We start from the raw sequence: 57,671 nt of genomic DNA on the forward strand, positions 1-57,671 counted from the left end.
GAGACCTGAGAAAGCCAGATTACGCCATTGGGTTTCGAGTGCTCTTGTCATACCATTTTACTGTGTTATATAAATCAGTATAGATTGTTCTACAGGCAAGCCACCTCTTCCGCAACCGGATGTCCTCTGGAGGGTCGTGCTCATGAAAAACCTTCTCGTCAACTCGGTCGTCGCGGCCTGCTGCCTGGCGCCACCCTACCTTACTTCACCTGGCAAGGCGCAAGCAAATGAGTGGGGCTGCGAGGTTATCCTGTGCCTTTCCAACCCCGGAGGCCCAACGCAGTTCGCGGCATGCCGGCCGTCGATCCAGAAACTGTGGCGTGAGCTTGCCGAGGGGCATTCCTTCCCGGCATGCAGCGGCGCCACCTTCCACAGTTCGCGCCCGGGCTATGAGCCCTATTACTGCGAAACCGGATACCGGCTGAAGACCGATTATGGTCCGCGCGGGCAAGAAACCATCTGCGTGTCGGCGGCCCTCCAGCCAGTGAGCGACGCGTTATGCCCCAATGTCGGTGAGAGCCGCAGTTCCGGCAACGGCTCGGTTCTGTCCCCGCGATGGCAACGGTCGGATGGAGGACGCAGATGCATGGGCTACCCGACGGCCCGCCCGAAGGTGAGATCGCAGCCCCACTATGTCGACGTGACGACCGATGGGATGGCGACGCAACGGGTCTGGTACTGATCGATGGCCGTCACTTTCATGGATCTCGCCCAGGATTGCGCGCCCATGGTGGAGGTCAGGGCGCTCGCCGCCGTCATCAGTCTCGAAAGTGGTTTCAAGCCTTTCGCCATTCGCATCAACAGCGGCCCGCCGCTTGAGAGTCAACCCGCATCAAAGGCTGAGGCAATTGAACTCGCGACCTCCCTCGTTGCCGATCGTCAGGACATACAGATCGGTCTTGGCGGCATTGGCGAGGCGGAACTGCGCAGGCTCAAGTTATCGATTTCGGATGCGTTCGATCCCTGTATGAACCTCAAGGCGACGGCCACACTGCTCGACGGCTATTATCGCCTTGCCTTGCGTTTCGGCGCCGATGCGAAGCAGGCCGAAACAGTGATGCTTCAGTCCTATTACGGGCGTGACGATCCGTCTGTTGGCAAGCTGGTCAGATATGACGAGCAGGTCCGCCAGGAAATGGGGCGACTGCCTGCCAGCCTGGCGTCTCTCGCCATCGCCGAGCCGCGTGACGAAGCGCCTCGCGCCGAGCCGTCACCCAGCCGGGAGGCGTCCGCGGCCGAACAATTCGCTACCCGATCCGGTGAAGCCGCATCGTGGGACGTCTTCAACGCCCGGCGGTCATCCCAGGTTCTCGTGTTTCAAAAAACTCGATCGGAGCAAAGCCAATGATCTCGAAAGCAAACCTTCGCCCTGTGGCGGCCCCTCTCCTGATGGCCGCAGCCATCGTCGCCTGCCTGGTGGAGCCTGCCTTTGCCCAGGCAGCCGGCGTCGAAACCGTCCTGCAGAACATCGTCGACATGCTGACCGGCAACATCGCCCGGCTGCTCGCGGTCATCGCCGTCATCATCATCTGCATCGCCTGGATGTTCGGCTACATGGATCTGCGCCGCGCCGGCTTCTGGATCATCGGCATCGGCGGGATTTTCGGTGCGACGGAACTCGTCAACACGATCGTCGGAAGCTGATCATCATGCCGACCACCGCCGCCATCGAGGAAGACACCCTGTTCCTTGCCTGCACCCGCCCGGCGATGATCGCCGGCGTGACGATGGAGGCGATGGGCATGAACGTCATGCTGACGACGATCCTCTACATCACCGCTGGCTCGATCGCCTACGCGCTTGTCGGCGTCGTCTTCCATTTCATATTCCGAACGCTCGTCAAGCACGACCACAACATGTTCCGGATCCTGATCTCGTGGATCGAGACCCGCGGCCGGTCGCGCAACGCCGCCTATTGGGGCGGCGCCACCCTCTCGCCCCTGACGCTCATCAGGCGCTATGACGAAAGGGATCTGAGCCTTGCCTAAAATCGCAACGCTTCGCTCGCGCGAACTCGGGCCCGAGACCTTCATTCCGCACGTCCGTCATGTCGATGAGACGATGATTGCCCTCGAATCCAGGGCGCTGATGGTGATGCTCGCGCTCGAAGGCATATCCTTCGAGACCGCCGATGTCCTGGATCTCAACAGTCTGCACCGTGATCTCAATACGCTCTACCGCAACATCGCCGATGAGCGCCTGGCGCTCTGGACGCATGTCATTCGTCGTCGCGATAACGCCTATCCGGAGGGAGAGTTCGCCAATTCTTTCTCGCAAGGGCTGAATGCGCGCTACCGCGACCGCATGGTCGCAGAGGATCTTTTTCGAAACGATCTTTACCTCTCGCTGGTCTGGCATCCGGGCCGGGATCCCGCCGAAGAAGCCGCCAGGCTGCTTTCACGCCTGCGCAGGGCGCGCCGCGCCGGCATCGAACTCGACGAGGACGCCTTGAAGCACCTCCGCGACAAGCTATCCGACGTGACCGCCGGGCTGAAACGCTTCGAGCCCCGGGTGCTCTCCCTCTACGAGCAGGACGACATTCTCTTCTCCGAGCCGAGCGAGGTCCTGCATCAGATCGTCGGCGGCCGGCGGGAGCGCGTTCCGCTGACGGAGGGCCGGATATCCTCGGCGATCTATTCGGATCGGGTGATCTTCGGGCGTGAGACGATCGAGATCCGTCATGAGGCCGAAAGCCGCTATGCCGGCCTATTCGGGTTCAAGGAATATCCGGCGACGACCCGCAGCGGCATGCTCGACGGCATCCTGACGGCGCCGTTCGAGCTCATCCTGACGCAGTCTTTTGCCTTCGTCTCGAAAGCCGATGCGCGCACGATCATGGGTCGCAAACAAAACCAGATGGTCAGCGCTGGCGACAAGGCGGCGTCGCAGATCGAAGAGCTTGGCGATGCCATGGACGAGCTGGAGTCGAACCGCTTTGTCCTTGGAGAGCACCATCTGGCGCTGTCGGTCTTTGCGCCTTCGGTGAAGGAGCTTGCCGACCACATGGCGAAAGCACGCGCCTATCTCACCAACGGCGGGGCGGTCGTCGCCCGCGAGGATCTTGGCCTTGAAGCGGCATGGTGGGGGCAATTGCCGGGCAATTTCCGCTATCGCGCAAGATCGGGCGCCGTCACGTCGCGAAATTTTGCAGCGCTCGCCCCCTATCATTCCTACCCCACCGGCAAGAAAGACGGCAATGAATGGGGACCGGCCGTCGCCATGCTGAAGACTGCCTCCGGCTCGCCCTTCTATTTCAATTTCCACCATAGCGACCTCGGCAACACCTTCGTCTGCGGCCCGTCCGGCTCCGGCAAAACGGTGCTCTTGAACTTCATGCTCTCCCAGCTCGAAAAACATGATCCCCACATGGTCTTCTTCGACAAGGACCGCGGAGCCGATCTGTTCGTCCGGGCGGCAGGCGGCACCTACCTGCCGCTTCGAAACGGCGTTGCCACCGGCTGCGCGCCGTTGAAGGCACTTGAACTGACGCCTGAGAACAGAGTTTTCCTTGCCCGCTGGGTCGGCCAGCTGGTCGGGTCGGCGAAGCGTGAACTGACGGTCTTGGAGCTGCGCGACATCGCCTCTGCCATCGATGGCCTGGCGGACCTGCCGGTGGAAAGGCGCTCGATCGGCGCCTTGCGCACCTTCCTCAACAACACCGATCCCGAAGGCATTGCCTCAAGGCTCAGGCGTTGGGAGAGGGGAGGACCGCTTGGCTGGGTGTTCGACAATGAGAGCGACGACATCGGGATCGGCGCCAAGTTCATTGGCTACGACATGACTGACTTCCTCGACAATGAGGAAATCCGCACCCCGTTGATGGCCTATCTGTTCTTCCGCATCGAGCAGCTGATCGACGGGCGCCGGATCATCATCGTCATTGACGAGTTCTGGAAGGCTTTGCAGGACGAGGGCTTTCGCGATCTCGCGCAGAACAAGCTGAAGACGATCCGCAAACAGAACGGGCTGATGTTGTTTGCGACCCAAAGCCCGCGCGATGCGATCGTCTCGCCGATTGCCCACACGATCATCGAGCAGTGCCCGACGCAGATCTTCCTTCCCAACCCGCGCGGCGACCATGGCGATTACGTCGACGGGTTCAAATTGACGGAGCGCGAGTTCGAGCTTGTCTCCCGCGAGCTTTCGGTCGAAAGCCGCCGCTTCATCGTCAAGCAGGGCCACAACAGCGTCGTCGCCGAATTGAACCTCAGGGGCTTCGACGACGAGCTCGATATTCTGTCCGGCCGCACCGCCAACATCGAACTCGCCGAGGCGATCCGGGCGCAGGTTGGCGACCGTCTCGAAGACTGGCTGCCATTGTTTCAGCAAAGAAGGAGGACGGGTTGATGGAAAGGCTCAAAACAGGGTTTGCTCTGGTGTTGATGGCGGCACTCGTGCCTGTTGGAACGGTGTCGGCACAGGGCATTCCGGTGATCGACGAGACGGCGATCGCCAAGCAGATCGAGAGCATCACCCAGCTGAAATCCCAGCTGGACACGCTCAATCAGCAGCTTCAACAGGCCCAGCAGCTCTATGCATCGCTGAACAAGGTCACCAATATGGCCGATGTCGCCGGTCTGCTGAACGATCCCTCGATCCGCAAGGCATTGCCGCAGGATTTCAATGCCATCGAAGGGCTGCTCAAGGGCAAGGACACCGGTGTCCTCGGCAATTCCGCCTCGAAATTCCTTGATGATAATTCCACCTATCGCACCAGCGCCAATGATTTCTATGCGCAGGAACTGGCGCGCGCCCAGAACCAGAATGCCGGCCAGATGAGCCTCGGCCAGCAGATCTACGATGCCGCCACCAAGCGCATCGACGGTATCGATCAGCTGCGCCAGCAGATCTCCAGCGCCGCGGATGCCAAGGATATCGCCGATCTTCAGGCACGCCTGCAGGCTGAAACCGCGTTTCTGCAAACCGACGTGCTGCGCATGCAGGCCCTGCAGATGGTCCAGCAGGCACAGGTTCAGGTCGACGACCAGCGCAAGGCCGAGGACTGGCGAAAGCGCCTGGATGCCATGGGGGAGGCGCTTAAATGAAACTTCTCCTTCTTGGCATCTTCACACTCACCCTTTCCGGCTGCTTCGGCCAGGGAGACAGGATTTATACCGTCGACGAGCTGATGGCTGATGAGGCCCTGCTGGCGAAGATCACAAGTGAATGCCGCAACAACCCCGGCACCCTCCGCCAGACGCCGAATTGCCAGAACGCGGAGGCGGCGCACTGGAAGCTGTGGCTCCGCACTACGCCTGGAGGCTGAGCCATGTACCAGGTCTTCAGCTTCGTCGATGGCCAGTTCAAGTCGCCTCTGGAGAATTTCATCTCGTCGGGCACGTCGAACATCGCCAGCTGGATCAGCGGTCCGCTGACTGCGGCGCTGACGCTCTACGCCGTGCTCTATGGCTACCTTGTCCTGCGCGGCTCGGTCCAGGAGCCCATTCTCGAATTCGCGTTTCGGGCGATGAAGCTTGCCATCATCGTCATGCTGGTGCGCAACGCCAGCGAGTATCAGACCTACGTCACCAACATCTTCTTCGAGACGCTGCCGCGCGAGATCTCGCAGGCGCTGAACTCGGGAACGGCGCCCAGCGCTTCCACCTTCGACAGCCTGCTCGACAAGGGCCAGAAATGCGCCAAGGAAATCTGGGCGCGTGCCACATGGCCGGCCGACATCGTCACCGGCATCGGCGGGATGATGGCGATCGGCGCAAGCTTCACCGTGGCGGCGATCGGCTATATCGTCTCGCTCTATGCCCGGCTGGCGCTTGCCATCGTGCTGGCCATCGGCCCGATCTTCGTCGCGCTTGCGATGTTCCAGTCCACCCGTCGTTTCACCGAATCCTGGATCGGTCAGCTTGTCAATTTCGTCATTCTCCAGGTCCTGGTCGTCGCAATCGGTTCACTGCTGATCAGCTGTATCGACACGACCTTCACGGCGGTCGAAAGCTATACCGACGTCATGATGCGTCCGGTCGCCCTTTGCGCCATCTGCCTTGCCGCTCTCTACGTCTTCTATCAGCTGCCAGGCATTGCCTCCGCGCTCGCGGCGGGCGGGGCATCGCTGACCTACGGCTATGGTGCTGCCCGAGACGCACACGAAGGCACGCTTGCCTGGGCGGCCTCGCATGGTCCCCGAGCGGTTGGACGAGGCGCCCGTTCCGTCAGCCGCCGCCTCAGATCCTGAGGAGCCGAATGACGACTTCTCCGTGAAAAACGTTTCAGAGGTTTACGTTCAGATGATCCGCATCTTCTTATCGCTTTTCATTGCCATGGAGCTCACGGGCTGCGCTTCGGCCTCCCACCCCTTGCCCAAATGCGACGGCTATTCACGCCGGCCGCTCAACCGCGCCATGTGGCAGTGGGAGGACGACAAGCCTGCCAAGCAGAGTGGCTCTGATAATGTCCCGGCGACGGCGGCCGGCCAGACGACTTCCTATAGCGAAGAGCCGCCGACGGAGAAGCCTGCCGCCTTCGCGCATTTCGATGCCGTGGGTTCCTATCGGTCGTGCCGGGGGCGGTGACATGGTGAATACGGACAGTCTGAAAGACTATTTCGACAAGGCGCGCCGTTTCGATCAGGATCGGCTGGTCCAGGTAGAACGCTCGGCGCGCATCGCCTGGTCAATCGCGATCGCCGCCAGCGTGCTTGCCGCCACTTCGATCTTCGCCGTTGCCGGGCTGACGCCCTTGAAAACGGTCGAGCCTTTCGTCGTTCGGGTCGACAATTCGACCGGCATCGTCGACGTCGTCTCGGCGCTGACCTCGACGGCCGGCAGCTATGACGAGGCGGTGACGAAGTACTTCGCCGCCAAATATGTGCGCGCGCGGGAAGCCTATGTCTGGAGCGAGGCCGAGGAGAATTTTCGCACCGTCGCGCTGCTGTCGACCCAGCCGGAACAGACGCGCTTTGCTGCGATCTACCGCGGCGGCAATCCGGACTCTCCGCAGAATATCTATGGGCGCAGCGCAACGTCACGCGTCAACATCGTCTCGATCTCGCTGCTCAACGCCAACGTTGTATCGGTGCGCTATACCAGGACGGTCACTCGCGGTGACGATGTCCGGACAACCCACTGGGTGGCGACGCTCACCTTTTCCTATGTCAACGCGCCGATGTCTTCGACCGACCGGCTGACCAATCCGCTTGGTTTTGCCGTCAGCGACTATCGCGCCGATCCGGAGGCCATCAATTGAAGCAGAGTTCCCTGATCGCCCTGGCCCTGGCCGCCGGCTTTTCCCAGGCAGCGTTCGCGCTCGACATCCCGCGCGGCGCATCGCAGGATAGCCGTGTCCGTTTCATCGACTATCAGCCCTATAACATCACCAAGATCGTCGGCACCTTACGCTCCTCGGTGCAGATCGAGTTCGCGGCCGACGAGGAGATCGCCCATGTGGCGCTCGGCAACAGCGTCGCATGGGAGGTGGCGCCGGCCGGCAACATCCTGTTCCTGAAGCCCCGCGAAAACCAGCCGGTGACGAACATCTCGGTTGTGACGACAAGGCGGGACGGCTCGACGCGCAGCTATCAGATGGAACTGACGGTGCGCGACGGCACCGTCGATGCCGGGCAGAACACCTACTTCTATGTGAAGTATCGTTATCCCACTGACGTTGCCGAACGCCGGAGACTGGAGACCGCTGCCCGCGCGCAAGCAGCTCAAGCCGGCGAAGCGGACAAGGTCCTTGCTCTTCACGAAGCCTATGGGCCACGCAACTGGCGCTATTCGGCTCAAGGTTCCGCGGCACTGGAACCGCAGGCCGTCTACGACAATGGCAAGGTCACCACCTTCGCCTTTGCAGGCAACCAGGAAATGCCGGCGATCTACATGGAGAATTCCGACGGCAGCGAGACCCTCGTGCCGAAGTCCGTCGACAGCAATCTGGTGCTGGTTCACGCGATCGGCCGCAAATTCATCCTGCGCAGGGGAGGCGACGTCCTCTGCGTCTTCAACGAGGCCTATGATCGTATCGGCATCAATCCCGATACCAATACGACCTCACCCTCTGTCGAGCGCGTCGTGAAGACGCAAGCTGCGATAGGGCAATAGGAGGACGTCATGGCCGAGGAAGACAACAGCACCCACATTCCAGGTGAGCGCGCCGAAACGAGCACGGCTCGGGGCATCGAGAACAATCCGGCGGTGAGACGTGGCGTGGTGGCGCTGGCGATCGTCGCTTTCGTTGGCTTTGCGCTCTGGTCGATGCGCGGGCAGGAGAAGCCCGCCGACGGGGTCCAGCCCGAGCGCGTCGTCATCCGTCAGACATCCGATTTCGAGCCGGCCAAGGAGCCGGTTCAGCCGGTCGCCGCGCCGCCGGAAAACCTCCTGCCAACCCCCGGCATGCCCGAGCAGACGGGCGAGGATGAGAAGCTCCTCGACGCCGCCCGCCGTGCGCCTGTCATCGCCTATGGTGGCGAGAAATCACCGCCGGCCCGTCGTCAGGACGAAGATGCGAGCGCTGACGCCACCTCGAACTATCTGCCGCTTACAAACAACCCGGGCAATCTCTCTGCCCAGGCGGAAAACGAGGACCAGCGCTTCAATCGGATGTTGACGCCGACGCAGTTGCAAGGCTCGCGCGCCGGCACGCTCGGAAATCGCGACTTCATCGTTGCGATGGGTACGTCCATTCCATGCGTCCTCGAGACGGCATTGTCCTCGGACCAACCCGGCTTCACGAGCTGTGTCATCAACCGCGACGTCCTGTCGGACAACGGTCGCGTCGTGCTGATGGAGAAGGGCACGCAGGTCGTTGGCGAATATCGTGGCGGCCTTCGCCGTGGCCAGAAACGCCTGTTTGTCCTCTGGAACCGAGCAAAGACGCCGAAGGGGGTAATCATTACCCTGGCGTCGCCGGCAACCGATGCCCTCGGGCGTGCCGGTGCCGACGGCTACGTCGATACCCATTGGTGGGAGCGTTTCGGCAGCGCGATCCTCTTGTCGATCGTCGGCGACGCCACTTCCTACGCAAGCAGCCAGCTGCAGGATAGCGATGTCGAGGCAGACAACACGACGAGCGCCGGCAAGCAGGCCGCGACCATCGCCGTCGAGCAGTCGATCAATATTCCGCCGACCCTGTTGAAGCATCAAGGAGAGCTGGTCTCGATCTTCGTGGCGCGTGATCTCGACTTCTCGAGCGTCTATCGGCTTCGCGTGAGCGAACCGCGCAACCGCATCTACGATCGGGCGGTTCTTGGTGACTTCAGCCGCGCCTCCACCCTGGTCACGAAATAGCCCGCCATGACAGAGGGAGCCGATTCCGGCGTTGTGCGCGAGCTGCTGGTGCCGCTGTCGCCCTTCCTGGGTGACAAGTCGCTTTACGAAATCATCATCAACTGGCCGACCCAGGTCATCACCGAGGGCACGGCCGGTTGGCAAACCCACGATCTGCCGGAGCTGTCGTTCGACAAGCTGATGCGTCTCGCGCGGGCTGTCGCGAGCTTCTCCAACCAGGCAATCGACGAAACCCGGCCTATCCTCTCGGCAACGCTGCCGGGCGACGAGCGGATCCAGATCGTCATCCCGCCCGCCACGACGAAGGGAACCGTCAGCATCACGATCAGAAAGCCGTCCTCGGTGTCGCTCAGCCTAAACGATCTTGATCAAGGCGGCTTGTTCGCTGAGGTGGCAAGGGAAGAAGCAGACGTCTCTGCAATCGACCGTAGGCTCCTGGATCTCCATCGAACCGGCTCATACCAGGCATTTCTTCGAGAGGCCGTCTACGCACGCAAGAACATCATCATTTCCGGGGCAACCGGTTCCGGCAAGACGACGCTTTCGAAGGCGTTGATCCGCCATATCCCTTCGAGCGAACGCATCATCTCGATCGAAGACACGCCAGAGCTCGTTATCCCGCAACCGAACCATGTCCGTCTCTTCTACTCCAAGGGGGGGCAAGGGCTGGCAAAGGTCGGGGCAAAGGATCTGCTCGAATCCTGCCTGCGCATGCGGCCGGACCGCATTCTCCTGCAGGAGCTGCGCGACGGGACGGCGTTCTACTACATTCGCAATGTGAACTCCGGTCATCCGGGCTCGATCACAACCGTGCATGCCGACTCGGCCAGGCTGGCATTCGAGCAGCTCACATTGCTGGTGAAGGAATCCGACGGCGGACGGGACCTGGAGCGAGACGACATACGTGAGATGCTGAAGATCGCAATCGACGTCATCGTCCAGTGCAAACGTATCGATGGCCGGTTTCGGGTGACTGAAATCTACTATCGGGCCGCCGCGGGAACCAAGACCGTCGATGTTGCTCGCAGTGATCGTCGAAACTGCTGACGCCTTGGTTCCCACACGCCAGGACTGAAGCAAACTGGACTCGTGAACGTCTCCCAGCTAGCTTGCGCGGGCTTCGAACCGGAGGCAGCCAATGCTCAACGAAGACGCCCAGACGGAACTTAAGAAAACCCTGTCTGGTCGCGATGTCGCGCAGGCTGGTGCTCTCTGCTACCGTAGGACCGAAGGCGGTGGACTTGATATCCTTTTTGTAGGCAGCCGACGGAACGGCCGCTGGGGCATTCCGAAGGGGCGCGTCGAAGATGGTGAAGCCAGCACCGCTACGGCGCTGAGAGAGGCCTTCGAGGAAGCCGGTGTGGTCGGCATCGTCGACGAGACCGTGTTCGGTTCGTTTTCCTATCGAAAGGAGACAGGTCCCAACCACTACCAGGTGGCCGTCCATCTTCTGCAGATTTTAAGGATCGCGGACGAGTTTCCCGAGAAGAGCATCCGTAAGACACGATGGTTTCCACTGAAAGACGCCGTGCGCGACGCCGCCCAGCCGGGTCTGCGAACGCTCCTGTCGCGGGCTGAGAACCTGGACCTATGAAGCTCGGTTTCGGCAGATCGCTGTTAAAGGCCCTCAGAGCCCAAAAGAAAATCAGCAAGCAGATCGAGAAAGCTGTCAAAGCGACCCGAGGCAGAACGAAACGTAAAACATCCCGTCCCCCGAAACCGGTATTAGTCGAGACAACCGCGTTTGGAAGCAATCCGGGCCGCCTGGTGATGAAATCCTTTGTCCCGACGACGCGGCTGCCGAAGAACCCCGCTCTTGTCGTCTTGCTTCACGGCTGCCATCAGACTCCCGAGAGCCTGGATGCCGCGGCCGGCTTCTCCAAGCTCGCGAAAGAACGCGGTTTCGTTCTTCTTTATCCGCAGCAGAAGCGAGCAAACAATTCGCAAAATTGCTTCAACTGGTTTCGACCAAGCTCGGTGGCTCGAGACCGCGGCGAGTTGTGTTCAATCAAGCAGATGATCGAGCACATATGTGAGCGACATCGCGTTGACCGTTCGAGGATCTTCGTCGCTGGGCTGTCCGCCGGCGGGGCGATGACGGGCGCCCTTATAGCTAACTATCCCTCCTTATTTGCCGGCGCGGCGATCATCGCCGGCATGCCATTCGGATCTGCCCGTGACGCAATGTCGGCACTGCGCGCGATGAAGTCAGGTGCGACGCCGCCACTGGGCGGATGGGGACGGCCCATCGCTGAGATTTCCCCGGAAGCCAAGGCATGGCCTGCAATAACCATCTGGCAGGGCATGGAAGACCGGGTGGTCAAGCCGGTCAATGCGCTCGCGTGTGTTGCCCAGTGGCTCGAAGTCCAAGGCATTGCAGAGAGCAGCGGCCGTTTGGAGGAAAAACCATGGGGCAGGTTGCAGTCGTGGAACATGAGCGGCCAGCTGAAAGCGGCCCTCTATTCGGTCGCCAATATGGGCCACGGGCTTCCGATCAAGAAGCGCAAGAGCGTCACCGCGCTACGATCCGGAGACCCCTACGTGATCCCGGTAGAAATATCAGCTCCAGCGGAGATGATGCGATTGTGGGGTTTGTCGAGGTTTCGAATATAAGCAGCTCGCAGCAAGTTCGGCGGTAGCTGGCAAATTCCTCCCAGCGAAGGGTGCTGCGAATACACCGTCCCGCGGGCAACGAAACGCCAGGCTTGCGTTCGAGCAGCTGACACTGCTGGTGACCCGCGCCCTCCTGCAACCTCTCGCTATGGGCCCGTCCGCCATGGGGCTTCGGGCAACCACGCCGCCCACGCTGACATAACGCGTGATCGCTTCCTGTCCCCCTGCTTTGAGCCTCGAACCAGGGCAGCCTATTCGACCGGGCACCTTTCCTCGCCATACGAAGATGATACAAATCCTCGGATAATAGGTCCTGTGTACCGAGATTTCGTATCGTGCCACCATCGATGTTCCAACGCCAGATTGCCCACACCGTGCTGACCGTGCGCGGAATTTCGCGCAGCGCCCCGGCGGCGGAAGGCCGCCGAGGCACCGGCTGCTATGCCGCAATGATGTAGACGATGGTGAATGCAGAAGGATCGACGATGACGATCCGACCGTCGGCAAGAATGAAGAAGCGGTAGCTTTCATATTGCGGAACGATCTTCACGATGCGCGGCGGCAGCGGTTCCAGCCGTACCTTTTTCGGGATCTTCACCCCGACGGAAACCGTGAAGTCGACTTCCTTCACCGGCTCGACATGGACCTCCTTCACCACAGTGCGAATTTCAGTCTGCTGCTCGACTGATATGTTGACGTTGGTCTTCGTGTTCGTCTGGTTATTCGTGGCGGTGGTGTTGTTGACGTTTGTTTCAGACGAGCTTTTGTTGGTCGTCGACGAATTCTGGTCAGTCGACTGTTTGGACGCATCACCGCTCTGCGTGGTGGTGCCGCTATCCGTGCCCTCTGCAGGCTTGGCATTTTGCGTGCTGCTCTGCGTGCCCGAGGTGGTCGAGCCGCTTGTATCGGTGGTGCCGGACTTGGCGGTGGGCTTCTGTTCGGTCGTCGTGCCGCTACCGGCGTCATGCGATCCAGGCTTGGTTTCAGTCAAAGCCTTGCCGGAGGCGCTTCCACTCGTCGAAGACTTGTCCTGGGAAGGCTGCTCGGCGCTCTTCTGGGTATCCGAGCCCTGACCGGATTTCTGCTGCGATGACTGGCCCTTGCCTTGCGGGCAGGCTCCCGAAGCGTCGGGGGTGCAGTCGGTGCCAGTGCCGGCGGCGGTAGAGCCGGACTGCGAACCGGAGTCTGTGCCCGTTTGAGAACCGGACTGGGACTGGCCGCCGCTCTTGCTGTCCTGCTGGGCTGCGGCCGGCAATGTTGCAAGGGGCGACACGCTCAGTGACAACGCTGCCATGAGCATGGTGAGATGGTTGCTTTTCATGATCAATCTCCGAGAATTCGGGCACGCGATGCCGCCTCGCATTCTCATGCGTCGCATGCGTGCCCTCACTGTTAGAAAAACGGCCTAAGCCGGTCCGTCGGTCATTGGATGACCTGGACGACCTTTCGGGAAGAAGGTTCGACGATCACACGCTGATCGTTGACGATCGCGTATGCATATTTCGGATCATCGGGGACTGGTGTCACGACAACGGTCTCCGGCAGGGGCTGTCCTACAACCACCTTCTCCTTCACCACGACGCGTTCGGTCGGGGCCGGAGCCTGCTGGACATAAGTGATCACTTTCTGAGGCGGCGGATCAATGACGCTGCCTGCCACGCCGCCGACGATGGCGCCGACACCTGCACCCACCGGACCGCCGACAATCGCGCCCGTGGCAGCTCCACCTGCCGCGCCTGTCACCGTTGACGACTGCGCGAACGCTGACGTTGATGCCAACAGGATGCTGGCGGCAATTCCTACTGCTTTGATATTCATCTGTTTTTCTCCTTTGACGCGGTTGGTTCCGCTGGAGGGCGAAACCGTCAAACAGAAAAACTGTTCCAGAGCTGGGACCTCGTGCCGGGGCGACATCGGACCTTGGTCTCAGGCCGTATGGATACCGCCAACTACTGCACGGGGAAACGGCTCAACATCCGGTCCTGGACGTTTTCCTGGCCGACGATCATCGCTGCAATTGAGATGGCTTTGTCGCGGTCTGCAGCATTTGTTATGTAGCCTTCGAGCAGAACGACGGGGCCGAGCATCCTGATCTCGATGGCGCTGCTGTCAATGTCAGGATCGACGGAAAGAGCTGCTGATATCGTTGCGATAGTGGAGGCCGCACTATGGCCTTCCGAACAGCGGTCTTCACGACTATTGGGGCCGAACTTCATACTCTCCTCCTGTTCCGCCCCTCCACGGAACTTCATGTCACGTCACGCCTAATATGAGAAGCAGGTCCTGGGGCGGCCAGTCCGACTTAGGTCCGTCTTCCCCTCGGCGCTATCTGACTTAAATTTTGCGCATCCTTGTTGAAAGGACACCAGGGAGGTTTTCGCGATGTTGCTGTATCCAGTCAGAACCTCCCTGGTGAAGCGCTGCCGATCCATGTCCAGCGTCGCATCTTGGGAATAAAGGCGGCTATTCGTGCGAACGGTCGGTATAGTGGATTGGCATAGAAGCGAAGATTTCGCTCCCCTGATGCTTGTGATGAGCGGTCAACAAAAGCATAGGCTGATCCGATCACTCCGTGAGGTGGCCGAGGCTCTTGTCGCCGTCTGGCCGACCGACGATGGCAAGGAATACATCGCGGCGGTAAGAACATGTCTCGATGCCATTAAAGGTAATATCCCGGCAAAGGCAGCGCGTACCGCACTCCTTCGCGCTGCGGAGGAAGCCGGAATTCCCGTGATTGCCGTCGTCCACTGACGGAACGCCTTGCCGCACGCCGGCGCCAGTGTTGGCGTCGCAGGGCCTTTTTTATTTCGGTTTAAGATGATCGGACCGTAACCGCTGCTCCGCTCCCACCTTGTCCTCGCCGCCCCAATCCGTGATCGCCTTCCATGGATGAGCAACCGGAGTTTCTCCATGGAACTGCACGCGGCACAGTGGGCACGATCTCTCATCCAAACGGATTATTGAAATCACCGGTCAGGTCTAGATTTGGAGCAGATTTCCGGCGACCCCACACGAAATGGTCGTGGATTGGGCTCGATCCTCGCGACGGATTCTCTCTTTTAAAAGCAGATGTGGCGGTGCAAAGGAGCCCTCATGGCTGGATCCATGTCGTCGGATGACGCTTGAAATTCAGCCCAGGCGTAGGTTCACCCTCGGGCCAATTGAAGCCATCTTTAAGCTTGGATCTAGCCTTCGGCCTTCCACCTATCGCGACCCGGGGCGTACTGAGGGCAAACGATTTCACCGATCAGTAACGTGAGCCACACCACTGCTAGTGGCTGTCGTGTTTGAGCTTTTCGAGGTGCTCGGAGCAAACGGCCCCGACCAATTCAAGCAGGACGGTCGTCCGCTCACCGAGCCAAATCAGCGCCTCCTCGCTGATCTCGTAATGTTTCGAATAGCGCGCCTTCACATAGGCTTCGTTCAATGTGTTGAACCAAGCGCGTTCCTTGTGCTGATCACGTGGAAAGGCTTCGGCCAGCCGGCGGTCCTGCTCCTCGGCGAGTGAGCGAAGGAACTTGATGTTGTGCGATGGCGGGCCATAGTTGGTGAGGGTGAGCAGAACGCAAGAATATGCTTGCTCGAGGGATTGATGAAGTTCGAAAGCAGCATTCTCTGCATATCCACGATCTATCGCCAAGTGGCCTATTTCCAAGAAACGAGTTGCCGCTCGAAACCGTTGGTCAAAATGCTCCTTCGCGACGCGAAGCCGATCCTCTATCGAAAGCGGCTCGGGCTCCGCCAGTGGCTCATCGTCCAATTCATAGAGAACGATGCCCTCCTTGCGAATGTCCGAGAAGAAATACTGCCCCTCCTTAAGGTAGGTATTCACCTCGCGTCTGGAGTGGACGATGAAGCTCACCGGCGTTTCGATCGACTTGTCCCGGATCAGCCGATCCGCTGCCTTGTGCCAGTATTCGGCGAACTCGCAGAGCTTGCGGTTGTTGACTATGATCAAGAGATCGAAATCGGAGCGATACCCCTTCATGGTGAAGGGTTCATCCACCCATCCGCCCTTGGCGTAGGAGCCGAACAGAAGAATCTTCAGGATCCTGCCGCGCTTCTTGAAGTCGGCCGTGCCTTCCTTCAGCGCGTCCTCGAATTCTTCATGCAGGATTTCGAGGACCCGGCCGAGCTCTCGATGCTTGCGAAGCGGCATATGATCAAGCGACGATTTCATGAGCAATCGATAGGCGAAAGATTTCGTAGCGTCTACTCGCAGTTTTGAGAGGCAATCTACAGGAAGTAATCCACATCTAAGATCGCGTCCTTTCGAGGATCGCGTTGATCGAAGGTGACCATGAATGCCGATCCCTGGGCAGGTCGACGCAAACACTCCCCGAGGTGACCCTGGCGGACGGCGGCGTCGCTTTGGTTACCTCCCGATTTCAGTTTCATCGCACGTTTTCGATCTAACGGCTTCACGCAGGCAGGCGGAGCGCAAGCAGTTCTCCCATTGCAAGCACGGGAGACGCCCACGTTTGCGCCCGATTTGGGACCGAGTTATATCTTGCGACGACAGGCTGGTGAGGGGCAGGACGGGAATGGCTGTGGACTTCAGCGAGCTTCTGGACGCGTTCGAATTCGTGAGCTCCGTCGGAATCGGCGAAAACACGGCTTTTCTGTGCAAGGAGACAGGCAAGATCTACTGGCATTCGGACTGGGCGGACGATGTTGAAGAAATACCTGACATCGAGGACAGCGAAGAATACATCCGCATTCCGGAGAAGAAAGAACTGGATCTTGGCAAGCCGCTCGTGCTGAAGTTCGCTCGCCACCACTTGCCCGGCGATAGCGATAAAGTTCTGGAGATCTTCAGCCGGGAGGGTGCCTATGCCCGCTTCAAGGACCTGTTGGAGCAGAGGCACGCCATCGATCGGTGGTACGCATTCGAGAGGAAGGCCACGGAAGAGGCTTTGAGGACCTGGTGCGACGACAACGACATCGAAGTCAGTGGTTGAAGGGACACGGTCGGCCGCAAGGCACCGAATACGATTACCTCTTGGATGACCTCGCAGACATCATCCTTGCCAGCGGCGGGGTGAAGTCCATCAATCAGGCTATGCGGGAGCGCTTTACCAGCGACGTCGTATTCCATGGTGCATCGCCTGAGACCGCTGCGCGCCGGTTCCGCAAGATCTGGAAGGAACGGGACGAAATCCTTCTCGCCGAGGCTGCGGAGCGAGCTCAGAAGAAAGCGATCGAGGACATTACACGGAAGGCGAACCAGTATCTGATTGAGGAAGCCATGGAGTTGAAGAAGTTGGCGAAGGGTAAAGCGCCTTATTCCGACACCTTCGCCATGCCGATCACCTTGTTCCTCGAGCGGGTGACGCCAGCTGATTATGAGAAGAACCCGCACGTCAGGCTGTTCATGTCCTTCGGCGAGTTCCAGACCGCCCATGAGAGGCGGGCAGTTCTCGCCAAGCTGCGAGGGAAGTAGGGCAGAAGACGCTTCTTTCATCGTCCTTAGGAAAGGTAGTTCCAAAGCGCCGCGATGGCGACGATGACTACCAGGGCGGCGATGCCCCAAGGGCCGCCAGCGCCACCCTCGATAAGGCCGAAAATGCGGATTTTCAGGAAATCACGGGGATCATTCGCAGGCATGGCGACACCTCATTTGCGTTGGGTGTCTTCCTTAATAATCAGAGATTGGCGGAACGCAACAAGATCAAAACCCTCTTCACCTACATAATGTCGCTTGTAGTAGGCAGCGCTGGCCAGCCTGCGCCGCGTCGCCGTGTGTAGATCTCTTATGCGGTGACATCCACGGTAAACGCTGGCTGCTATCGCGTGACATTCATGGCAAATCGGGTGACATTCAAGACCAACACTGACCAAAAATTCCCTTTCGGAGTGTGCTCTTGAACAGAATAGCCCGCAGCCGCGCGAACCAGCATATCTTCATGAAGTGGGGCGCCCCGGCACTGGTCGGCTACGCGATGGTCCCAAACCTCCTGCTCCGCATCAACAGATACGTCAAGCCCGAGCATCGGCTAACCGCCTCGGAGATGGTGGTATTGCTGCTCATCGTTTCCTACTGGCGCGCTGCGAAGCCCCAGCCTTTCCCCAGCATCGAGAAGCTAGCGGTGGATTCCTGTATTAGTACCCGCCAGATAAAGCGGATCGTGAAGTCACTCGAAGCGAAGGGTTACATGAAGGTGGAGAAGGCTGCGGTCGCCGGCTACATCTTCCGGAACGTCTACAACCTTACCCAAACCAGGCGGAGGCTCGAAGGCATCTACCTGAAGACAGTGAAACCGAGCAGCGCAGAAATAGCGAAGTTCGAGGCGGAGGATGTGATAGACGGCTTCTATATCAACGACGAGCTCCCCTACTAATCGGCTCTCTCCAAGGATCCAGCAGCACCCCGTCGTCATCCCGGAGAGGCCCGACGAACCCGGCATGGGCGTCGCACGTCGTCTTCATTTCGGGCGTCTTCGCGATCTGAAGGCGGTGGGGCTCCCCCCCCCGTTTCGCAGATCTTGAGGGATTTTTTCCGGATCCGCTCCTTCAACGTGAAGGTCTGGGGCCGCGCTTCCACGAAGATGTCGCTGTTCTGGTAAGAGGCAGCATTGGAGAGAGCTATCGGGCAAGGCTCCCAGAATAGTCGAGCAGTGCTCTCTCTACATTCGAACGGATAGCACGCTCGGGCAATGATCGGAAAGACGCTTATGGTCGGCCGGGGCAGAAGGCAGCCAAGCGACCTGGCGCTCAGATGTTGCATTGAGCTGCGCGCGCGCGGCTGTTCCGAAAAGAAAGAACTCGATTGGCAACATGTTATAGTCGTCGCTGTCGGCCAGGGTTGCAGGGAGGGGAATGGACGTATCTGCCCAGCAGGCCGACGGCGTCTTGTATGGCGCGCGATAGATCGTGATGTCCTGCCTATTGTCGCGGTCGCGGCCATCAAACCCCGGCGAATAGGCAGTCAGCGCCTGCCAGATCTCGTCCTGGTTCCGTCCCGCGCCGGCGTCGAGGCGGCGATTGAAGTCTCCCACCACCATCCAGGCCTCGCCCGCTGCCTGCCGGGCGGCAATCCAGGCATGTAGTGGAAACATCTGTCGGCCGACCGTGTCACAGGCATCTTTCGCAGGTGGAGTCGTGAAGGGATCGACAGTGAATAGCCTGAAATTGACCCGGTCGTCAAAGCAGCCCGATTTCATATGGACGACGAGCGCGCGCAGGCTTGTTGAGCCCGCTGCCACGGTGACATCGAGCCCCCATCGAAGATCACGGATGGTGCCGTCGCTGTCGGCGGACTTGACGTTCAGTGCCGTGTAGTCAGCGACGGGGCTGACATTCAAGCCGGCCTGGCTGCGCCATGCGACCGCAGTGTACTGCACCCTGGCATCGCCGGTGGGCTTCGCCGCTGTATTGCCACTCGTGGTGCAAACCGGGCCGGATCCGGTGCCCTGATCCTTTGCGTATTGTCCGCTGATGCAATGCTGCCATCCGGCCGCGACCGGGAAAACCTCGTCGATCGCGGCGGGGCTTGTCACTTCCTGCAGAAAGTAGACGTCTGCTCCGACCTGATCGCGCCATCGCCTCAGATCCGCGAAATCGCTCGGGGTTCGCACATAGTCGTCGGGAAAGACCGTGTGAGGGTCGCCTGAATAGGTCAAGGTCTGGATGTTCCAGTTCCCGAGCTTGACGTCGGCGGCCGAAGTGACCGTGCCGATCATCGAGAACGCTGCGAGCGCTGTAGCCAACAAGATCTTCATGCATCTCTCCTAAAAGATTGAGCGCGAACGTTGCCAGTCCGCTAGACCTGCTTCGACCGGGCAAAGAAGCGCCGGCGCGCCGATTGTGGGGTGTTCCCGAAATATGTCGTCCACCAATCGTCGACCCGTAATGGCTTGGGCGGATCATCCGCCTTTCGCCACGCCAGCGACTCGCGAAACGCATGATGCGAATAGAGACGCATGAACTCACCGAGATAGATGTCTGCGACCCGCGTGTTGCCGACGACGACGACCATGTTCTCGTCATTCTGTTTCGTCGATGCGTCACTGAAGTTCGCCGACCCTGCGATGACGATCGGATTGTCGGAAAGGGGATTGACCAGCATGAACTTGTTGTGAATGTAGTCGATATTGCCGTTCAGGCCGCTGAGCCTCTCCTTCACCCAGCCGTCGATCTTATTCGTCGCGATCAGGGAACCGATCGCAAAGGTGTTCTCCGGCATGTTGCGAAGCTTCTGGATGGCCTCTTCCTCGTCCTTCAGTTCCTGCGATCCTTTCTTCAGAGGACGCGTGGCAGCCTCGAGCAAAGCAAGCCGAAAGGGCGCCTTGGCTGTTCGGTAGACATCCTTGAAGACGTCATTGATGCCGAAGGCGAAGGTCATGAACAGACCTTCCTTCGCCGCCTTTGCCAAGTCCGCATACCAGGACAGTGCGCCAAGTCCTTTGCGTGGGCTGAATATCGCGCTTGTCCCGCCAGGCGGCGGCAGCGAGGGGAGCGGTGTCAACTGATCGACGATCGGGGCAAGCTCGCTTGCTCCCGGATCGCCGTCTTTCATTGCCTGCCAGTATTTCAAGTAGAGATCGGCGACTGCCGGCTCCTCGACCACATGGGCGACATTGGAATGGCCGAATATCCCGCCGTCCGAGAAATTGGCGCCGCCCGTCCAGACCGACGTGGCAGTTCCATCTTCGATTTTCACCATGAACTTGTTGTGCGAGATATAGGACGGATTGGTTTTCCGCTCACTGCAAAGATCACCGATCTTGATTTGCAGATCGGGCCGCTGCGCGTCCACCGCCGCGATCGCCTCCCGGTTGGACTTCTGCGGCTGAGACTTGCGGGCGTCGAAGATGATTCGGATGTCGACACCGCGGTTGGCTGCCTCCCGCAGGACCATCAGGAATGGTTCGTAGTTCAGTTCGTAGGCAGATATACGAAGCTGATGTTTTCCTGGAAGGCAGTCCTCCACGAAGGCCGTCATCGCTTCGTAAAGACCACGGGAGAGCCAGATAAAGGCCTGTTCGTTTTGGACGTCCTCCGGCCGCCTGTCGCCGAAGCGCCGAACATATTCCTGGGAGGCCGCGACACCACGATTGAAATAGACGTCGTGATTGCCGCTGGCAGGGCTCTCGGTCGTGACTTTGATGGACACGGATTTGAATTCCGTCAGATCACGCGGCGAGCCCTTAAGTGCGGTGATGGTGTAGATATACGTCTTGCCAGGCTCGGCCGAGTAATCCGCCCATTGAAAGCTTTGGAACGGCTGCTTGTCGGACGGATAAGTCGCCCCGGAGGGAAAGCCCGGGTCGGTCTCGCGAAACGTCTTCATACCTTCCAGGAAACGGGCGTCGATCCCTTCGGGATCCGTCCTGTGGATCGAAAATCCGAGAAGCCCGGCGCACTCTTCGCGCTTCAGGTCGAAGCCCATTATCACGACGTACGTCCCGGTGACAGCAACGACTTTCAGCCCGTCTTTTGATTGCGTTACGCATACTCGCTCTCCCCAAGCCTGCGAGGTTCAATGCAAGTGATGGTAGAGTGAATTTGTGAGAAGTAAAAGACAGGGAGATGGCCGGACTAGGAAGCCCGATGAACGTAGGAATGGACATCCGAGACCCGTGGCAACGAGATGGGGCGATCGATCTCAAGCCTGGTCTTCCGATGAGAGTGACGACTCGGAAAGCAAAGGTCTTGGGATAGGACATAGAATGGCGTCGGTGGCGTAGACAGAAGGCGTCCCTACGAGCTGGTGTCGGTTGCCGGTGGCTGGCAGCCGCCCGCGCTTCGCCGAGACGATCCGGGCTTCTTCGGCGCCGACAAGGGGAGGGGCGGCGGCATTGTCGGAGTTCGAGGCGATGGTGCTGATGGCGGTGGGATATTTCCAACCGGTCACGCGCGGTGAGCTGTCGAAGATCTTCGGCAAGGAGGTTAGCCGTGACCTTATTGGCAACTTACGTGGTGCGGGTTTCATCGGCTCCGGGCCGCGCAGCCCGACACCGGGCGCGCCTTATGCTTACGTGACGACGCAACACTTTCTCTCCGCGTTCGGCATGGAAACGCTGCGCGATATGCCAGACATTGAGGCACTTGAGGACGCTGGGTTACTCAGCCGGCAGTCTCTTCAACATGGGCCACTGTCGTCAGGGGAGGGAAGCGATGATGAGTAAGCCGGGTGTCTTCCGTGTGCAGGGTGTTAGTTAGGGGGGCGATTGGAAGCCGGCACCGGCATCTTCACCTAGCACCAGTGGATCCGGCCACCTCTTACCCAGAAATGTGATCGGCAGCCCGTCTTCCGCCACACCGAAGGGTGGAGCGTCGGGCGACCGCCGCCGTCGACGGTGACGTCCCACTTAGGCCTCGCTTCCGGCAACACCATGAGCTCGATCGTGTCCCCACAGCCGCATGGGCAACGCATGCCCACGCTCCAGTCGTCGCCGTCGTCGCGCGTCAGAACAAGATCACGGCCGGGCAAGATCAAGGGCAACGTATCGCCATCGACGACCTGAAGCCGGCGGGCCGGACCGTACCTGTCCCCGAGCCGACGAAGCCATGCCCCGATCCTCATGCTGCTTCCTTCCGCGGGATCCGGAACTGCGGAAGTCCGAGTAGCGGCTCAGCGGCGCCTCGCCCGAGCAATGGATCGTCCTGATGTTGGAACTCGTCTTCCGAATAGTGCTCCTCGTCGCAAGCCGCGAGGCTGAACTCGGTTCGTGCATATTTGCGGTTCGGCTCCTGGCGATAAGGATAGGCACGGGCGATGAACTCATTTACCAACGTGGAGGCTGCCCGCATGTTGAGCGTGATGACCGATGGCGCCTCTTCAAGGATTCCCTTGATGTAGCCTGCGGCGAGTTCGTCCTGGAAGGCCTTGGGGTCGACCCGTTTCAAATGCTCTGCCCGCAATCCTTCGGGGGTGTAGACGCCGCGATCAGCAAGCGTGGAACCGCCCGGCTGCACGTAGTCGATGCGCCCGCTGACGTCGGCGATGGCGATCTTGCCCCCGTCGATAAACGTCGGGATCGTGACACCGACGTCGAACAGGGGAAGTAGGAAGGCTGTGGCGATGAGATTGGCGTACATTCGGCCTTCCTTGCTGTCCACGCAGCAAAAGATCACATCGGACTGGCTGGCCGCTTCGATAGCCCGCCGTGTGCCGAGGGTGTCAGCGATGCTGACCGCCACGCCCTCGCCGCGATGGCTGGCGATAGCCTTCGCAAACATCTCGACCTTTGGAACCGAGCGTTCGGCATCGACCGTCGTGGAATTGAGGATCCGGTTGAGGTTCTTTCCCTCCACTTCGTCTGGATCGATCAACGTGACCGAACCGAAACCCAGACGGGCAACCTGCTCCGCGGCAATCGATCCGGTTCCGGAAACGCCCACGACTGTGGCAGACAACCGCGAAAGTTCGGCGGTCATATCGCTGGTGAAGGCGAGGGGGCGATCCGCAGGAATACCATCGACAATGACGTCATTCCACCACTGGCTGATGTCGTCACCTGCAACGATGACGAGATCGACCGGCTGAGATGTCATGTCGGCCGAATAAAGCCGTGCTCTGACTGCTCCATCCGGCGTCATGATGGCGGAGCCATGGCAGCTTCCGAAGGCCTCGAAGATGCCTGGTATCACCCTCGCGTCGCTCTCGTCGTCGATATTCGAAAACTCAAGCCAGCCCCCTGGATGGGAATGAAGAAGGATGATGACGAGTTCTTCCGGTTCTGCGACGTCGATCGCCTCCTCGATATAGGATCCAGGCCAGACGATCGCGTCCGGCTTGCGCACGGGACAGGCGTCGTACGGAACGAGAATCGTGTCCCGTACAACCAATCTTTGCCGCGGGCCGGGCGAGCGGGCGCAGATCAGAACCGCGGCGGCCTCGTTTCCGTCAGCCATAAGATGAGCCATAAGCACGGTATGGGTGATGCCGGCCAGTACAAGGGTGCGTTCGGGACTCATTCGCCGATCTCCTTCAGAAGTGCCGACTCGACCAAGGTCAGATGGGTGACCACGTTGTCGTGCTGGGGGTTCCACGGCGCGATCGTGCCGCGATGGCGTGACCAGCGCTGGAAGGGCAACCCACCGATCGCCTGGCTGGCCTCGGTCGCAGGGATCGCTACGCCTGTCGCGCGGCTCAGGGGTGGATGGACATAGAACATGTCGATCTCCGCCTGCGGGTAGGTCGGCGGGACCATGAGAGCAAGCGTGGTGGTCTTTGCAGTGTACCCATCGGGCAGTGGATAGTCCCGCACGATCAGCCAGCGATGTCCGTCGCTGTGGCGAGCCTCCCACTGAAGTTCGAGGCCTTCGAGGTAGGCCTCGTCGGACTCGAGAAGGGCGAACTCGCGGAGAGGCGCTGTTTGCGCCTCTCCGTTGTTCACGTCTTTCGCCGTCAGGCGGATCTTCTCAATCCCCGGCGTGCGCAAATCGATCTCATCGTCAACGTTGAGCTGGCGCTTCGGCTGTCCCACCACCTTCAAGATGATGATCCAGGCGTTCGGGTCGAAGCCCGCACGGGTGAGGGCTTCGACTACAGAGATTACCGGCGCGGACGAAGTGATCTTCTTCCCCTGCACGTTCAGCTTCCAGACTTCCGGCTTGCGGCTCCGGAAGTGTTCGATACCAGCCGGCTTGATCTTGATGACGTCGCCGTCGCCGACCAGGCGATGGGGTTCGTTCGTACGTTCAAGATAGATCTCGTGATCGGCGGGAATCCTTCCGAGCTGGCGGACAACCGAGACAGCGATCGTATCGGCCGGCCAATCGAATCCCTCGTCGTCGATGGTGATCCGGTTGGTGCCATCGCTATCCGCGACGATGAACTTGAGACCCTTGCTCAAGTCGGCTTCTTCCTGAACCCGCAGGTCCTCGAGATCGCCGTCGTCGCGCCACTGCATGACGTACGGCGACTGGTCAGGGCGAAGCCCGAAGACCTTGGCGATTTTACCACCGGTGGGCGTCGTCGTATCCACCGGAAAAGCGTGGAAGTTGAGGTCGAGGCCTGCGATTTCAATGGTAATGTGCTTGTCGCCGGGTGGTTCGTGATGTTCGATATTCATGGTCATTGATTCCAGTTGATCGGTCGGGACTGTGGTCCACCAACTTTGCGTGCGCCCGGCAGGATTCCGACAAGAAAAAAAGTTTGTCGGAATCCGCGTTCCCGTCCGCAAACAGTGCGCCAGAGAGAGGCAAGAGAGACGACAGAGGAGGGTCGAGCCATGAAAAACGATATGGGGAGGGACAGGTGCATCAGCCTGCTGAAGATTTTTACACTGCGGACGAAGCGCTCGCGACGTTCCGAGGGCTTTCCGAACTTGAGCTGGACAAGCTCGGTCGGATAGCGAACTTCATCGCTTGTTCGGGCGGTTACGCGCCACCACAAGAGCTGATCAACGAATCCTTTATCCGGATCGCCGAAGGCACGAGACGCTGGCCAAAAAAGGTCGCGTTTCTTTCGTTCGTCGGCGGAGTCATGAAAAGCCTTAAGTCGGACCGAGACCTGATCCCCGAGGAGAGAAGCCTCGCGAGGCTCAAGCACGGACTGTCTATCGTCAAGGGCGACGATCTTGTTAACGTGGAGGCGACCGACAACGGAGCCGACCTCAAAAACAAGGTCCGACTTGAACAGGCGATGTCGAAACTGCAGGATCACTTCGCCGGCGACGGTGAAATGGAAATGCTGCTTATGGGAATCGAAGACGGCTTGCGCGGGAAGGAGTTGCAGGACGCGGTCGGGGTGGACGCCAAGCGCTTGGAAGCACTGCGCACCCGAATGAACCGCAAAATTGAAAAGCTCGCCAACGAAAGTTGGGCGATGGAAGGACGGCCGTGATGACGGACAAAAAGAAGGACGCGGTGGACAGCTTTATTGACTTCATAATCGCTGATGACACTCCGCTCGGTCCCGACGATCAAGCGAATGTACAGATGGTTAGGAGCGCGATCGAGCAGGCTGAAGCGAGACTTGCAAGGTCAAGATTGGAGCGTGCGCGTGCAGGCGTTTTCTCCAGCAACGCGTCTCATAAAGTAGATCTAGACATCGCGGGTGCTAGGCGCCTGTACGAACGCGCAAAGGCTGGTGACACAACAGCAGGACTTACTCTTGCAGCACGATTCGGCGACGGCTCGATGGACGGTGATCTCGAAGCAATTCTTGAAGATCTCGCCGAACTTGAAGACGAAGATGACAATGATGATTAGAATTGATCCGATCCCTACGAATCTGTCGCCGGATGCTTTACTTCGGTCTCTCGGCATTACGGAGCCCCGCGACATCGACGTCGAGGCTATCGTATATTATGTCGGTCTTCGGGTGAAACGTCGCTGCCTCAAATGTTGCGAGGCTATGATCACTGGGCGCGGAAATAAGGGAATTATCTCCGTAGTTCCAGGTGGGATGCCGCAGAGAGAGCGGTTCTCTATCGCCCACGAACTCGGGCACTGGGCGCATCACCGGGGAGAGACGGTGGCCTGCCGGGCGAGCGACATCGGAAAGTTTTCGAACAAGAACGACGCCGAACGCGCTGCAGACCTATATGCGGCCAATCTTCTTATGCCGTTGTCGATGTTCAAGATTGCTTGCCGAGAGCACCGCCGTCTCGATCTCCAGGCGTTGAAGGCCGTCGCCGCGGCGTTCAATACGAGTTTGACCGCGACGCTCATCAGGATGATCGACACTGGGAATTATCCAACGGCGATCATGATCAGTCATGGCACCGCTGGGCGTCGATGGAGCAAGTCTGCGGGAGGTATACCCGGATATTGGCGACCCAAGGACGATCTCGATTCAGACAGCTTTGCCTTCGAGTTGCTCCATAACCCGCTTTCCCGCGACGAAGGATTTCCGCGGAAGATTGGCGCCGACGCCTGGTTTGAGAACTGGGCTGCCGAGCAATACGAAATCACTGAACAGTCTTTCAGAATTAAAGGCGAAGGTGTGATCACCATTCTCAATCTAGATCCGAAAATGATCCCTTAGGTCGACCGAGCCCCGCTCGCTCCCATCCTCCAACTCCAATTTGCGTATCTGTGGCTCTCGGATTCCGCATACTGCGCAAAGTAGGTGGTGCGACGGGCAAGCGGCTCTTCTCCAACTAAAACATCTCCCGCCAGTCGATGTCCCACCTCTTCAAGGCTGACACCAACGCCAGGCCCATCGCATGTCCAAGGCGACGTCCTTTGATCTGGGGTCCGATCTCCATGCTAAAAGATTTCTTTCGGCCGTGTCCGCCCCGACAAGGCTTTCACGACCGCGAAGATTATCGGAGCCTTCCCAAAGACAAACGCGGCAATGCATAAGGTATTGCCGGGCGCCGGTTTCGTCGGATCTCGGCAGGAGTATGAAAATTTACGTGGTGAGAAACTCACCCTGTATATAACGTGACCCTGATGATCCTTCTCCGCGTCACCCGGCTGGCGGGGTAAAGTTCTGTGGTTCATCGTGCACGTATGGTCTTCAGGGCGGTTCACCGGGACGTTCATCTGAAGGCTAAATCACAGCGCCTGAGTTGCGATGGGGCACTGTCTCACTAGTTCGCAATGGATGGACTGCATCAACATGAACGAGTCGCTCGTAACAAACGAATGGCCGGAAGGCGGCCCGCCCAGGCCGATGACACCCGAGGAAGCAGAGCGACGCGCCGAATGGTCTGAAGATTTCCAACGGTTAATCCTCAGAGTTGGTGCGTTGGCTTGTGCTGCCGTCGTGGTCAAGCTGCCCTCGGGTGACGAAGGAATTGGGACGGCCTTTCACGTTGGAGAGGGCGTCTACCTCACTGCTCGCCACGTGTTGGAAGACAATGAAGTCCTTTCCGTCGTTCCTTACGGCAGGGGCTGGATCTTCAGAGACGAGTTGGTTGAGGAGAGTCCAACCGGAACGATGCTTAACGGCGAAATTCCAATATGGTCCATGCGCCACGAGAATCCGCACGTCCTCCGCGGTCCATTTTTCCACAATGATGATGCGATCGATGTGGCCGCCTTCGTCATGGGCGGCATCGATCGAAACACTCCCGCGATGGCGCTGGGATTTCACTACGATGACTGGATTGTGGATGAGGATTGGCTGCTGACAAAAGGTATCGTTTTCGGATATCCGCCGGTGCCAACCGCCAAGGATCCAATTCAGCTCGCGGCGACCGTTGAAGTCAATGGCGTCGTGGATACGTATCGTGACCGCTACGTCCGTTTCGTGGTGTCGGGCCCCTCACGCGGTGGCTTCAGCGGCGGGCCTGTCTTTCACGAACGTGGCTTCGTCCTCGGGATGGTTATCGAGAGCCTAGAGCAATTCGGAAAACCTGAGCCGGGATTCTTCACTATATTGAGCATTGAACCGTTGCATGAAGTTTTGGAACAGCATGGATTAACGCCCCAGCGTCAGGTGCCGCCGACCGTTGAAGAAACCATTGCAATGGCGCGCGAAGACCTGGAAGCGCGGCAAGCTGCACAAGCTGCCAAGCGCTCCGGCAGCACAGAATAAGGCGGTGGGGTGCACGTGGACAATCAGCCAGATTTGACCAGCGAAAAAACAGCGTTCCTCTCTTTGGCGATGATGAAGGGCGTAGGCTTTCAGACGCTCTGGCAGATCGCAGAGTCGAAACGATCGTTTCAATCTGTTTTCAATTCTCAGGGGGAGGAGCTATCCCTACTGCTCAAATCGAAAGGCGCGCGCCTTCCGAGTAGCCCGAAAGCCGATTGGGACGGAATAAAGAACGCCCTTGCCAGATCCGTCGATCAGCTTGAATCGACTTTTGAGGCAAGGCAAATCCAGGTCGTCCTTCGGTCCGACAAACGTTATCCGCGCACCCTGCTTCACCTCGACGATCCGCCACATTGGTTGTTCGTTCAAGGCAATGCGGAAGTATTGAGTGTGCCATCTATTGCGATCGTCGGAACCCGTGATCCATCCAGGGATGGGCTATGGCTTGCTGAATATGTCGGCCTCACCCTGAGTCATTGGGGCCACCCCACGGTCAGCGGGCTTGCACTCGGGATAGATCAATCGATCCACAATGCCAGCCTTGCCGCAAAAGTGCCCACAATCGCAGTGCTGGGAACCGGAATAACTGCGGATTATCCAAAAAATATCGGGCCGATCCGTGAGAGAATTGTTGATGCCGGCGGGGCTGTCATCACCGAATATCTACCGGGGGAAAGCTACAGTGCCCTGAACTTTGTTCGTCGCAACAGGTTACAGGCGGCATTGGCCAGAGCGCTCATCCCGGTCGAGTGGAAGGAACGCAGTGGCACGGCCCATACAGTTCGGTACGCAGCCGGCCTTGGCCGGGCAATCGCCGGTCTACGGCTACCCACATGGGATCATCGACCGATCACTCTTCCGGCGGGTCGCGGGCCTCGGCAAGTTTTCACTGTGCCGGGGGAGGATGAAGCCTTTCGGGACTTCGTAGAGCGATCTGTACGTAACGACCCACAGTATCGACAGACCAGTTTTCTTTAGCGGGGCGCGAAAATGTACACCTTGAAAGGCGCGATTTTTTCCCTGCGCGACACGCTCGTTGTCAAGGGCAGCATCGATCCTGTGTTAATGGACGAGACCATCAAACTGCTGAAGTTCTTAACGAACAGAAATGTCACGCCGGTGATCGTCAGCAACAGCAGTTGGATCGAAACGGCGTCAAAGCGTGAGATCCCTGACATCCTGAGCGAGGTCGTCGGTCACAAGATCCCCTATTATCGCGGTGGCCGAGACATGCCGATGAAGCAGTTTGCCGGTGCTATGGATCATGTTTTGAAAACTCAAAACTGGCAACCGGAGGAGGCGATCTATATCGGTTCGACGAAGGAGGACATGATTGCTGCCAGAAATGGGAAACTCATGTTCCTCAACGCCCGCTGGCACGCGCAGAACAGCGCGTATGGGTTCGAATTCGAGTCGCCGAAGGACATCGCTCGGTTTGTCGATTGTTGCTGTCTTTCAATCGGTGACTGGTTTTGGGCGATCGAGCAGGGCGACCTGAAGGTTTATGCCATCGCCCCTCTTGCTGAGTATTCCAAGTCCTATCCAACTGCAGGTGCCTATTCTACGGATGCGAAACAGGCTGTGAAATTCAATAAAGGCGATGTGCGGTTCTGGGGCCGCTTGATGGGCGCGCGCCTCTATTTCTCCGGGTTGGGGAGGGTCATCAACTACGTGGCACCCTATCCAGGCCATCATCCCAATTCCAGCCAGAAGGTTCTATCGAACGCTCTCAAGATTGTGGCTGATACCTTGCGTGCCAGCTATTTGGTTGATCTTGTGGAACGCCATGCTCCGGCACAAAAGTCTCAGACGGCCCGTCAGCAAGGCATCGCGCTGGACCACGGAAATCAGCTTTCCACGATCAGGCTTCGCCGTGACCCCTTAAAGACGGGGCAACTCGGTGGTCGGTATAAAACCAGTCCTCTTAAGGCAGGCAAGACCGTTTTGGTCGTCGACGACATCTTAACTGAGGGTTTTTCCCTTGAGGCGGCCCGAGCTTTCGTTAAAGCCACGGGAGCTGACGTCATCTGCGCGGCTTGGCTGAAAACGCCAGGAGGAAATCATTACCGCGCCCTGGCGGGCACCACCCCTGAACTCAAGGATCCCTACAAGCCGTATGCTACGGCAACAACGCAAGTGAATATTTTTCCAAACGGTGCGCAAATTCGAAACCCTCAGGCACCGGAGCAGGTCGCGGACGCCTTCAAACGATATTCGGCATGGGACTGGCCGCAGGTTCTGGCGTGAGAGCGTCGACGTAGCTGTCGGCTATTCCGAGTCAAAGTCAGCGAACGGATTCTGCGGAACGCGGCGGGCGACGAACACGCCGATGATCGACGATTGAGGCCAAATTTCGCCAATCATCTCTTTACAGACTTTGAAACTACATCCGGTCGTGAGCACGTCATCGAGAAGAACGACTTGCGGCTTGGGGTTGGCGACAAAGCGAGGATCGACTGCCAGCGATGCTCGCAACGCATCACGGTCACGTCGATCAGTCTTTGTATGTCTGGCCTCTCGTTCCACCGCAGTATAAAGCACTTCGCGCACATCTGCGTTGTGCCCCATCGCTTGAGCCACGCGCAACATCCGGTCATCGAATTCTTGCGAATCTCGCCGTTTCGACGGCGGAATGGGGACAAAGACTGTATTTTGCCAGCTGTTAGCGTTGACGTTCTGGGCAATCGCGGCCCCGACATTGGCAATCGCGCGCTGCTTGTGCTGCCATTGTCCGGTGTTACGAACGGAGGGGCTCTTCTTTAGATTGCTGATGATCTGATTTGTATAACTGTGAGCGAATCCCGCCCGCGGCGTATACGTACCGAAATACGCGCAGGTATCGCTATCATCAAGATAGAAGTGATCGGGGCGCTCGAGATCGCCGACGACCCTAAGACGAGCTGACCAGCTCGCGTCTGATGTCGTCATATTCGCGTACTCTTATGGCGCCTTCGGCTTCAAACCGCGTCGGCCACGTTAGATCCGATCGTTCAAAACAGCTGTTCAAAATGAAGAGTTTCCGTTTTTGCTTAAGAGCCTCTCTCGCCTGCACCAGCGTTCCGGATGTTTCTCCTGCTTCAACGATGATGGTCGCCTCTGTGAGCGCCGACATCGTCTTGTTCCTCTCGGGGAAAAAGAAACGGTTCACTCGGAAGTTTTGAGCTTCATATCGCTCCAGCGGGACTTGGCTGATCAGCAAATGGTCCTTCGCGATACGCTCCTGCAGGCTCGCGTTCGATTTCGGGTACACATGGTTCAAGGGCGTGCCGATGACCGCGATCGTCTCACCACCAGCTGCAATTGCAGCATTGTGAGCTTCCGTATCGACGCCTTCAGCGAGGCCCGATACGATTGTAAACTCATCTTGCACGAGCCTCTTCACAAGATGCCTCACCCGGCTCAACCCCTCGCCACTTGGTTTTCTGGTGCCCACAACGGCAACTGAACGCGTCGCAATCAGCTCCCACCGGCCTTGAAAATAAAGGAGTTCGACGGGATGGGTGGCTTGCCGCAACCGCTCGGGGTATTCGAGTTCGCCCCTGACGCGCACATCAAAACGCGTACCATCAGGACCGCGGAGCTTGTGAATAACCCGGTTTGCGACCAGCCTTGCCTGTTCCGGGGGGATGAAATCAGATGGGCGGGCATCAGGAGATTCTGCGAACTTTTCTGCAAGCGACTTGAAGCTTGCGTTTTGTTCGGTCCACATTGCCTCGTACGCGCCAAGCTCCAGCGCGGCATCGATAGGATCAAATAACGGTCCCGCGTCGTTCTTGACGTTCCAAAGAGTTGCTTGCTTCATTTTGTCCGCCTAGTTCTTTTTTCATTCACATGCCATGGCAAGGATGCGTCAAGCTTAATCGAGTCGCCCAGCGTCTTCTTAACATCTTATAAGAGAACAAATAGAGAACATCAATCCTTTGGGCTGACGAGTGGGTTGGCCGCGGATATGTATATAAGCAAGCGGAGTGGAGGACGTGCCCGCATTCAATTGCTGCTCGGAGACGCACCCAGTTCACAAATCTTGAGAAAATAATCCTGGCGACTTTCATAATAGGTAGCGGTTTCGCCGGCATTTCAGTTACCGAAATTACATGTCAAAGGTCCAGATCCCTTCAAGGCGACCAACCCAAAGGGTCTCAGTCCGGCGCCCCGGTGAACGACAAGGCCTTATCAAGCTTGACGTCTTGTTTAACTGTCTGCCTGCGCATCCAGAGGTGCTTTCGCTCCATTGAATTTTGTCCGAGGCTGCGCATCATCTGGCAGAGAAGGGCATTGATCGGCGGCCAGGACGAAATTGCAGTCCCGGAGCCGAGCGGCATGACCCGTCTCGCGTAGCGGCGAAATAAGTCGTCCTCGAGCGAAACGATTGCCTCGAAGCTCCCAGGGTCACCCTGGCGTGCACATCTGCCGAAAAGCTGGCGATCGATCCGGGCAGATTCGTGATACTCTGTCAGTATCACATGCAGGCCGCCGCGCTCGACGACGTCAGCGGAAAGTTTGATGTCGGTTCCTCTCCCGGCCATGTTTGTTGCCACTGTGATGCTTCCGGCACTTCCAGCGGCGGTGACGATAGCCGCTTCACCGGCATCTTGCCGCGCGTTCAAGACCGTGTGCTTTAGCCCCTGCGCTCTCAGGACAGCGCTGAGTGCTTCGGATGCTTCGACAGAACGCGTGCCGATAAGCACTGGTCGGCCCCTGTCGCTGACTTCGTGCACCCTAGAGGCGACATGTCTCCATTTCTCATCGGTTGTGACGCACAGACGGGCGCCAAGATCCTGCCGCCGCACTGGGCGATGCGTCGGGATCCTGATGACTTTCAGATTATAGACCTCGTCCAGTTCCGTTGCGATTTCGGCAGCTGTGCCCGTCATGCCTGCCAGCCACAGATAACGCCGGAAAAGCCTTTGATAGGTTATCTGTGCGAGTGTCTCACGACGCCCAGACGGCTTGCAGGCTTCCTTGGTCTCAATCAGCTGATGCAAGCCGCGCTCCCAGGCGCGGTCCGCCATGACCCGCCCGGTATATTCGTCGACGATCTGCACCTTGCCGTCGACGACGATGTAGTGCACATCCCGCTTGAACAGATGAAGGGCAGAGAGGGCCTGTTCGACGAGTTCGAGACGAGCCCTGCGCGCCGCCCACAAACCGCCGGCGGACGATGACGCATCGCCCACGATCTTGCGACCGAGCGGTGTCAGGTGAATGGTCCTGTCTCGCGTCGACAGGCGATAATGGTCTCCGGCCGTCAGATCCTTCCCAACGTCAAGGGCGGCGCGGTATGTTTCGGCCCCGACGGAATCTTCAAGTTCGCGGGAAATGATGAGGGGCGTTCTGGCTTCGTCGACAAGAACGCTGTCGGCCTCGTCGACGATCGCAAAGTGAAGGCCGCGAAGGTACAATTGCGGACGATCGCGAATGTCGCCGATTGTTTGATCGAGCAGGACGCGCGCCTTGCTCCTTTTTCCACGCAGCGCGATCGTGTCGCGCAGATAGTCAAACGCCAGTTCCTTGTTCGTACAATAGACGACGTCGCATGCGTAGGCAGCCCGTCGAGTGGCTGGATCCTGGCCATGCTCGACCAGGCCGACGGAGACACCGAGCCTGTCATAGACCGGTTTGAGGTGCTCGGCGTCCCGCTTAGCAAGATAATCGTTTACCGTCACGACATGAACCGGCACCCCGGCGAGGGCTGCGGTCGCCGCTGGCAGCAGGGCCGTGAGAGTTTTGCCTTCGCCCGTATTCATCTCGGCAAGCCTGCCTTGCAGGAGCATACATCCGGCGACTAACTGGACCGGGTGATGTCTCATGCCAAGCAGGCGATAAGAGGTCTCTCTCACGAGTGCGAATGAGCGTGCGATATTCTCAGCAGTCAGTCCCGTGCGTAAGAACTGCAGGCGAACCTCGTCGGAGATCAGCGCATATTCGGTCTCATCCATGCCTTGCAAATGGGTGGCATACCTCTCGACCTTTTCCAGAAACGGGCCGAGGCCGACCGGTGTCGCCGTCGATCGTCTCTTCAATGTGGCCTGAAGCCGCGCCAGGATGCTGTCAATTGCCCCGGTCGTCGGCGCTCGCCTCTCGGGAAACGGCATCATCTTGAGGTCGCTGACCTTCCAGGGATGAACGAGCTCGTCAAGCATGGATTTGAGCCAGGAACAGTTGTCGGACGCGGCGCGCGATCTGCGTGGCCGCCGGTTCCCATTCGTGTTCGAACCGCACATAGACTCGGCTTCCGAATGCCGCCGGGGCGGGGCTTTCTGAAATATCCAGATCGATCTGGAACCAGCGTCTGAGAGATTTAATTCCTTCGGTATCACGTGGATCGGTGGCAATTGGGCCGCCACTGACCGACGCGAGGGCCTTGCTCGGGAGATGGTCGATCGCTGCGGGTGCCTCATGCAGGATCTTTGCCGGCAGCGACACCTCGGCTTGTCCCGGAATGCGCACGCTGACCCGCACGCGCCGTTTTCTGACGAGGTCGATGTCGTCCTGGGAAACCACGACTCGGACTGTTTGCCCGCGTGCTGGCGTTACATAACCCAGCACGTCTCCCTCGCGAAAATAACGCTCCGGCAAATCGTTGATACGGTCGACAACGAAGGTCCCTGCGGTTGCGCTGTGGGCGATCAGGCGTCTCGATCGCTCTCTTGAACGCTCGAGTTCGGCGCTCGCCTCTTCAAGCTCCCTGGAGGTCACCTCGGCTTGCGCCCGATTGGTAAGCCACTCGGCCCGGAATTGTGTGTCGAGTTCTCGAACGCGGGCCTCGAGGATCGATAGCTGCATTGTGAGAACAGGGTCCGAGGATTGAAACAGCGGCGCACCTTTTTCGACATGCGATCCCGCCGGCGCGGCAACCTTATCAAGGAAGCCATCCGCTCCCGCTCGCACATAGGCCTCCTCCGGGAGCCAGATCGTCCCCTGGGACAGGGTGTTGAGGGGAAGGGGAACGAACATGACGGGACCGGCGACAGCCGCAAGCGCGAGAGAGGTGATCCCAACGGCCCTGACGCGGCGGCGGCGTAATTGAGGATTTGCAACCACGTGCCACAGCATCTTTGCGGCTGGCATCGCGATGCCCGAGAAAATCCCCCACAGCGCCAGCAGGATCCCGACCACAAGATAATGGGTCGCGACGAACAGCGATATCCCGAAGAGAACGATCATCCGGTAGACGTAGGAGGCCGGTGCAAAGGCGAGCAGCCAGACATGCTCCCCGAAACTCAAGGGGTCGCTCTTCTTCTCTACTCCGAAGATCCGACGCTCAATCAGGGTCGCCCAGTATTTGGTCGATCGAGGGGCAAGATTGGGCATCTCGATCAGGTCGATCAGCACAAAATAACCATCGAACTTGAGAAGCGGGTTTCCGTTTACCAGCACCGTCGACAGACCGGACACCAGCATCACGTCGAAGGCGACAGCACGCACCGGGCCGGCCTCTACGGCCAGCCACAGGTAGAGGCCACAGGCTGCCAGGAATGTCTCGACGATGATTCCTGCCCCGGCCACGGCAGCACGCTGGTATTTGCTGCGGAAGCCTGCCGAAGCGGACGCATCGACATAGGGAACCGGAAAAAAGACCAGAAACATCAGGCCCATCTGATGCACTTCGCCGCCGAATGCCCTTGTTGCAAGCCCATGTCCGAATTCGTGCAGCAGCTTGACGATCGGATAGACCAGCGCAATGAGGAGCAATCCTTCGGCCGCAAAGACGCGGTCGGATAGGTTTCCAGCCAGTTCTTTGGCGTGGAGCGTCGCAAGATAGATCGCCGGTGCGATGGTTGCGAGCCAGAGGAATAGGCCGGTCCGGCTGAACAGGGGACGAAAGAGCGGAAGCATGCGCTTCAAAAAGAAGTCGGGATCCCAAAGGGGCAGGGTTATCGACAGCGGGCTCTTGAGATTGCGCTTCAAAAGCGACTGGTTCTGCCGCGAATAACGGTCGAACAATTCCAGGGCGTCCGGCTGGGTGTCGAGGCGCAGAAGGTCGGCTGAGTGAAGCTGCGTCAGCAACCGGATGATGTCGTCCTGGCTTGGCGCCTCGTCACCGAAGGTTTCGGCCATTTCGTTCCAGACAGCATCGACCGAAAGGCGGCCGTCGAGGCTTGCTATGAAATAATAGGCGATCGGCGTGAAACGGTGGGATTTGCCGCTTGCTGCATCCTGGAGAACGTACCAGACGCTGCCGCGGAAGCGATGGCGATGGATAAGCACGTGCGGTCGCAGCCGCGGCCTGAGATTGCACAATCTGTACCAACTCTGGCTGAGGAAGGGTTCCACCATGATAACCTCGCTGCGTTCAAGGGATCCAGGACCAGACGAACAGCCTGGTCCGCTCGATCAGACTGCGCGTGGCGACCCACAGAAGCGATCGTTGGCCGATATCGATCTTGCCGATCCCTTCCATGCCCGGCCGCAGGGGCAGGTCGTTTTCGAGAAGGTCTGCCTCGACACGGAAAAAATTGCGGCCTTCTTCGGCCGCGGCAACCGAGGTCAGCCGAGACACACGGAATGGCACGGTCTGACCGGCTGCCCCGGTGAGGGCGAGCTCCCCTTGCTGGCCGAGGCTAACGTGCCGGATGTCCTCCTCGTCGACATGCAAAACCACCCGGTAGGAATTAAGCGGAGCCACCTCGAAAAGAACCTTTCCCTGCTGCACGGGTGCCCCGAGCATCTGGCTGAGGTCGCCACTGACGACAAAACCGTCGATGGCGGCGCCAATCCTGCTCCTGGATAGTTTGTCGGCGGCTAGCGCTCTCTGCGCCTCGGCCTGGTCGATCTGCGCTTGAAGGAGCTGCATGGCCAATCGGTCGTGCTGGGATTGTGCGTCACGATATTTCTGCTGGAGCTTTCGAACCTCGATTTCCCATCGCGTCCGTTCGAGCATGAGGTCGCGGTCCTCAAGGACCGCAAGGGTCTCCCCCTTGCGAACAACATCGCCGGGACGAACAAGCGCCTGCGCCAGGAATCCATCGAACGGCACAACCGCTGCCCGTTGCACCGAGCCTTCGAGAACCGCTTTACCGGAAACCCGAAATTCGCTTTTGGCAAATGACAGGAACCCGATGACGCACAGTGAGGCAAGCACCGCGAGCTTGACCGCGGGACGGCGCGGACCGAAGACGGCGGCAAGGCCGGAGCGCACATTTGCGATCGCTCGACCCGTCAGCAGACGTTCGGCATTACGCTGCAGTTCGAGGACCGGTCCGGCGAGCGACCCTAGGAGTTCAAGGGTCTGTAGCGTTTCGATGTCGAAGGGTTGTGGCGTTCGACGCTCGAGCGTTATGATACCGGCGACACCGTTGTTTCCGGAAAAGGGGATCGAGAGAGCACTACCGATCGGACCGCGCGCGACAAGATCCTTGTGAGCAATTGCGATCCGCTTTTGGGTTCCCGGTATTAACGGGTAGGATGTGGACTGCCGTTGATCGAAGGCCTCATCCATTGCGCTCTCAATCCGGCCGATCAGCTCGGCCTTCCGCTGAAACCACGCCGAATGCGACATTGCCCGCAGCCGCATCCCGCGACGTTCATGGAAACCGAGCGAAACGCGCTCGCAGTCGTAACGTGCGGCGAGTTCGTTGACCAGCGCGGTCGCCGCCACCTGCAGTCTTGCGTGTTCCTCTGTGACCGCGAGCAGATCGAGAGCCGCGTTTGCCCGAGCGAGGCTCGATGCATCGCCAGAATTTTGCCGGCGCCGTAGGGCGGCCTCGAGCCACCCTGAACCCCACTGCAATTGGCGAAACACTGTCTGCAGATCAAGCCCGGTATTGGAGGCGATATCGATAGCAACGACGCCGATGACATTCCCCTGGACGTCGATCGGAAAGGCGACGTGCATGCGCGCGGCAGCGCCGGCGCTTGCCAGGATAGAGCGGACAACGCCGCGGCCTTCGCGGACCGCCTGTTCCGCTCCCGGTGTCAGATAGGTGACGTCGCTTTCGGCATCAGGCCAGATCGCGGCCGGCCGATAGGACCCGTCAGGACTTTGGAGAAGCAGGAGTCCGGTGCTGCTAAAGGGGATCTGACTGCACTGAAGAGCTAGCCAGGATGAACAGAACGCTCCCATGCTGTCCGCGGTCGCAAAAGACGTCCAAAGCTCGGCGTTGTCTAAGGTTGCCGCGACATTGAGGTCCGGTGCACGTTTCCGCGTGGCGGTTATTTCGGCTTGCTCGACGGCATCCATCGTTACTCTCACATCTGCAGGGGCGGCTGAATGAAACTACGCACCTGTCATTCCACCGTTTCTCGCATCACATGGGCATAGTCGGCGCCATTGCCCTTCGGCCCCTTGGCGGCAGATCCGGCATGAAACTTCACGGTGCATTGAAGTCCGGCCGGGATCTTTCCATCGGGGTTATCGAGCTTCAACCTGACGCCGAAGGTCGCGCTCGCTGCATCGATGAAGGGGTCGACCAGCAAGACACTCGCAACAAACCTTCCAGCCACCTCAGTTGGAGATACCTCAGCGAGATCGCCAAGCCGCACATTCCCGAACCGCTTCAGTGGCAGGAAGACCTCTACGTAAAGCGGATCTACGCGAAGAATGCTGAGCACGTGCGCCTGATCGTGCAGATACTCACCAGGCGATAGCGACCGTTCAACGACAATCCCGTCGAAGGGACTGCGAATAATGCGCTGCTCCACGAGCGTTTCGGACCGCGCGGCCTCAAGCTGCGCCATGTGGAGGTTGAGTTCGGCCTCGCGCACCGCCTGCACCGAAAGCTTGAGTTCCGTATCGGTTTCGTCACGGCTCTCCTCGGGCGCTGCGGCGGCCTTGGCAAGCCGGGTCAGGCGTTTTGTCTTCCTGGAGAGAAATTCGAGCCGGGACGTGGTGGAGCGGATTTCGTGGTCGTTTTCGGCGCGGGCACGGGCTACGGCAAGCGCAGCACGCTCGACGTCGGCATCAAGCTCGGCAACGATCTGACCGGTTTTCACATGGCTGCCGCGGTCGACATAGACGTTTTTGACAAGTCCCGATACTGAGGCGCCGAGCTTGGCCTGCGCGCTTGCCTCGATGAGACACGACGCGTCGAAAGAGGCTTCGTCCTGCGCCAGAGCTGGGCCTGGCACGACACCAATGGCGGGCAGCGCCAGCGATGCCGCCATCACCAAGCCGGAAATGCGCGAAGACCTGTATCTAGTGCAGTTCTCCATAGCGCCTCTCGTGATCTTCGATGAGTTTTGTCATGAGGTCCCTGAAGCGCTTGGCGGCAAACGGGCTCAAGACGATCCGATGGTGCAGCTCGATTTCGAGATCCCGCTGGGGACGATTCCAATTGTGATTGGTCCCAAAATTGAGAACGACCTCCTCTCGCGTGCTCGTCGCGTTGCAGACGTTGCAGTAGGTGCTTTTGAGGTTCGCTGTGTTTAAACGCACGGGCGGCGGCGCTTCGCCCGACTTAGTTTGCGATTGCGCATGCGCAGCATTTCCGCTGTCTGCCGCCACCGTGACTTTTCCCATTTCCACGTCTGCAGCCTCGTTCGATAAAGGTGTCGGGTTCCTCACCAGACGGTTCATATTCGCCTCCTGTGCTGTTCCGAGGTCGATGCAATTCTGATGCCCGCGTTCGGGTTTTGAGCTGCAAGCGCGTTCACAACAAAAGGAAAGGCCCATTTCGGATCTGCCGCGGGCGGCGAGTTTCCGGATGCTGGTGCCGACATCGGCGCTTTCAGGTCGATGTTCGGACCGCTTGCATCTGAAGAGGAAGAGCCTCCACCGCCAAACAGGCTCCAGGCGGCTATCGCGCCTGCGGCATCCGGGAGCGAAAGCTCGTCGGTGTGCGGCGGCGATGCCGCCTTGGTGGCAGTGCTGACCTGGGTGCCGACGGGCGCAACTGATTGTTGCAGCGCTGTTAACGGTGTAGCTCCGACGATCCCGACCGCACTGAGTTGCACCGACGGGCTGGCCTCCGGCATTGCGGGTACGGAAACCTTGCCTGAAACATCGCTTCGGGCTGAGCCTTGTTCCAGGGATGTCAGTCGTATCGTGTCGATGCTCGGAAATTGCACCTTCACCTTGGCGGGGATTGCCGGAATCTCGCGCTGATCACAGCCATCGATCTCCAGCTGCAGCGTGTTCGCATCAGATTTCGTAATCGCCCCGCTGAGATCGAAATCGGCGATGGTCAACGGATTGATCAATGGCCAGGCGGCAAATCCGCGCCCTCGGTTTGCCGCTTCGCCCGAGATGAGCTTCACGTCGGCTTTGGTGTAGGTCGCATCCCTGTTTGCGTCACCGATGTAACCAACCACCTGCAGCGCGTCGTCGCCAATCACTTTCCCTTGCGAGCCGTTGACGCTCTCGACCGTCACATGCAGGATCTGCGCTTCTCCGTAGAAGGCTGTGACCGGCACGTAGGCCGTCAGCGAGACGATCTCAAGCGAACCGCTCTTCAGCGCCTTTGTCGTGGAGATCGTCACACGAGCCTGTTTCGTTCCGTCCGTCTTCGGTTGATCGGAAAAGGTCAGTTTCGAGCCCTTCGGCAGGTCGGTTCCCAAGGTGGCACCGGTGATCGTCAGCAGCGCCGGATCGTAGTCGATCGTGAAAACGAGAGATTTGACGCCACCGACACTGCTGAACGTGACCGGCAGGCCCATTTTGCGTCCCAGGATATCCACGATCTGGCCCGGACCGCGCATGAAGTCGCTGAGGCTGATAAAGCCGGTCGCCTTTTCCCGCTTGACCTCGAAGGTGGCGATGAAATTGTCGCCGGGCGTACCGTCATGATTGCCGTCGAGGTTGCCGTAGCCGTCGTGCAAGGCGTTGGCGCCGCTGCGCAGCACGACGCGATAGCAATCTTCCTGCAATGGCCCGGATGGGTCGCAGGAGTAATCCAGGCCGCCTGTCTGGATGAAAACAAAGCCCGCGCCGTCCGCATCGACGACGATGGAGCCATCGATGGTCCCGGACCTTTGCCCGATCAGTTGGACATCGGCTGGACCAAGAGTCTTGCCTTCTCCGGGATAGAGGTTGAACGTCGACAGGTCGAAGGCATGGTTGAAGCGCACCTCAAATCCGGAGATGGTCGGCGTGAAACGTTCGACCACCAGCCAGTCGGCCTCTGTCGTGACCTTCAGCATCATCGGCGCTTTGAACGTGCCGTCCTCGTTGGTCACACTCGCGCCAACAGAGAATGTGCCTGCCTCGCGATAGACATGGTTCGCATTGGACGGGCTTCCATTCAGCGTTTCGACGAGGCCATCGCCCCAGTCGATCGTCCAGGAGCGGATCGTGTCCAGCCCAGGGTCGGCGGTGGCCAGCGCTATCGTGTAGAGTTCACCGATGATCGCACGTGCCGGGCCTGCGATCGTGATGGTGGGCGCGACATCGGTGACGTGGATCGAGAAGCTCTTCTCGCTGGCGCCGCCCTTTGAGTCGGTGACGCGCAGCGTGACGGAATGGATGGCATTGCCGTCTCGCGCAGCCCAGCGGAACGCGCCCGTCCCGGCATCTACGGTGGCGCCGTCAGGCCCCGACACGAGCGAATAGGTGAGCTTTTCCCCATGGTCCGGGTCGCTCGCGACAGGCACGAAGGCGACCGTATCACCCTCCCTGACGCTGAGGTTGGGAAGGGTGCCGAATCTCGGCGCGTCGTTCAGCCCCTTGATCGTAATCGTCACGCGTGCGGTCGACATCGCGCCGGAACGATCCTTGACGGCATAGGTAAAGCTGTCGGTCGCGATTTCGCCGGCGGCAAGGGCGGCAAAGGCGCCATTCGGATCGTAGGCATAGCTGCCATCGGCTGCCATGGTCAGCCGCGCTCCCGAGACCAGGACGATCGTCTGGCCGACGGCCTGGCCGGAACCATTAACGGCAACGACGGTCAGCGCATCGCCAATGTCGGTGTCCTTGTCATTGGAGAGAACCCCGTTTTGGGCTGACACTGCGAGGCCCGTATTCTGGTCCGTCGAAGCACCGTCATCGGCGGCTTGAGGAGCATCGTTGCGGCCGTTGACCGTTACCGTCACCATTGCGGTAGATGCGGCGCCTGCGGCATCGTGGACGGTGTATCTGAAAACGTCCTGTGCCTTCGCACCTTCTGCAAGAAGTTCGAAGGCACCATTCGGGTCATAGCCGAAGGTCCCGTCGGCATTCAGCGTGACCTTTCCTTTCGTTCCAGTCGTATCGACGTTGACGACGAGGCTCTCGCCGGGATCGACATCGGAATAGGAGGGCGTCAGCAGGACAGGCGGGCCGTCTTCCGATACCTCGCCGGAGAGAGCCTGTGCGACCGGCGCGTCGTTCACCGGTGTGATGGTAAGCCTGAATTCGTCGACGGCTGCGAACTCGCCGTCGCTCGCCGTCACTCTGATGTCGAGCACCCCATTAAAATTGAGGGGCGGGGTGCCCAAGAAGGTTCTGGTGACGGGATCAAATGAAAGCCAGGCTGGGAGCGGGTCGCCATTTGCAAGCGATGCGCCATAGGTAAGCCCATCGCCGTCCGGGTCACTGAAGACAGACGCAGGAAGGATGAAAGTCCACGCGGTGTCTTCCGGCGAGGACTGGTCGGCGATCGCGGCTGCAACGACCGGCGCACCGTTTGTCGACGTGACCTCGATGCGGACCGTCGCAATGTTGCTGACAGCCGTTCCGTCGCTGACGCGGTAGGTGAAACTGTCGCTTCCTGTGAAATTCGCGGACGCGGTATAGGTTACGGTGCCATCCGGATTGACGATCACCGTTCCCGAGGCGGGCGCGCTCATGATTGTGACCGTGAGTGTCGAACCTTCGGCGTCGCTGTCGTTGGCGAGGATGGCGATGACCTTCGATCCGTTCTTCGCAACCGTCGCCGCATCGTCGACTGCAACCGGCTTGTCGTTGCGGCCGAGGATCGTGATCGTGACCTGTGCCGTCGATTGGGCACCGGCGGCATCGGCCATCGTGTAGGCGAAACTGTTGATTGCGGACTGGCCATCGCCGAGGACCTCGAAAGCATCATTGGGATCATAGGCAAAGGTGCCGTCGGCGTTCAGGGTCAGCTTGGCGCCAGAGGTCAGCGTGACCGGCTGGCCGACTGCGGCGGCGATGCCGTTGACGGCGACGACGGCGTTGCTGTCGCCGGCATCGACGTCGAGATCATTGGCAAGCACGCCGTTCGGCAGGGTGACCGAGAGGACGCTATTCTCGTCGATCTCCCCGACATCCTTGACGGCGAGCGGCGCGTCATTCTGCCCGGTGATCGCGATCGTCACCACGCGGGTCGAGGAGAGGCCTTCTTGGTCGGTGACCGTATAGTGGAAGCTGTCGGTGGCAACGGCGCCCGCCTTGAGGGTTTCGAAGGCACCGTTCGGATCGTAGGTGAAGGTGCCGTCAGCGTTAAGGGAGACGCTGCCTTTCGTGCCGGCTGTGTCGAGGCCGAAAGTGTGAACATCGCCCGCATCGATATCGGTGAAAACCGGCGCCACGATTACCGCCGGGCCGTCCTCCATCGCATGTGCGCTCGCATCTTCGGCGACCGGCGCATCGTTGACCGGCGTGACGGTCAGCGTCACGGTTGCGACGTTGCTCACGGCAATCCCGTCGCTGACCCGATAGGTGAAGCTGTCGGCGCCGAAGAAGTTGGCCTTCGGCACATAGGTGAAGGTGCCGCCTGCACCCAGTGTCAGTGTCCCGTTCGCCGGCCCTGTGACGAGTAACGGCGTGAGGCTGTTGCCATTTGCGTCCGTGTCGTTGACAAGAACCGGGATCGCGATACTGCCATCTTCAACCACGGTAGCCGCGTCGTCTGTTGCAACAGGGGAGTGGTTTTCAGGTGCCTCACCGGTCACGAACTCGACGTCGTCGATGACGATCTGGCTGCCGACAGCCCCGAAACCGATCAGGTCGAAGTAGAGCTTAAGGGGGGTGTCGGCGGTGACGCCCGTGAGGTCGAGTTCGACTGTGACGGGGCCATCCGCGGGCACGCGACCGTCCTGGGCAAGGCCGGTCAGACGAATACGCGAGGTGGCAAAGACTGTCCCGTCGGACTGGACATTGAGGCTCGCATCGCTCTTCGACAGCCCGTTTGCCGAGATCGGCTTTCCATCGGCGCCGATGAGCGCAAACTCGAAGGCGTCGCCAGGGCTTGCCCGGTTTGTGGTAAAGCCAGCACTTTTTAGCGTGAAGCGCAAAGCCCGGGCGTTCTGGGGGACCGTAAACTCCTGTGTCGCACGCGAGCCTGTGCGTTCGCCCTCCGTCAGTGTCAAAACGCCCGACTGGATTGCTGCGGAGCCGGTCAGCGTCCAGCCGAAATCAGGCAGGGCAGCATTGGCGGACTCGAATGAGCCGTTCAAAAGTGCCCTGAGCGTGGTAGTGGCCGGGCCGACCAGTTCGGCGAGCAGCGCGCTTAGGTGATACTCGGCCTCGATCGCGTGCGACACGCCCTGCGGCGCGGCGGCAAGCGCCGCCTTGAGCGCCTCGATGTCGGCCGCCGACGGCAGGCGCCGGACGCCGACCGGAAGGGTTGGTGCCATCACGCTGTCGGGATCGGAGGAATGCCCGAGCCCGAGGACATGACCGATTTCATGGATCATAACCGTAAGCAGATCCGCTTTCTCCGGAGCGCCCGTGTCAGGCTTAGCAAGACCCCCATGAGTGGACTCAGACAGGTCGAACTCGCCGCTCTCCCAAGGCGTGGAATCAATGAACCAACCATTACCCGCAGATGTTCGATCGACGGTGATTGCGAACCCGGCAGTTTCTGCAATCTTGCCCCCAGGCAGGTCAGCGACCAGAATTTTCACGTCTTGTGCCAGTTCGACCGGCAGATCCGCGCTAGATGACCAGACTGAACGTGCCTGATCCAAAAGCTCCTGCAAAGCGGCTTCAGGAAGGTCCGGCACAACTTGACTTTCCGTCGGGCTTGCCGAGGAAAGCGCGCTGGGGATACTTGGGGCCAGGAAAGTTAGATGGAAATGCGGGTCTGTGCCCTCAGGGAATCCGGACGCACCCGTAAGATTCGTCAATACTTGCCCAAGTTTCGTTTGCGGGGTCCATCCGACAAACCCGAATTTTAGAAGGCTTAGGCCTTGGGCCCGTGCGGCGTCATATATCTGAAGTATATCCAGGGCAATTTCCGCCTCCGCTGCTGGCAAATTTTCCCTGACATATGTTGTGCGCGCTATCGACGGGCTGAATGGCGCAACTGTACCTGCACTGAGAGTGATATTATGAGGCATCGACCAGTCAATCGACATTCCGTCTCTGTGGTTAGCGTGAACAGTTGCGCCGACATCCGGGAATTCCGACAAGCTTGTCGCCCCCCTCGGATATCCCAGCCCGGGTCGCGCCGATTCCGCAGTCAGAATTGCATTCTGGATCCAGCTCGTTGCCCAACGTTCGTTCCCTAGAGAGCCGGTATTACTCTTGTAGTCCTCTAATAATACCCACCGGGGGGCATTTGTTGAACCGAGCCAGTACAGCGCGGTTGCGTTCACATCTCTACGGACGTTTCCAGCGTTTTCAGCTTCGGTGCCATGGTCCAGGTCAGGTGTAATTGGTTTTCCAGGGTTGGCATTCGTGCCCGCGGGTACTCCGTTGGCCAGCTGATGCAGAGCAGCATTAAAAAGCAATAGCGATTGCAGTGACACATCTTCAGAATAACTCGATCCCAATTTGCCGTCTGGGTTGTCGGATATATTGAAGATATACTTAGTTCCTGTATTACCGTTACGGTAAGTCACTATATTATCAAGCAAATGTCTCTGCCATCCGTTGGATACTCCATTAAAATCATTCAGATTTTCAGATTTCCATCCAACATAGCCAAGATATCTTAGTCGCTGTTCGATACGATATACGTCCAACGGTCTGTTGTCGGCTCCTTCTGCGCCAACCTTGTGGTCCTCTCCGGTTCTCACTGCATTAAAATTGCTCTCAGACCATTGTCCGGTGGTGTAACCGGGGCTTGTTATGATGCGGTTCTCGCTGTCGACGATGAAGTCAGTGACCTCAACGTTGAGTGCGCCTTTCAATGTTGCTCCGCCAGCAACGTGATACATAAACCGGCCAAAGACATTCAGAGTGTCGAGTCGGCCTCTGTACAATTCGCTCCCAGGTGTCAAAATCGCGCGCTTAAGTTCGGAGAACCCTACAATCTGTTCTTCACGGTATTGCTGAACTCTTAACAGATCTATATCGGGAACTACATATATCATCTTCCCTTTGGGAATCCTGGCGATTCCGTTGAATATTTCTATACTGCCAACACCATCGGATGTTGTATTTTCGTCGACAATATATTTATGACCTTTGTAAGTATATGTTGCGATTTTTCCTCCCACGAATGAGTCTACGTCGAGAAAGATAAAATCGATGTCTTTATGGCTTTGGTCCTCGACGAGTTTGAAGATATCAATGCGCGATACGTCGCCAAACTTTGCATTCGTGGCGATCTCCGTCCTTACATCTTGAGTCGCCATGCCTCGGGTCAATCCGCCTGTCGCAATCGGCGCGTGATTGAACCCGTCTGTAAAACCAACAGTCAGACTGGGATTGTTCGAGCCAGAGATCAGGAACCCCGATTCGGCATATTGCGCATAGTCGGCTCGGACATCGATATCAGGATTGATACCGCTGCGGACGCCCCGTAGAGGGTCGAACAAAGTTTGCAAATTTGGTGTAAACGTCGATCCAAAGTAAAGATCGTCGATTGCCCAATTATAAGTCGCCGGCCGATTGCTTCCGACGAATTGTGCCGGCTCGAGATATTTCTCCAACACGCCAGTCAGTTTTTCGATGTCGAACGCGAATACCGAGCCTTGAGCGGTATAGGACCCGTAGAGATACTTGCCATCACCTGAGATAGCGATCCCCTCGCCGAAACTGTCCGGGATCATGCGTGTTGCCGCAACGAGTCCCTGCAATTTGGTGTCTTCGTATTGCGGCAAAAAGAAGGGGTTGCGGAGTATGCCGATATTGCTGCCGGCCGGCTCTCCTGGATTGATTTCCGGATCATGCGAGTCCAGCCCGGCTATATAGCGATTGTGAGCGTAGACGAATCCGTATCGGAGGTCTGGAGTGAACACGAGATCCACGCCGTTGTTGACATCGAACGAATCCGTGTTGTCGGGCGCGAAAGGCGACTCAATATTGAGTGGAATATGATTGGAGCTTTCCCACTTGCCAGTTGTTGCATTGAATTTGAGGATCCCGATGCCCAAGGCGTCCGAGGATTTATCCACAAAAGCTATGAACTGCTCCCCACCTGGGCCGATTTCTACCCGGATCGAGTTTGGTTCGGAAATAGCTGCGCCACTAATGGTTTTGACCGTCGAGTTCGCTGACAAAACAAACGATGTTTGGTCCGGATTAACTCCTTGCTCATGATCGTGAGAAAGCGCTACCAGCCCATCGAGATTAGGTAGGTCGACGATTATCAACTTGCCCGGATTGGAATTCGGCTTCGCTGTAGATGATTGCCAAACATCCCGATTTGGGGCTGAGACGATCAGTTGCTTGCCGTCTGGCGTTAACACCAGATCGCGCAATCCGAACCCGGCATCTTCGACTTGCAGCGTCATAACGTGTTGATTAAAGCGAGAGGACATCGGATTGGTATCGATGACGTAGATCAGTCCGTGTCCGTTTGACGAGTGCTCTTCACTCACCAGTGCATAGTCCCCCGATGCGGTGAATGCGATATCGAAGGGCACCGCGCTGGGCGCGTTGATGAAGCGGATCGGATTTATACCGGGGTCTGTCAGAGATACATCGATCTGGCGAAGAGCAATCGTGTCGACGACCGCGACGCCCGCTCCGAAACGCATCGTCACGTAGGCGCGAGAATTGTCCGGCGTGATCGCAACATGATACGGATTAACGCTTAGTCCGGCTGGAACGCCTGTCGCTCCGAGATTGCCGACGGGGATGCGGGCAATGATCTCGGGGAGCAGAGTTGTACCGTCCTGCTGAAGAACCGGCCGCAATACATCGACCTGGTCAGCCGTTCCCGATCCGAATGCTCCACCGGAGACAGCTACGAATGTATCTGTGGCCTTGGGCTGAATACTGGCCGAATTGCTGTAGGACGTCTGAACCTGCCAGGTATCTAGCTTGACATTGGTCAGACGCGCAACGCTGAAAGAGGTGTTGCCGACAGAGATACCGGGCGGAATCCGTACCCAAATCTCGATAGTATCGGTGTCAATCACGACACTTTTCGTAATCTTAGCGATGGTGAGATTGTTGTATGTCAGAAACTCATCCGCTTTGCCGGCAACGACGTCCTTCAATTCAGGTTCTCGTGCGTTTAGTGCCTGGGGCCCGAAAACCACCCGAACGCTATCGCGAAGAGAGATCGGTTGAGGCGCGCCGGGCACCAGAGCCTGGTTGGGTTGAAAGTCGAACCGATTTCCGCGGATGACCAACCAGGGTTCAACCTGACCTGTTTCATTCTTGAATTGTATCTCTGCCGTGGAGATCGCCGGTGGATCCCATTTTGCTACCGAGCCACTATCTCGTCGGATGGTCAGGCTCGTGCTGACGTTGTTGACAACCCCTTGGTTCAATTCGACATTCAGTCCATCCAGCTGAAGTCCACCGTCCGGTTTTATGACAGCCATCTTGAGTGCAACGGAACCTACCGGTAGGGCGAGCTGAAAAGTTCCAAGCGGACCAAGGGTCGCGCCTATCACTATCCCTCCCGGCAATTGCGTGTAAGCGAAGACTCCGGCCGAACCCGAGGAATCGAATTGATGATCTATCTGAACTTGGCCGCGAAGGACGCTGATGTTCAAATCCGAACTGGCGAGTATATAATTTCCGGTCTGTTTGATCCCAGCGGCGGGCGGCGAGGCCGTCCGAGCAATGCCATCGGATCCGACAATCCCGGTCTCGACCTCTTCCCAGCCCTGAACGAATCCATCTGAGGTCGGGAAAATCGAAAGTCGATAGAAGATTACGTTGCTGCCTACTGCAAGATTGGTAGAAATCGCGAGTTGAGCAGGAACGGCAAGCTCTTTGTCCCCAATGTCGATGCTGAAGGCCCCACCGAAAGTCCATCCCAGATTTTGCGGTGGGACAGCTATGGGGAGGTCGGCTTCAGTCAGCCGCTCGATCTTAACCGTATTCGTTTCGGACAGCGCGCCAGGGGCTACGGTGATCTGATTTCCGGTGGGATCGTCGACGACCGACCCCTCCGGTCCAACGGCAGTCGGTCCGACATTCGGCGTTAGCACTTTCACCTGCAGCAATGCTTCGCCATACTGGTAGATTGCCGTCACAACCGCATCACCCGGCGCTTTGGCGATGATTTTGCCGTCAGCCGTGACTTCGATGATGTTGCTGTCGCTGACCCAATAGCGCGTGCCGTTCGCGGCGGAGGCGATATCCGACTCCGGATCGTTCTCGGTGGTCATCAGTTTGATCTGCCGCGAACCTCCATTGGCGGATAGAGACACTGCGTCGGGATAAATGTCGAAGCTAAGGTTTGACTGTTCCTCGCCACTCTCTTCATCCTCAACATCAATAGTTGAAATCGAGAAAGCCGTAGCCGCCGTAAGTGATCCATGGGTTGCTACGAGCGCTCCGGTACCCGCGCCTTTGCCCACCAGGAAGTTTCCCTGAAAAGCCGCAGCCGCTGGATTGGTCGACGACAGACTGACGTAAGAAAGAGCCAACTCGACATCGGCCTGATCTGCAAAATAGCCGACAAGCTTCACCTCTGTTCGCTCACCGGTAAAGAGGCGAGGTGTGCGCGAGACAAAATCAAGCCCAAGCAATGCCGCGTCAGACACGCTAACACCTACAGTGACTGGCGCAGAGCTTTGATAGCCATCGTCGGCAACAATCGTGAAACTGGCTTGCCCCGCAAACCCCTCCTCGGGCACGAAAATAACAGATTTGCCATCGGTTGAGAGGCGAGCAATTCCATGCTCTGCCCCGAGCAGGCGCACGAACGTCGCGTCCGCTTCCGGATCGGTAATCAGATTCCCGACAGAGGCTGTAAATGTGAGATCTCTGTGGGTCTTGAAGTTGCCAGTGACGGCGACTGGTCCGCGGTTCGGCCGGTATCCGAGATTCTGGAAGAGGAGCTGGGTATCGGCGCTGTCGATCCTGCCGTCCTGGTTGGCGTCGGCGGCCGCGACATAGCCTGCCTGTCCGGCCGTCGTCCCCTTGGCTGCGAAGGCGAGGGCGGCATCGGTTCCGTCGACCTTGCCGTCGCGGTTGGCATCGCCGGCAACGAAGAGCTCCAGGCTGTAGGCGCCTGCGCTCTGGGCATTCGCGCCGCGAATGTTCAGAAGCTTGAGGCCGGCCTGGTCGATCTTGTAGAGCGCGAAGGATTGACCGGCCTCCGAGCGGCTGGCAATCAGCGTCGCTCCCTGAAGCTCTGGCAGGGCGAATGCTGCCGCGCCGCCGGCGCTCGGTTTCAGGATCACGCCGAGATAGAGGGAGCCGCCGTCGGTCGCATCGAGCTCCGATGGGCGGATGTTGAAGGTCAGCCGGTCGGTGACGCCTGCCGTCAGAACGCCTTGATGCGCGTCGGCAAGGTAGCCGGTTGCAGCACCGAGGTCCGCAGTGACCGGAAGGGACGTTCCCGATGCGTCGATCACGACACCGGTCAGTTCCGTCCCGCCGATCAGCACAAGCCGATGATCGGCGTCGTAGCCATAGGTTCTCGATGTCGCCCCGATCAGGTCGCGGACGAGTGTCAGATTGCCCTCGGCGTCATAGAGATAGGCAAACGAGCGCCCGTCGGTCGTGACCGCACGCGTGATGCCGTGTTCGCCGCCGGTAAAGGCGATACCCTGGCCATCGGCGGCAAAGATGCCGCTGTCTGCGACGGTCAGTCTCACACCATCCGCAAACCGGATCGAGGTGACGCCGGCGGCACCGTCGATGGCGTAGACCGTTCCGTCGGGGCCGGTGAGTTCGAAGTCCTCGCGGCCGTCGAACCCGGACGGGTTGAAGGGTCGCCCGCTTGCCAGATCATAGAAGCGGTCGCCGACACGCGACAATTCGCTGTCGGCCACCTGCAGGCTAAAGGCCACGCCAGCATCGGCGCGGAAGGATGGCGTATAATAGGTCAGGCCCGGGATACGATGCTCCTCGGCCTCGAAGGTGAAGCCCACGCGTTCACCCGTCGGGAGCGTGGCATAGACCCGCGTTCCGTTGCGGAATGGTCCGGAGGTACCGGACGCCTGCTGGCCCGTAGGCGGGACGTCGGTATCGATGCGCACGTCCTTCAACGCCAGGTGCCAGCCGTTCCCGAAGCTGCCGGCTTCGTTGCGGGCAAGCGGATCATAGATGCGCGTCAGCGCGACCTGGTGACCGGACAGCGTGACAGAGAGGTCGGTCTCGGCACGGAGTGGCGGCTTGATGCTGTTGATTTCGATCTGCGTCTCGACCCGCACCAAGCGGCCGGCCATGTCCACGGCGGTCAGCCGCAGGCTGTAGGTGCCATTTGCAAGTTGCGCGGGATCGATTTGGGCGAGGGCGGAGTTGGCGACAGGACCGCTTCCATCAGCGATGCTCCTCCAGTTGCCGGCGCCGAATTCGGTAATCTCGAGGCGCCAGGTGTCGAGGTTGGAATCGACGATCGAGCCCAGAATATCCGCCGTGCTGTCAAATCGCTTGCCGACGATTGTCGCGCCGAACGAGACCTGGGGTGCAAGCATGTCGGCCGGATCACGCACCCTGAGAATGGATGTACGGGTGGCGACGAGGCCGTCCGCGTCGGTTGCGGTTGCGACGATCTCGCTCTGTCCGGGCAGGCCTGCCGTGATGCGCGCGCGACCCTGGCTGTCGAGGGAGAGCAATTGCCCGTTATGACGCACTTCGAGCTTGCTGATATCGGCAAATCCCGTCGCGATCACATGCACGAGAATGTCCTGGCCCGGAACGGCAGGGAAGCTCGGCGTCTGTTCGATGACAATGCTCGGCAGGTCCGGCATCGTCGTGGCGCGCAGGACCACCGGTTCCAGCACGCTCGTCCGGCCGTCGGACAGGCTTGCGAGCACGAGATAATCGCCGGCCTGGCCGGGTCCCGGCGTCCAGCGGATCTCGCCGGTCGCCGCATTAAGGGTCGCGCCTTCGGGCAGGCCTGACGCCGTATAGGTCAGCGTGTTCTGGCTGTCCGGATCGGTCCCCGAAAGACGGAACACGAGTTCGCTGCCGAGCACGACCTGGTGGTCGGAGACCTTGAGAACCGGCGGACGGTTGGTGTCTGCGATGCTGATTTCGACATTAAGGGTCGAAAGCGCGCCCGACGGGTCGGTGGCGCCGAACTGGATCGTGTAATCTCCGGCCTGGCTGTAACCCGGCGTCCAGGTGAACTTGCCGGTCTTGCGATCGAAGCGGGCGCCTTGTGGCAGGGGAGACAGGACGGAGTAGACGGCCGGATCCTGGTCGATATCGCCTGACAGCACGCTAAACGCCATCTCGGCGCCTTCGCGGCCGGCCTGCGGGAACATCGGCACCAGCTCGGGCGCGCGATTGACATTTTCGACCTTGAGCGCGATCGTCTCGGAGCTCGACCTGTTGCCGTCCGAGGCGGTGATCACAATTCCCGCATAGTCACCGGCGGCAAAGTAGTTCGGCGTCCATGACAGGAGGCCGGTCTTGGCGTCGAAGGATGCTCCGCCCGGCAGGTTGGTCACGGAGAAGGTGATCGCGTCATTGTCCGGGTCGATGGCCTTGAGCTGCAGATTGAAGGCACTGCCTTCGGTAAGGGACTGGTTGCCGATGGGCAGCAGCACGGGCGCGGCGTTGGCAGCGCGCACGACAAGCCGGATCGACTGCTCATCGAACAGTGTCGCATAGGCACCGGCATTGCCGTCGTCGGTGACCCTGAACGTGATCGTGCGTTGACCAATGTCGCCGGCCGAGGGCGTCCAGTCGACCCTGGCGGTTCCGTAGCCGGCAAGGGGCGTGATCGACATGCCGGCAGGCATGTTGGTGCCGGAGAAAATCAGGCCCGCCTGATCGGGATCGCGCGCCCTTATGACGAAGCTGAGCGTCTGGTCGGCAACGGCGACCTTGTCGCCAATGATTTCGAACAACGGTCTCTCGTTCGGTGCCACGACGGATGTGACGAAGCTTGCCACTGTCGTGCGGATATCGGCCTTGCCCTCAATGCCGCCGTCGTCCGTCGCACGAATGGTGATGAGATAGTTGCCGCGATCGTGGTCACCAGGGGCAAAGCGGATGACACCGCGATTTGTCGCGGTCTTGAAGAATGTCGCCAGGCCTCCCGTCGCCGTCAATTCCACCGGGGTCGTGTCGACCGCCGGTCCGCCTGCCGTCGGCTGGCGGCTGAGGTAGACCGACCAGGTCAGCGGGTCGCCGTCAGGGTCGGACACGTCGATCGGGATTTCCAGACTATCACCGCGATTGACGCTCTGGTTGACCGGCGTCGGCACGACCGGCGCACGATTGGCGTTCACGACATCGACAATAATGTTGCGCACGGAGATAGCTGGCGTGAGGCCGTCACCGGTGTCGGTCGCGGTCAGGCGGAGGGTGTAGCGCCCGGCCTGGGCGTAACCGGGCGTCCAGCTGAAGAGACCGGTCACCGCATCGAAGCTTGCGCCTTCCGGCAATCCCTCGATGGCATAGCTGACCGTCGGCGCTGTGCCGTCGAGCGGCGTCAGGCTGCCGTCAGTCTTGCGATCCTGCGGTACGAACCCCGGATTGTCCGGATCGAAGGCGAAGGCGCGGAAGGCCAGCGGTTGGTTTTCGAGCAGGCGGAATGGCCCGAGTTCGTCGAAGACGGGGGCTCCATTGGCGTTCACCACGGTAAATGTCGTGGTGATCTCGGTGGTATTCGTCCCGTCGCTGACGCTGAACGGTATGATATAGGTGCCGGCCTGCGTGAAGCTCGGCGTCCATTCGAAGGCGCCGGTCGCCGGATCGAGGAAGGCGCCGCCTGGAAGGAGCGCGCTGGAATAGGTCAGGGCGTCGCCCTCTGCATCGCTCGCACGCAGGCGAATGCGGATCGGATCGCCTTCGCGCACAGTGCGGTCGGCGACCGGCGCGATGGTCGGCGCCTGGTTGCCCGGCTCGACCACAAGTGTGAAACTGTGCAAGACGGTATTGACGCCATCGGTCACCCCGAGAACCACGCCGTCATAGGTGCCGGCCTGGTTCCAGCCCGGCGTCCATTGCAAAAGGCCTGTCTCGGCATTCAGCACCCCGCCCGGAGGGAGCCGGTCGGCAAAATAATGCAGGCCGTCACCATCCGGATCAAACGCGTTCAGAGCCAGGGCAAACGCCTCGCCTTCGCGAAGACGGATTTCGCCTGGAAGCTCCTGCACGACCGGCGCCTGATTGCCGCCGGCGACCTGGATCGCAAAGGCCTGCGTTGCATAGCTGCCGCGATTGTCATAGGCGCGCAGCACGACGCTGACCTGCGCGGGGCTGGCCGCGGTCGGCGACCAGGTCAGCAGGCCGGCGCTGTTCAGGCTCATTCCGTCCGGTCCGTCGAGGAGCAGATAGGTGACGGGATTTGCATCGGGATCGGCTGCTGCCAGTTGATAGGAATAGGCCTCGCCGGCGGTCGCTGTCGTCACCGGCACCGAGGAGATGACGGGGGCGCGGTTGGTGGCGGGCATCGCAAAGACGCCGTGCCCGATCGACAGATGCTGCAGCTGGGCGTTGCCGATCGTGACCGTCTGGACCGTGGTCGACGCGCCGGGAGGCAGGCGCCCATTTGCCAGGGCCTCGCCGAGATTGATGAACCAGAGCCCGCCGGCCTGGAGCGACGCGCCGATCGGCTGGCCCTGGAAATATTGCGATGGATCGAGCACGAGGGTCAGCGGCGCCAGGATGTCGCCATCGCTGATATTGGTGATCCTGACATCGTAGGAGACCGTGCCGTCGGCCCGGCTGGACCTGACCGTGCCGAACTCGATCGACAGCAGTGCCGACAGGTCGCTGATGGCCGTGAAGTCGCTTTCGAAGGGAGTGCCGAGTTCGCTGCCCTGAATGCTCTTGACGTGTTCGCCGACGCCCAGCGTGTAATCCCCGAAGTCGAGCGGGTCAATCGAAAGACGGACCGTGCGCGTGGCGACATCATAGGCTGCGCTCTTGATCGCAATGGCACCGCCGAGAGCTTTCGTCAAAGCGTAGTTGGCAAGATTGAGGACGGACCCGGCTTCCGTGCCGTCTCCTGCAAGCATGTCCTGGTCGAAGGTGACCGCAATTTCTGCAAAGGGCAGGGGAACGGCAGCGCCGTCCGCCGGGTTCGTAAACGCCACTTTTGGCGCGACGATCGGGCTGATGACGTCGATCTGGTGCGACTGCGCCACCAGTATCCGGCCGTCGGACGTCGTTGCGACCGTTTCGCCCCAGCTGCCGTTCAGCGCGATCGTGACTTGCTGCAGAGTCGCGAGATCGACCGCAATCAGCCTCGAACCGGACGTCTGGCCATCGGCGAGATTGTTCGAAATGAACAGAAGCCCTTCGAGCGTCGTTCCCGCCTTGCCGAAGGCGATCGAATCCACCTCGGTTGAAAGCGACAGGATCCGGGTGGCGCGTCCCTTCTGATTGAAAGTAACGACGTCGCCGCGGTCCGGCCAGGTGGTGCCCCAAAGCTTGCCGTCCGGCCCGAAGGCGAGATCGTCGACGCGCACGGCGCTGAACGCCGTAAACGTGTGCTTCACGGGATCGAAGATCTCGATCCCGCGTCCGGACGATACATAGATCTTGCCGGTGGCCGGATCGATTGTCAGTGCCTGGGTGATGCCGTCGCCGAAGCGCGCCTGAACCGCCCCAGTCGCCGCATCTAGCAGCAGGAGCGCGCCGCCGCCGGTCGTCGCCCAGAGCTGGCCCTGCTGATCGAAGGCGAGGTCGAAGACGGGTTCATTCAGGGTGGCGATCGGCTGCCCGGCCTCGCCCCCGGTGCGGCTGAACTTGTAGATGGAACCACGATTGGTGCCCCCGCTTGCAAAGATGCTGCCGTCCGGGGCAACGACGATGGCGAGCGCGCCTATGCCTGCGTGGCTTTGCGGGATGTTCGAAGCAAAGACCTGGGCACTGAAGGGCCGGATTGCTGTCCCGAATTCGGAGGGATTTGCAGGCGGCGGGGGTGCCGGAATGGCCTGCTGGGCCTCGAGGAAGAGCGGGTTCGTCGACGGGGTCGGGGACGGTGCGGGCGCCTCGCCGAGATCCTCGCTTGTGCTGCCGACGTCAGGCAGATCACCAAGGTCGGGTCCGGACCCGTCGTCGGGCGCCAGCACGCCAAGCGGCGGTTTTTCGGTATTGCCGGCATTGTCGGTTGCGAGCGCCAGGAACTCGTAAGCGTGGCCCTCGCGCCCCTGGAAAATCGCGAACGACCCCGTCGTCTGGCGCTGCCAGATCTGGAAGTCCCCGCCATCCTCGGCGACATAGACGGTGACGTGTTTGACGCCGGACCCGCCGGCCTCGTCACTTGCGCTCCAGCGCACCTCGTAATTGGCTCCTTGGATGAGCTTTGCCGTCAGCGCCGTCTGTGGGCCGGCGGCATCCAGGGTCTGGACAAGCTTCACCGTCTCCTGCGGCGCCATCGTGTTGAACAGAACCCGGGCCTGGGCCGCAATCTTCGTGCCGGTGGCCAGATCGTCCTTGGGGCGGACGGAATAGCTGACCGAGCCCAGTCCCGCGCCCTGCGCATTGTTGGCGGGCAGGAGCCCGCGCGACATATCCTGGATCACCTCTCCGGTTTCGGGGTCGATCGCCTGCAGCACCCATTTCGCCGTCGCAGCGCCGATATCGATGCCTGCGGAGACCCGCAGGATGAAACCCTTCGAACGGGTGAAGTCGAAATCTCCCTGGAAGAGGGACCGGTTGTCCGGGATATGGACGCTGATATCGCCGATCTTCAGGTCGCCGAGACGGAACGAGTAGGGATCGAGATTGGGATCGAGTTTGGTGACGATGGTGATCTGGCCCGGATGGGCGGCCGCGTTCTGCGGATTTTCGAAGCGGATCGAATAGGGAAGGGCCGCGTCCGCTGGCAGAAACTGCTTGTCGCCGACCCCTTGCGGGCCGACAATGGTCGCCAGTTCGCCGACGGCTGCCGCCTGCTGGTAATAGCGGGAAAAATCGAGCGGCGTGAGTTCGTTCGAGCCAGCGACCGAGCCGAAGTCGGGCAATGGGACGGTGCTGCCGCCTGCGCCCCGCTGGTCAAACCTTATCCACGGCACGAAGACGTTGAAGTTCTCGAAATAAGTCCTTTGCGAAAGGCCAAGGTCGAAGTCGGAATAGTTCGACAGGGACGGGACCGGGATTTCGAGCGTGTAACAATCGTTCTCACGCTTTTCCCAATGGTCGATTGCGGCAAGCGTGCCAGGCTTGTCGCCGTACCATGTGTGGATCTGCTCGAAAAACGAGACCAGGTTGCCGTCGCTGCGGATTTCTTTGCCGGCCGCGCCAAACACTACGCCGGTGGACAAGAGCGACAGCAGGCTCTGGACCGTCGGAT

The 57,671-nt window shown here is 59.4% G+C and carries 44 protein-coding genes and 1 pseudogene (2 of these 45 only partly in view); 26 read left to right on the forward strand and 19 right to left on the reverse strand.

Features of this window, described 5'->3' with window-relative positions:
- Positions 1-51, reverse strand: the 5' portion of a protein-coding gene (locus ACD590_RS26205; RefSeq protein ID WP_018245409.1) for a hypothetical protein. Its footprint begins 303 nt before the window's first position; 51 of the gene's 354 nt are visible here — the first part of the coding sequence; the start codon lies at positions 49-51; its stop codon lies off the left edge, out of view.
- A 91-nt stretch (positions 52-142) separates the two neighbouring features.
- Between ACD590_RS26205 and ACD590_RS26210 the strand changes: the two genes are divergently transcribed.
- The 15 genes from ACD590_RS26210 (at position 143) to ACD590_RS26280 (ending at position 11,852) form a co-directional block, all read left to right on the forward strand.
- Positions 143-682: a hypothetical protein gene (locus tag ACD590_RS26210; protein WP_439003698.1), complete on the forward strand. Its 540-nt coding sequence runs from the start codon at positions 143-145 to the stop codon at positions 680-682.
- Between the two features lie 3 nt (positions 683-685).
- Positions 686-1,348, forward strand: coding sequence for a transglycosylase SLT domain-containing protein (locus ACD590_RS26215; protein ID WP_439003699.1), 663 nt, complete (start codon positions 686-688; stop codon positions 1,346-1,348).
- Positions 1,345-1,644 (forward strand): TrbC/VirB2 family protein, encoded by a 300-nt coding sequence (locus ACD590_RS26220; protein WP_018245406.1) that lies wholly within the window; start codon positions 1,345-1,347, stop codon positions 1,642-1,644. The genes ACD590_RS26215 and ACD590_RS26220 overlap by 4 nt, the downstream gene beginning before the upstream one ends.
- A 5-nt stretch (positions 1,645-1,649) precedes the next feature.
- Positions 1,650-1,988, forward strand: coding sequence for a type IV secretion system protein VirB3 (locus tag ACD590_RS26225; RefSeq protein WP_439003700.1), 339 nt, complete (start codon positions 1,650-1,652; stop codon positions 1,986-1,988).
- Positions 1,981-4,347, forward strand: a complete 2,367-nt coding sequence (locus ACD590_RS26230) for a VirB4 family type IV secretion/conjugal transfer ATPase (RefSeq protein WP_439003701.1) — start codon at positions 1,981-1,983, stop codon at positions 4,345-4,347. The genes ACD590_RS26225 and ACD590_RS26230 overlap by 8 nt, the downstream gene beginning before the upstream one ends.
- Positions 4,347-5,045, forward strand: a complete 699-nt coding sequence (gene virB5 / locus ACD590_RS26235) for a P-type DNA transfer protein VirB5 (protein ID WP_439003702.1) — start codon at positions 4,347-4,349, stop codon at positions 5,043-5,045. The genes ACD590_RS26230 and virB5 overlap by 1 nt, the downstream gene beginning before the upstream one ends.
- A complete protein-coding gene (locus ACD590_RS26240) occupies positions 5,042-5,266 on the forward strand; it encodes an EexN family lipoprotein (RefSeq protein WP_018245402.1) in 225 nt (74 codons plus the stop codon). Before virB5 ends, ACD590_RS26240 begins: the two co-directional genes overlap by 4 nt.
- A 3-nt stretch (positions 5,267-5,269) precedes the next feature.
- Positions 5,270-6,190, forward strand: a complete 921-nt coding sequence (locus tag ACD590_RS26245) for a type IV secretion system protein (RefSeq protein ID WP_439003703.1) — start codon at positions 5,270-5,272, stop codon at positions 6,188-6,190.
- A gap of 52 nt (positions 6,191-6,242) precedes the next feature.
- Positions 6,243-6,527: a hypothetical protein gene (locus ACD590_RS26250; RefSeq protein WP_439004048.1), complete on the forward strand. Its 285-nt coding sequence runs from the start codon at positions 6,243-6,245 to the stop codon at positions 6,525-6,527.
- Between the two features lies 1 nt (position 6,528).
- Positions 6,529-7,200, forward strand: a complete 672-nt coding sequence (locus ACD590_RS26255; protein ID WP_018245399.1) for a virB8 family protein — start codon at positions 6,529-6,531, stop codon at positions 7,198-7,200.
- Positions 7,197-8,054 carry a P-type conjugative transfer protein VirB9 gene (gene virB9, locus ACD590_RS26260; RefSeq protein WP_439003704.1) on the forward strand — a complete coding sequence of 286 codons (858 nt, stop codon included), beginning with the start codon at positions 7,197-7,199 and terminating at the stop codon, positions 8,052-8,054. Before ACD590_RS26255 ends, virB9 begins: the two co-directional genes overlap by 4 nt.
- A 9-nt stretch (positions 8,055-8,063) precedes the next feature.
- Positions 8,064-9,239, forward strand: a complete 1,176-nt coding sequence (gene virB10, locus ACD590_RS26265; RefSeq protein WP_439003705.1) for a type IV secretion system protein VirB10 — start codon at positions 8,064-8,066, stop codon at positions 9,237-9,239.
- A 6-nt stretch (positions 9,240-9,245) separates the two neighbouring features.
- Entirely contained in the window at positions 9,246-10,286 is a 1,041-nt protein-coding gene (gene virB11, locus ACD590_RS26270; RefSeq protein ID WP_439003706.1) for a P-type DNA transfer ATPase VirB11, read from the forward strand.
- 91 nt (positions 10,287-10,377) lie between these two features.
- Positions 10,378-10,833, forward strand: coding sequence for an NUDIX hydrolase (locus ACD590_RS26275; protein ID WP_439003707.1), 456 nt, complete (start codon positions 10,378-10,380; stop codon positions 10,831-10,833).
- On the forward strand, positions 10,830-11,852 hold the full coding sequence (locus ACD590_RS26280; protein WP_439003708.1) for an extracellular catalytic domain type 1 short-chain-length polyhydroxyalkanoate depolymerase: 1,023 nt from the start codon (positions 10,830-10,832) through the stop codon (positions 11,850-11,852). The genes ACD590_RS26275 and ACD590_RS26280 overlap by 4 nt, the downstream gene beginning before the upstream one ends.
- A gap of 439 nt (positions 11,853-12,291) precedes the next feature.
- Here ACD590_RS26280 and ACD590_RS26285 read toward each other — a convergent pair whose 3' ends face one another.
- The 3 genes from ACD590_RS26285 to ACD590_RS26295 all read right to left on the reverse strand — a co-directional run bounded on the left by ACD590_RS26285 (position 12,292) and on the right by ACD590_RS26295 (position 14,068).
- Positions 12,292-13,173 carry a DUF1236 domain-containing protein gene (locus ACD590_RS26285; protein ID WP_439003709.1) on the reverse strand — a complete coding sequence of 294 codons (882 nt, stop codon included), beginning with the start codon at positions 13,171-13,173 and terminating at the stop codon, positions 12,292-12,294.
- Between the two features lie 101 nt (positions 13,174-13,274).
- Complete coding sequence (locus ACD590_RS26290) at positions 13,275-13,670, reverse strand: DUF1236 domain-containing protein (protein ID WP_210069145.1); 396 nt, start codon at positions 13,668-13,670, stop codon at positions 13,275-13,277.
- A 131-nt stretch (positions 13,671-13,801) separates the two neighbouring features.
- Positions 13,802-14,068 carry a BON domain-containing protein gene (locus tag ACD590_RS26295; RefSeq protein WP_439003710.1) on the reverse strand — a complete coding sequence of 89 codons (267 nt, stop codon included), beginning with the start codon at positions 14,066-14,068 and terminating at the stop codon, positions 13,802-13,804.
- Between the two features lie 253 nt (positions 14,069-14,321).
- On the opposite strand from ACD590_RS26295, the gene ACD590_RS26300 reads away from it, so the two are divergent.
- Positions 14,322-14,603: a DUF982 domain-containing protein gene (locus tag ACD590_RS26300; RefSeq protein ID WP_439003711.1), complete on the forward strand. Its 282-nt coding sequence runs from the start codon at positions 14,322-14,324 to the stop codon at positions 14,601-14,603.
- 520 nt (positions 14,604-15,123) lie between these two features.
- Here the strand turns inward: ACD590_RS26300 and ACD590_RS26305 are convergent.
- Positions 15,124-16,032, reverse strand: a complete 909-nt coding sequence (locus ACD590_RS26305) for a nucleotidyltransferase and HEPN domain-containing protein (protein ID WP_171820914.1) — start codon at positions 16,030-16,032, stop codon at positions 15,124-15,126.
- A gap of 364 nt (positions 16,033-16,396) precedes the next feature.
- Here ACD590_RS26305 and ACD590_RS26310 point away from each other — a divergent pair, with 364 nt between their 5' ends.
- Both ACD590_RS26310 and ACD590_RS26315 read left to right on the forward strand, forming a co-directional pair.
- Positions 16,397-16,813 (forward strand): UPF0158 family protein, encoded by a 417-nt coding sequence (locus ACD590_RS26310; RefSeq protein ID WP_018245388.1) that lies wholly within the window; start codon positions 16,397-16,399, stop codon positions 16,811-16,813.
- A 41-nt stretch (positions 16,814-16,854) separates the two neighbouring features.
- Positions 16,855-17,295 carry a hypothetical protein gene (locus ACD590_RS26315; protein ID WP_439003712.1) on the forward strand — a complete coding sequence of 147 codons (441 nt, stop codon included), beginning with the start codon at positions 16,855-16,857 and terminating at the stop codon, positions 17,293-17,295.
- A gap of 26 nt (positions 17,296-17,321) precedes the next feature.
- On the opposite strand, the gene ACD590_RS26320 is transcribed toward ACD590_RS26315, so the two are convergent.
- Positions 17,322-17,459 (reverse strand): hypothetical protein, encoded by a 138-nt coding sequence (locus tag ACD590_RS26320; protein WP_439003713.1) that lies wholly within the window; start codon positions 17,457-17,459, stop codon positions 17,322-17,324.
- A 257-nt stretch (positions 17,460-17,716) separates the two neighbouring features.
- On the opposite strand from ACD590_RS26320, the gene ACD590_RS26325 reads away from it, so the two are divergent.
- Complete coding sequence (locus ACD590_RS26325) at positions 17,717-18,193, forward strand: helix-turn-helix domain-containing protein (protein ID WP_439003714.1); 477 nt, start codon at positions 17,717-17,719, stop codon at positions 18,191-18,193.
- A 285-nt stretch (positions 18,194-18,478) separates the two neighbouring features.
- Here ACD590_RS26325 and ACD590_RS26330 read toward each other — a convergent pair whose 3' ends face one another.
- Both ACD590_RS26330 and ACD590_RS26335 read right to left on the reverse strand, forming a co-directional pair.
- The gene (locus tag ACD590_RS26330; RefSeq protein WP_439003715.1) at positions 18,479-19,534 is read right to left on the reverse strand and encodes a hypothetical protein; all 1,056 of its coding nucleotides are present in this window, start codon (positions 19,532-19,534) and stop codon (positions 18,479-18,481) included.
- Between the two features lie 80 nt (positions 19,535-19,614).
- Complete coding sequence (locus ACD590_RS26335; protein ID WP_439021030.1) at positions 19,615-21,243, reverse strand: phospholipase D-like domain-containing protein; 1,629 nt, start codon at positions 21,241-21,243, stop codon at positions 19,615-19,617.
- Between the two features lie 300 nt (positions 21,244-21,543).
- On the opposite strand from ACD590_RS26335, the pseudogene scpB reads away from it, so the two are divergent.
- Positions 21,544-21,982, forward strand: a pseudogene (scpB, locus tag ACD590_RS26340) (SMC-Scp complex subunit ScpB); the annotation flags it as partial.
- 68 nt (positions 21,983-22,050) lie between these two features.
- Here scpB and ACD590_RS26345 read toward each other — a convergent pair.
- The 3 genes from ACD590_RS26345 to ACD590_RS26355 are packed head-to-tail and all read right to left on the reverse strand — an operon-like array spanning position 22,051 to position 24,874.
- Positions 22,051-22,380 carry a DUF6527 family protein gene (locus tag ACD590_RS26345; protein WP_439003717.1) on the reverse strand — a complete coding sequence of 110 codons (330 nt, stop codon included), beginning with the start codon at positions 22,378-22,380 and terminating at the stop codon, positions 22,051-22,053.
- Positions 22,377-23,774 (reverse strand): ThiF family adenylyltransferase, encoded by a 1,398-nt coding sequence (locus tag ACD590_RS26350; RefSeq protein WP_439003718.1) that lies wholly within the window; start codon positions 23,772-23,774, stop codon positions 22,377-22,379. Before ACD590_RS26350 ends, ACD590_RS26345 begins: the two co-directional genes overlap by 4 nt.
- Entirely contained in the window at positions 23,771-24,874 is a 1,104-nt protein-coding gene (locus tag ACD590_RS26355; RefSeq protein WP_439003719.1) for a multiubiquitin domain-containing protein, read from the reverse strand. Before ACD590_RS26355 ends, ACD590_RS26350 begins: the two co-directional genes overlap by 4 nt.
- 185 nt (positions 24,875-25,059) lie before the next feature.
- On the opposite strand from ACD590_RS26355, the gene ACD590_RS26360 reads away from it, so the two are divergent.
- From ACD590_RS26360 to ACD590_RS26385, 6 genes are all read left to right on the forward strand, one after another.
- Positions 25,060-25,647 (forward strand): transposase, encoded by a 588-nt coding sequence (locus ACD590_RS26360; RefSeq protein WP_439003720.1) that lies wholly within the window; start codon positions 25,060-25,062, stop codon positions 25,645-25,647.
- Positions 25,647-26,015 (forward strand): hypothetical protein, encoded by a 369-nt coding sequence (locus ACD590_RS26365; RefSeq protein ID WP_439003721.1) that lies wholly within the window; start codon positions 25,647-25,649, stop codon positions 26,013-26,015. Before ACD590_RS26360 ends, ACD590_RS26365 begins: the two co-directional genes overlap by 1 nt.
- On the forward strand, positions 25,999-26,793 hold the full coding sequence (locus tag ACD590_RS26370) for an ImmA/IrrE family metallo-endopeptidase (RefSeq protein ID WP_439003722.1): 795 nt from the start codon (positions 25,999-26,001) through the stop codon (positions 26,791-26,793). Before ACD590_RS26365 ends, ACD590_RS26370 begins: the two co-directional genes overlap by 17 nt.
- 579 nt (positions 26,794-27,372) lie before the next feature.
- Entirely contained in the window at positions 27,373-28,293 is a 921-nt protein-coding gene (locus ACD590_RS26375) for a S1 family peptidase (RefSeq protein ID WP_439003723.1), read from the forward strand.
- A 15-nt stretch (positions 28,294-28,308) separates the two neighbouring features.
- A complete protein-coding gene (locus tag ACD590_RS26380) occupies positions 28,309-29,271 on the forward strand; it encodes a DNA-processing protein DprA (RefSeq protein WP_439003724.1) in 963 nt (320 codons plus the stop codon).
- A 12-nt stretch (positions 29,272-29,283) separates the two neighbouring features.
- Positions 29,284-30,540, forward strand: coding sequence for a phosphoribosyltransferase family protein (locus ACD590_RS26385; protein WP_439003725.1), 1,257 nt, complete (start codon positions 29,284-29,286; stop codon positions 30,538-30,540).
- A 21-nt stretch (positions 30,541-30,561) separates the two neighbouring features.
- On the opposite strand, the gene ACD590_RS26390 is transcribed toward ACD590_RS26385, so the two are convergent.
- The 8 genes from ACD590_RS26390 to ACD590_RS26425 form a co-directional block, all read right to left on the reverse strand.
- Positions 30,562-31,221 carry a hypothetical protein gene (locus ACD590_RS26390; protein ID WP_439003726.1) on the reverse strand — a complete coding sequence of 220 codons (660 nt, stop codon included), beginning with the start codon at positions 31,219-31,221 and terminating at the stop codon, positions 30,562-30,564.
- Positions 31,184-32,095, reverse strand: coding sequence for a DNA-processing protein DprA (locus tag ACD590_RS26395; RefSeq protein WP_439003727.1), 912 nt, complete (start codon positions 32,093-32,095; stop codon positions 31,184-31,186). The genes ACD590_RS26390 and ACD590_RS26395 overlap by 38 nt, the downstream gene beginning before the upstream one ends.
- Before the next feature lie 337 nt (positions 32,096-32,432).
- Positions 32,433-34,436, reverse strand: coding sequence for a DEAD/DEAH box helicase (locus ACD590_RS26400; protein ID WP_439003728.1), 2,004 nt, complete (start codon positions 34,434-34,436; stop codon positions 32,433-32,435).
- A complete protein-coding gene (locus ACD590_RS26405) occupies positions 34,429-36,573 on the reverse strand; it encodes a PqqD family peptide modification chaperone (RefSeq protein ID WP_439003729.1) in 2,145 nt (714 codons plus the stop codon). The genes ACD590_RS26400 and ACD590_RS26405 overlap by 8 nt, the downstream gene beginning before the upstream one ends.
- Positions 36,574-36,589: 16 nt before the next feature.
- Positions 36,590-38,476 carry an HlyD family efflux transporter periplasmic adaptor subunit gene (locus tag ACD590_RS26410; protein ID WP_439003730.1) on the reverse strand — a complete coding sequence of 629 codons (1,887 nt, stop codon included), beginning with the start codon at positions 38,474-38,476 and terminating at the stop codon, positions 36,590-36,592.
- A 47-nt stretch (positions 38,477-38,523) separates the two neighbouring features.
- Entirely contained in the window at positions 38,524-39,447 is a 924-nt protein-coding gene (locus tag ACD590_RS26415; protein WP_439003731.1) for an efflux RND transporter periplasmic adaptor subunit, read from the reverse strand.
- Positions 39,431-39,811: a DUF3467 domain-containing protein gene (locus ACD590_RS26420; RefSeq protein WP_439003732.1), complete on the reverse strand. Its 381-nt coding sequence runs from the start codon at positions 39,809-39,811 to the stop codon at positions 39,431-39,433. The genes ACD590_RS26415 and ACD590_RS26420 overlap by 17 nt, the downstream gene beginning before the upstream one ends.
- Positions 39,808-57,671 carry the 3' portion of an Ig-like domain-containing protein gene (locus tag ACD590_RS26425; RefSeq protein WP_439004049.1) on the reverse strand. Its footprint extends 12,583 nt past the window's final position, so the window shows 17,864 of its 30,447 coding nt (coding positions 12,584-30,447); the start codon falls outside the window, past its right edge; it ends in the stop codon at positions 39,808-39,810. Before ACD590_RS26425 ends, ACD590_RS26420 begins: the two co-directional genes overlap by 4 nt.

The sequence above is a fragment of the Rhizobium sp. 862_C5_N1_2 genome (assembly GCF_051811205.1).
Classification (GTDB): Bacteria; Pseudomonadota; Alphaproteobacteria; order Rhizobiales; family Rhizobiaceae; genus Rhizobium; species Rhizobium leguminosarum.

Bases quoted from the DNA above. Each gene is read 5' to 3' on its own strand.
- ACD590_RS26210 (WP_439003698.1), top strand. From the start codon at position 143: ATGAAAAACCTTCTCGTCAACTCGGTCGTCGCGGCCTGCTGCCTGGCG.
- ACD590_RS26215 (WP_439003699.1), top strand. From the start codon at position 686: ATGGCCGTCACTTTCATGGATCTCGCCCAGGATTGCGCGCCCATGGTG.
- ACD590_RS26220 (WP_018245406.1), top strand. From the start codon at position 1,345: ATGATCTCGAAAGCAAACCTTCGCCCTGTGGCGGCCCCTCTCCTGATG.
- ACD590_RS26225 (WP_439003700.1), top strand. From the start codon at position 1,650: ATGCCGACCACCGCCGCCATCGAGGAAGACACCCTGTTCCTTGCCTGC.
- virB5 (WP_439003702.1), top strand. From the start codon at position 4,347: ATGGAAAGGCTCAAAACAGGGTTTGCTCTGGTGTTGATGGCGGCACTC.
- ACD590_RS26240 (WP_018245402.1), top strand. From the start codon at position 5,042: ATGAAACTTCTCCTTCTTGGCATCTTCACACTCACCCTTTCCGGCTGC.
- ACD590_RS26245 (WP_439003703.1), top strand. From the start codon at position 5,270: ATGTACCAGGTCTTCAGCTTCGTCGATGGCCAGTTCAAGTCGCCTCTG.
- ACD590_RS26250 (WP_439004048.1), top strand. From the start codon at position 6,243: ATGATCCGCATCTTCTTATCGCTTTTCATTGCCATGGAGCTCACGGGC.
- ACD590_RS26255 (WP_018245399.1), top strand. From the start codon at position 6,529: ATGGTGAATACGGACAGTCTGAAAGACTATTTCGACAAGGCGCGCCGT.
- virB10 (WP_439003705.1), top strand. From the start codon at position 8,064: ATGGCCGAGGAAGACAACAGCACCCACATTCCAGGTGAGCGCGCCGAA.
- virB11 (WP_439003706.1), top strand. From the start codon at position 9,246: ATGACAGAGGGAGCCGATTCCGGCGTTGTGCGCGAGCTGCTGGTGCCG.
- ACD590_RS26275 (WP_439003707.1), top strand. From the start codon at position 10,378: ATGCTCAACGAAGACGCCCAGACGGAACTTAAGAAAACCCTGTCTGGT.
- ACD590_RS26280 (WP_439003708.1), top strand. From the start codon at position 10,830: ATGAAGCTCGGTTTCGGCAGATCGCTGTTAAAGGCCCTCAGAGCCCAA.
- ACD590_RS26285 (WP_439003709.1), bottom strand. From the start codon at position 13,173: ATGAAAAGCAACCATCTCACCATGCTCATGGCAGCGTTGTCACTGAGC.
- ACD590_RS26290 (WP_210069145.1), bottom strand. From the start codon at position 13,670: ATGAATATCAAAGCAGTAGGAATTGCCGCCAGCATCCTGTTGGCATCA.
- ACD590_RS26295 (WP_439003710.1), bottom strand. From the start codon at position 14,068: ATGAAGTTCGGCCCCAATAGTCGTGAAGACCGCTGTTCGGAAGGCCAT.
- ACD590_RS26305 (WP_171820914.1), bottom strand. From the start codon at position 16,032: ATGAAATCGTCGCTTGATCATATGCCGCTTCGCAAGCATCGAGAGCTC.
- ACD590_RS26310 (WP_018245388.1), top strand. From the start codon at position 16,397: ATGGCTGTGGACTTCAGCGAGCTTCTGGACGCGTTCGAATTCGTGAGC.
- ACD590_RS26320 (WP_439003713.1), bottom strand. From the start codon at position 17,459: ATGCCTGCGAATGATCCCCGTGATTTCCTGAAAATCCGCATTTTCGGC.
- ACD590_RS26330 (WP_439003715.1), bottom strand. From the start codon at position 19,534: ATGATCGGCACGGTCACTTCGGCCGCCGACGTCAAGCTCGGGAACTGG.
- ACD590_RS26335 (WP_439021030.1), bottom strand. From the start codon at position 21,243: ATGGGCTTCGACCTGAAGCGCGAAGAGTGCGCCGGGCTTCTCGGATTT.
- ACD590_RS26345 (WP_439003717.1), bottom strand. From the start codon at position 22,380: ATGAGGATCGGGGCATGGCTTCGTCGGCTCGGGGACAGGTACGGTCCG.
- ACD590_RS26350 (WP_439003718.1), bottom strand. From the start codon at position 23,774: ATGAGTCCCGAACGCACCCTTGTACTGGCCGGCATCACCCATACCGTG.
- ACD590_RS26355 (WP_439003719.1), bottom strand. From the start codon at position 24,874: ATGAATATCGAACATCACGAACCACCCGGCGACAAGCACATTACCATT.
- ACD590_RS26365 (WP_439003721.1), top strand. From the start codon at position 25,647: ATGACGGACAAAAAGAAGGACGCGGTGGACAGCTTTATTGACTTCATA.
- ACD590_RS26370 (WP_439003722.1), top strand. From the start codon at position 25,999: ATGACAATGATGATTAGAATTGATCCGATCCCTACGAATCTGTCGCCG.
- ACD590_RS26375 (WP_439003723.1), top strand. From the start codon at position 27,373: ATGAACGAGTCGCTCGTAACAAACGAATGGCCGGAAGGCGGCCCGCCC.
- ACD590_RS26385 (WP_439003725.1), top strand. From the start codon at position 29,284: ATGTACACCTTGAAAGGCGCGATTTTTTCCCTGCGCGACACGCTCGTT.
- ACD590_RS26390 (WP_439003726.1), bottom strand. From the start codon at position 31,221: ATGACGACATCAGACGCGAGCTGGTCAGCTCGTCTTAGGGTCGTCGGC.
- ACD590_RS26395 (WP_439003727.1), bottom strand. From the start codon at position 32,095: ATGAAGCAAGCAACTCTTTGGAACGTCAAGAACGACGCGGGACCGTTA.
- ACD590_RS26400 (WP_439003728.1), bottom strand. From the start codon at position 34,436: ATGCTTGACGAGCTCGTTCATCCCTGGAAGGTCAGCGACCTCAAGATG.
- ACD590_RS26405 (WP_439003729.1), bottom strand. From the start codon at position 36,573: ATGGTGGAACCCTTCCTCAGCCAGAGTTGGTACAGATTGTGCAATCTC.
- ACD590_RS26410 (WP_439003730.1), bottom strand. From the start codon at position 38,476: ATGGATGCCGTCGAGCAAGCCGAAATAACCGCCACGCGGAAACGTGCA.
- ACD590_RS26415 (WP_439003731.1), bottom strand. From the start codon at position 39,447: ATGGAGAACTGCACTAGATACAGGTCTTCGCGCATTTCCGGCTTGGTG.
- ACD590_RS26420 (WP_439003732.1), bottom strand. From the start codon at position 39,811: ATGAACCGTCTGGTGAGGAACCCGACACCTTTATCGAACGAGGCTGCA.